Raw genomic sequence first — 45,233 nt, forward strand, 5'->3', positions numbered from 1 at the left:
GGTGGTGGGGGTGTTTATTTGTTTTTTGTTGTTCTTGTCCTTCTCCCACCTCCCCCCCCACCCCCCCCCCGCTCCCACAACTATTTTGGAACACGCAATGCCGCTGTCCAACGTTCACATCCTGCATGAAGATGACGCCATCCTGGTGGTCAACAAGCCGACCCTGCTGCTGTCCGTGCCGGGCCGGGCCGAAGACAACAAGGATTGCCTGATCACCCGCCTGCAGGAAAACGGCTACCCCGATGCCCTGATCGTCCACCGCCTGGACTGGGAAACCTCGGGGATCATCCTCCTGGCCCGCGACGCCGACAGTCACCGCGAACTGTCCCGCCAGTTTCACGACCGCGAAACCGAGAAGGCCTACACCGCCTTGTGCTGGGGCCAGCCGGCGCTGGACAGCGGCAGCATCGACCTGCCGCTGCGCTACGACCCGCCGACCAAGCCGCGGCACGTGGTCGACCATGAGCAAGGCAAGCATGCCCTGACCTTCTGGCGCATCGTCGAGCGTTGTGGCGATCATTGCCGGGTTGAGCTGACGCCGATCACCGGGCGCTCGCACCAGTTGCGCGTGCACATGCTGTCGATCGGTCACCCGCTGCTCGGCGATCGCCTGTATGCCTATCCCGAGGCGCTGGCGGCCCATGAGCGGCTGTGCCTGCATGCGAGCATGCTGAGCTTTACCCATCCGGTTTCCGGGGAGCGGCTGCGCTTCGAGTGTCCGGCGCCGTTCTGATCGACCGCAGCGCTCCAATCGCCGGCAAGGCCGGCTCCCACAGGACCTGTGTGGGAGCCGGCCTTGCCGGCGATGGGGTCCGCACAAATCCCCAGCCAAGTACGCTAAACTCGCGCCACTGCTGTCTGGAGTGACCTATGCGCGATGCACTGAATCAAGGCCTGATCGACTTCCTCAAGGCCTCCCCTACGCCGTTCCATGCCACCGCCGCCCTGGCCCAGCGCCTCGATGCCGCCGGTTACCAGCGCCTGGACGAGCGCGACAGCTGGGCCACCGTGGCCGGCGGTCGCTACTACCTGACCCGCAACGATTCCTCGATTATCGCCTTCAAGCTCGGCCGTCACTCGCCGCTGCTCGACGGTATCCGCCTGGTCGGCGCCCACACCGACAGCCCGTGCCTGCGGGTCAAGCCACAGCCCGAGCTGCAACGCCAGGGCTTCTGGCAACTGGGCGTGGAAGTCTACGGCGGCGCCCTGCTCGCACCGTGGTTCGACCGTGACCTGTCGCTGGCCGGGCGGGTAACCTTCCGCCGTGACGGCAAAGTCGAAAGCCAGCTGGTCGATTTCAAGCTGCCGATCGCGGTGATCCCGAACCTGGCGATCCACCTCAACCGCACCGCCAACGAAGGCTGGGCGATCAACCCGCAGACCGAACTGCCGCCGATCCTGGCCCAGGTCGCCGGTGACGAGCGCGTCGATTTCCGCGCCCTGCTTACCGACCAACTGGCCCGTGAGCACGGCCTGAACGCCGATGTGGTGCTGGACTACGAACTGAGTTTCTACGATACCCAGAGCGCCGCTCTGATCGGCCTGCACGGCGAGTTCATTGCCGGCGCCCGCCTGGACAATCTGCTGTCCTGTTATGCCGGCCTGCAGGCACTGCTCACTGCCGACAGCGATGAAACCTGCGTGCTGGTGTGCAACGACCACGAAGAGGTGGGCTCTTGCTCGGCCTGTGGCGCCGACGGCCCGATGCTCGAACAGACCCTGCGCCGCCTGCTGCCCGACGGCGACGACTTTGTCCGCGCGATCCAGCGCTCGCTGCTGGTCTCGGCCGACAACGCCCACGGCGTGCACCCCAACTACGCCGACAAGCACGACGGCAATCACGGCCCCAAGCTCAATGCCGGCCCGGTGATCAAGGTCAACAACAACCAGCGCTACGCCACCAACAGCGAAACCGCCGGCTTCTTCCGCCACCTGTGCATGGCCGAGGAAGTGCCGGTGCAGAGCTTCGTGGTGCGCAGCGACATGGGCTGCGGCTCGACCATCGGCCCGATCACCGCCAGCCACCTGGGCGTGCGCACCGTCGATATCGGCCTGCCGACCTTCGCCATGCACTCGATCCGCGAGCTGTGCGGCAGCCATGACCTGGCGCACCTGGTCAAGGTGCTGACGGCGTTCTATCGCAGCCGCGACCTGCCGTAACTGCGCGGCGTCTGCATCGCTGGCAAGCCAGCTCCCACATGCCGAACCTGTGGGAGCTGGCTTGCCAGCGATGAGGCCCGCCAGCCTGACCCCGATCAACCCTCCCCCCGGCGAATCCCGCTATGCTTGAGCCATAACTCTCAAGTAAGGACCTTGCCGCATGTCAGCCTTTGCCTCTCTGTTCCTTCCGGTCATCGCCGGCCTGATCCTGCTGACCGTGGGCTTCAACATGCGCGATCGCAATATCGGTGTACTGATGATGTGGGTCGGTACCCTGGGCATGATCGGCATCATGTGCTGGAAGATCCTCGAGAAACTCAACTGACAAATACACTACACTCGGGCGATTGATCGTTTTGAGGTTGATTGTCCGGTGCCTGTCTTTTTCCGCGTTATTCTCCTGCTTCTGCCCTTGTTCTTGGTTGCGCCAGCGCACGCCGCCGGCCTGCCGGGCCTGCTCGGCGGCGGCGGCAAGGCCCAGCCCGAAGCCACAGAACCCCTGGGCCAGTCACTGGACGAAGTGATCAAGAGCCTGGAGAACGACCAGCAACGGGCCAAGCTGCTGGCCGATCTGAAAAAGCTGCGCGACAGCACCAAGCAGGCGCAACCCAGTGCCGAACAAGGCGTGCTGGGCCTGATCGGCAGCACCTTCAACGAGCTGGAAAAACAGTTCAGCGGCGAGGCCAGCCCGTTCAACCGCTGGACCCGCGAACTGGAGCTGGCGCAGATCGAGCTCGACGCCCGCCTGGTGCCCTGGCACGAGTGGCCGCCGATCCTCTTCGGCTTTGCCGCGATCATTGCCCTGTGGAGTCTGCTGGCCTACGCCCTGAACTGGGTCGGCCACCAGGTCCGCCTGCGCTTCGGCCTCACCGAAGAACTGCCACAACATCCACGGACCTGGGACCTGGTGCGCTTCGCCCTGCGCAAGCTCGGGCCCTGGCTGGTGGCGCTGGTGATCACCGTGTACCTGAGCTTCGCCCTGCCCTCGTCACTGGGCAAGTCGATGGCCATGGTCCTGGCCTACGCGCTGGTGGTGGGTACCTGCTTCTCGGCGATCTGCGTCATCGCCTTCTCTTTGCTCGACGGCCCGCACCGCCATCGCGCCCTGCACATTCTCCGCCACCAGGCCTTTCGCCCGCTGTGGCTGATCGGCAGCTTCGCCGCCTTCGGCGAGGCCATGAACGACCCGCGCATGGCCAGCGCCCTGGGCGATCACCTGTCGCACACCCTGGCAACCCTGGCCAATATCCTTGCCGGGCTGTCTACCGGGTTGTTCATCCTGCGCTTTCGCCGGCCCATCGCCCACCTGATCCGCAACCAGCCGCTGTCACGGCGCCTGACCCGCCGGGCGTTGAGCGACACCATCGAAATCCTCGGGACCTTCTGGTACCTGCCGGCGCTGGTGCTGGTGGCGATCTCGCTGATCGCCACCTTCATCTCCGCCGGCGACACCAGCACCGCCCTGCGCCAGTCACTGATGTGCACGGTGCTGCTGATTTTGTGCATGGTCATCAACGGCCTGGTGCGCCGCCACGGGCTCAAGCCGCAGCGGGCCAACCGTCGTCAGGCGGTGTACTCGGAACGCTTGAAGAGCTTTACCTACACCCTGGTGCACCTGGCCATCTGGCTGGTGTTCATCGAACTCGGCCTGCGCGTCTGGGGCTTTTCGCTGATCGGATTTGCCGAAGGCGAAGGCCATGAAGTGGCGGTGCGCCTGTTCGGCCTGGCCGGCACCCTGATCGCCGCCTGGCTGGTGTGGATTCTCGCCGACACCGCCGTGCACCACGCCCTGACCCGCTCGCGCAAGGGCCTGGCCAATGCTCGCGCGCAAACCATGATGCCGCTGATCCGCAACGTGCTGTTCGTGGCGATCTTCATCATTGCGGTGATCGTCGCCCTGGCCAACATGGGCATGAACGTCACCCCGCTGCTGGCCGGTGCCGGTGTCATCGGCCTGGCCATCGGTTTTGGCGCGCAATCGCTGGTCGCCGACCTGATCACCGGGCTGTTCATCATCATCGAAGACTCCCTGGCCATCGACGACTACGTCGATGTCGGCGGCCACCTGGGCACGGTCGAAGGCCTGACCATCCGTACTGTGCGCCTGCGCGATATCGACGGCATCGTCCACACCATCCCGTTCAGCGAGATCAAGAGCATCAAGAACTACTCGCGCGAGTTCGGCTACGCGATCTTCCGCGTGGCCATCCCGCACAGCATGAACATCGACCAGGCGATCACCCTGATCCGCGATGTCGGCCAGAAGATGCGCAACGACCCGCTGATGCGCCGCAACATCTGGTCGCCGCTTGAACTGCAAGGCGTGGAAAGCTTCGAGTCGGGCTCGGCGATCCTGCGCGCGCGTTTCAAGACCGCGCCGATCAAACAGTGGGAAGTGTCGCGGGCCTTCAACCTGGCGCTCAAGCGTCAGCTCGATGAAGCCGGCCTGGACCTGGCCACCCCGCGCCTGAGCGTGCAGGTGATCACCGCCGATGCCAGCACACCGTTCAGCGAAACGCCCACCAAGGCCTAACCGGCTTCGGCCTTGATGCGGATCGCATCATGGCGCCAATACTCCAGGTCACAGTCGATCAGCCGCCCGTGCTGGTCGCTGTTGACCCGGGTGATGTGCAGGCCGGGGCTGCCCGCCGACACCTTGAGCGCCAGCGCCGCCGCCACCGGCAAGGCGGTCGGCAGGATCTCGAAACGCACCCGGCCATACTCGATGGCGTAATGGCGGGCATAGAGCTCGGTCAGCGACTGGCTCAGGTCATGCTCGAGAATGCTCGGAAAGTATTCAGGGTTCAGGTAGTGCTCGGCATACAGCACCGCGCGCCCGTCAATCCGGCGTAGCCGGCAGACCTGGATCACACTCGACAACGGCGCCAGTTGCAGCCGCGCGCACACCGTTGCCGCCGCTGGCTGCAGGCGCGCCGACAATAGTTCGGTGCGCGCCTCGCGCCCTTGCTCACGGACCATGGCATGGAAGTGACTGCGCTCGTTCAGATCGTAGGTCAGCCGTGCGGGCGCGACAAACCAGCCGCGCCGCTCCTCGCGGTAAATCAGCCCGCGCGCCTCCAGTTGCACCAGCGCCTCACGCAGAGTAATGCGCGTGGTGTCGAACACCTCGCTGAGCTTGCGTTCGGCCGGCAGCTTGCAGCCGGGCGACAGGAGGCCATGCTCGATCTGCTCCTGCAGGGCATGACAGATGGCTGTTACTGCGCGTGGCGGCAGTGGCTGCATCAAAGGTTACCTATCTGGACTAGTCCAGCACCGGCAGCGCCCACATTTGGCGCCTTCAGGGCTATGAGAATAGTGCAAGCCTAGGCACTCCAGATGAATGCCAGATGACAGCCAGGGTGGTCTACGCTTGATTTTCAGGGGCGCGAGCCCTGGCTGGCAGCACGCCTGGACATCAAATTGTCATGCAACAGGCCTACCTTGGCTCAGGTATTGCTGACCTAGACCAACCGAACCGCAACAACGTCCAACAACACCATTAGCGTTTTGCAAGGCACCCATCAAGGAGCTTCGGATGAAACAGTTTTTTCTGGCGTCACTGTTAGGCTCGAGCATCGCTCTGTGCACCACGGCCATGGCCGCCGACACCGACCTCAAGGCCCTCGAGGACGCCGCTCGCAAGGAAGGCGCGGTCAACAGCGTGGGCATGCCCGATGCCTGGGCCAACTGGAAAGGCACCTGGGAAGACCTGGCGAAAAAATACGGCCTCAAGCACATGGACACCGACATGAGCTCGGCCCAGGAAGTGGCCAAGTTCGATGCCGAAAAAGACAACGCCAGTGCCGACATCGGTGACGTCGGCGCCGCCTTCGGCCCGATCGCCGTGGCCAAGGGCGTGACCCAGCCGTACAAGCCGAGCACCTGGGATCAGATCCCGGGCTGGGCCAAGGACCAGGATGGCCACTGGGCCCTGGCCTATACCGGCACCATCGCCTTCATCATCAACAAGCAACTGGTGAAGGAACAAGACATGCCGAAAACCTGGCATGACCTGGAAAAAGGCAAGTACAAGGTCGCCATCGGTGACGTCGGCACCGCCGCCCAGGCCGCCAACGGCGTACTGGCCGCAGCCATTGCCTACAAAGGTGACGAGAAGAACATCGAACCGGGCCTGCAGCTGTTCACCAAGCTGGCCCAGCAGAAGCGCCTGTCGCTGGCCAACCCGACCATCCAGACCCTGGAGAAGGGCGAGATCGAAGTCGGTGTGGTCTGGGACTTCAACGGCCTGAGCTACCGCCAGCAGATCGACCCGAAACGCTTCGAGGTGCTGATCCCGTCTGACGGTTCGGTGATCTCCGGTTACACCACGATCATCAACAAGTACGCGAAAAACCCCAACGCCGCCAAACTGACCCGCGAGTACATCTTCAGCGATGCCGGGCAGATCAACCTGGCCGAAGGTCACGCCCGGCCGATCCGTGCCGAGCACCTGAAGTTGCCGGCCGAGGTTCAGGCCAAGCTGCTGCCTAACGAGCAGTACCGCGCCGTGCAGCCGATCAAGGATGCGGCGGCGTGGGAAGCGACCTCCAAGGCCCTGCCGCAGAAGTGGCAGGAGCAAGTGATCATCGAGATGGAGTGAACCTTCAAGGGGGTGTCAGGCAATACCTGCTACCCCCAATCGCTGGCAAGCCAGCTCCCACAAGGTCTGTGGGAGCTGGCTTGCCAGCGATGAGGTCAGCCACAATTGCGGAGTCCCTATGAACCACAACGTCATCCTGGTCCTGCTCGATGGCCTCAACCATCAGGTCGCGCACCACGCCATGGGCCATCTGCATGCTTATGTCGAAGCCGACCGCGCCGCGCTGTACCGGGTCGAATGCGAGCTGCCGTCGTTGTCACGGCCGCTGTACGAATGCATCCTCACCGGTGTCGCGCCGATCGACAGCGGCATCGTCCATAACAACGTCAACCGCCTGTCCAACCAGCGCAGCGTATTCCACTACGCCCGCGAAGCCGGCCTGGGCACGGCAGCGGCGGCCTATCACTGGATGAGCGAGCTGTACAACCGCTCGCCCTTCGACCCGCTGCGCGACCGCCACACCCACGCGCCCAAGCTGCCGATCCAGCACGGGCTGTTCTACTACGCCGACCACTACCCCGACTCGCACCTGTTCGCCGACGCCGAATACCTGCGCCGCCGTCATGCACCGAACTTTCTTCTGGTGCACCCGATGAACATCGACGATGCCGGCCACCGTCACGGCCTGGACAGCAGCCAGTACCGCAACAGCGCGCGCAGCGCCGACATCCTCCTGGCCGACTACCTGCGCACCTGGCTCGAAGAGGGCTATCAAGTGCTGGTCACCGCCGACCACGGCATGAACAACGACCGCTCGCACAACGGCCTGTTGGCCGAAGAACGCGAAGTACCACTGTTTGTCTTTGGCGAGGCGTTCAGCCTCGACCCGGCAGCCAAGCCGCTGCAGACCGAACTGTGCGGCACCCTTTGCGAATTGCTCGGCGTGCCCCACGACAAACCGGTGTGCCGGGAGCTGCTCAAGTGAATTCGATCACGCGCGGCAAATGGCTGGCCCTGCTCTGCCTGGTACCTTTCGCAGTGTTTTTCATCATCTTCCAGATCGCCCCGCTGGCCTGGGTAATGCTCCACAGCGTGCAGGTGGAATCGACCTGGGGCCTGGATAATTTCAGCAAGATATTCAGCTCGAAGTTCTATCGCCAAGCGATCCAGCACAGCCTGGAAATCAGCTTCTGGTCAAGCCTGTTCGGCATCCTCATCGCCATCCTCGGCAGCTATTCCTTGCGCCGGGTCGACTCGCGCCTGCGCGATTTCGTCAACGCCTTCGCCAACATGACCAGCAACTTCTCCGGGGTGCCGCTGGCCTTTGCCTTCATCATCCTGCTCGGCTTCAACGGCGCGTTGACGATGCTGCTGAAACAGGCCGGGATCATCGAAGACTTCAACCTCTATTCCAAGACCGGGCTGATCATCCTCTACACCTATTTCCAGATCCCCCTCGGCGTGCTGTTGCTCTACCCGGCCTTCGACGCCCTGCGCGAGGACTGGCGCGAATCGGCCGAGCTGCTTGGCGCCGGCGCCTGGCAATACTGGCGGCACATCGGCCTGCCGGTGCTCACCCCGGCGCTGCTGGGCACCTTCGTGATCCTCCTGGCCAACGCCCTGGGCGCCTACGCCACGGTCTATGCGCTGACCACCGGCAACTTCAACGTGCTGCCGATCCGCATCGCCGCGCTGGTGGCCGGCGACATCTCGCTGGACCCGAACCTGGCCAGCGCCCTGGCGGTCATCCTGGTCGGGCTGATGACCCTGGTGACTTTCGTCCATCAATGGCTGTTGAAGCGGAGCTACCATGTCGCGCGCTGAACCGGGCTCTGCCACGTTGTACCACCGCCTGGTGGTCTACCTGCTGTTCATCATTCTGCTGCTGCCGCTGGCCGGCACCCTGCTCTACTCGCTGGCCACCAGTTGGTCGGCCAGCCTGTTGCCCAGCGGCCTGACCTTCAAGTGGTACCTGGCGCTGTGGAGCGACCCGCGCTTTCTCGCCGCCTTCGGCCAGTCGCTGCTGGTCTGTGTCGGCGCCCTGCTGCTGTCGGTGCTGCTGATCCTGCCGCTGTTGTTCGTGGTGCATTACCACTTCCCCCGGCTCGATGCGCTGATGAACATCCTCATCCTGCTGCCCTTCGCGGTGCCGCCAGTGGTGTCGTCGGTGGGCCTGCTGCAACTCTACGGCTCGGGGCCGATGGCCATGGTCGGCACGCCGTGGATCCTGATCGGCTGCTACTTCACCGTGGCCCTGCCGTTCATGTACCGGGCGATCACCAACAACCTGCAGGCGATCAACCTGCGCGACCTGATGGACGCCGCCCAGCTGCTCGGTGCCAGCACCTTCCAGGCCGCCTTCCTGGTGGTGTTGCCGAACCTGCGCAAGGGCCTGATGGTGGCCTTGCTGCTGTCGTTCTCGTTCCTGTTCGGTGAGTTCGTGTTCGCCAACCTGCTGGTCGGCACCCGCTACGAGACCCTGCAGGTGTACCTCAACAACATGCGCAACAGCAGCGGCCACTTCAACAGTGCCCTGGTGGTTTCCTATTTCCTCTTCGTGCTGGTGCTGACCTGGGCAGCCAACCGCCTGAACAAGGACAAGTCCTGATATGAGCTTCGTCAGCGTACAGAACCTGCAAAAAAGCTATGCCGGCAGCCCGGTGTTCAACGACATCAACTGCCAGATCGAACGCGGCGAATTCGTCACCCTGCTCGGCCCTTCCGGTTGCGGCAAATCCACCCTGTTGCGCTGCATCGCCGGGCTGACCGCCGTGGACAGCGGGCGGATCTTGCTCGATGGCAACGACCTGGTGCCGCTAAGCCCGCAAAAGCGCGGGATCGGCATGGTGTTCCAGAGCTACGCGCTGTTCCCCAACATGACCGTCGAGCAGAACGTCGCGTTTGGCCTGCGCATGCAGAAGGTCAACAGCGACGATAGCCAGGCGCGGGTACGCGAGGTGCTGCAACTGGTCGAGCTGCAGGATTTTGCCCGCCGCTACCCGCACCAGCTGTCCGGCGGCCAGTGCCAGCGCGTGGCCCTGGCCCGCTCGCTGGTCACCCGCCCGCGCCTGCTGCTGCTCGACGAGCCGCTGTCGGCGCTGGACGCGCGTATTCGCAAACACCTGCGCGAGCAGATCCGTGCCATCCAGCGCGAGCTGGGCCTGACCACCATCTTCGTCACCCATGACCAGGAAGAAGCGCTGACCCTGTCTGACCGCATCTTCCTCATGAACCAGGGCCGCATCGTTCAGAGCGGCGATGCCGAAACCCTCTATACCGCGCCGGTGGACGTATTTGCTGCCGGCTTCATCGGCAACTACAACCTGCTCGATGCCGACAGCGCCAGCCGCCTGCTGCAGCGGCCGATTGGCAGCCGCCTGGCAATCCGCCCGGAAGCCATCGTCCTGAGCCTCAACGGCGAACTCGAGGGGCTGGTACGCAGTCACAGCCTGCTCGGCAACGTGATCCGCTACCGGGTCGAAGCGCGCGGGGTAGAATTGCTGGTCGATGTGCTCAACCGCTCGTCCGCCGACCTGCACCCGGATGGCCAGCGGGTATCCTTGTCGATCGATCCCACCGCCCTCTGCGAAGTCGCCTGAGGGTTGCACAGGAGTTTTTCTGAATATGGCACTAGCGATTTTCGATCTGGACGAAACCCTGATCCACGGTGACTGCGCGTCATTGTGGAGCGAGCAGATGGTCCGCCTTGGCTGGGTCGATGGCGAGTCGTTCCTGCGTCGTGACAAGGCACTGATGGATGCCTACGGCAAGGGCCATCTGGCCATGGAGGACTATATGACCTTCAGCCTGGAGCCGCTGATTGGCCGCACCCCGGAAGAAGTCGAGCATCTTGTAGCACCGTGGGTGGAAGATTTCATCGAGCCGATCATCTTCAGTGACGCCACCAAAACCATTGCCGCCCACCGCAAGGCTGGCGACCGGATCCTGGTGATTTCGGCCTCCGGTACCCACCTGGTCAAGCCGATTGCCGACCGCCTGGGCATCGATGAGATTCTCGGCATTGAGCTGGAGGTTGAGCGCGGCGCCTATACCGGCAAGACCACTGGCGTGCTGACCTACCGCGAAGGCAAGATCACCCGCTTGCTGGAATGGCTGGACCAGGAAGAAGAAAACCTTGAAGGCGCGAGTTTCTACTCGGATTCACGCAACGATCTGCCGTTGCTGCTGAAGGTGGATTTCCCGCATGTGGTCAATCCGGACCCGGTGTTGCTCGAGCAGGCCGAGAAGAACAAGTGGCCGATTCATACCTGGAAATGAAAAGCATCGCTGGCAAGCCAGCTCCCACAGGTACTGCATACACCTGACCTGTGGGAGCTGGCTTGCCAGCGATTGGCGGACTACACCAGGCTCTCGTCGATCACCAGCACCAGCTTGCCCGACACCTGATTACTCGCCAGCTCGGCAAACGCCGCTTCGGCATCCTTGATCGGGAAGGCCTTGGCCAGTTGCGGCTTGAGCCGGCCTTCACTGAACAGCGGCCACACCTGTTGGCCCAGATCGCTGAGCAGGTCAGCCTTGAACTGATCATCACGGGTACGCAAAGTCGAACCCATTACCTGCACGCGCTTGCCCAGCAGTTGCGCCAGGTCCAGCTCGGCCTTGCGCCCGCCCATCAGGCCGATGATCACCCAGCGTCCGTCCCGTGCCAGCAGCTTGAGGTTGAGCTCGGCATAGTTGGCGCCGACCGGGTCGAGGATCACGTTGAATGGGGCGAAATCATTCAGCGCGTTGAGGTCTTCACCACGCACCACGCCGCCGCTGGCGCCCAGCCCTTGGCAATAAGCCAGCCGCTCGGCCGAGCCAACGCTGACCCAGCACGGGCTGCCAAAGGCCTTGCACAGCTGGATCGCCGCCGAACCGACGCCACTGGCGCCGGCATGCAGCAACACCTTCTCACCGGGCTTGAGCGCGGCCAGCTGGAACACGTTGAGCCAGGCCGTGGCATACACCTCGGGGATTGCCGCTGCTTCCTGCAGGCTGAGGCCTTCGGGTACCGGCAACACGTGGCGGCCATCGACCACCACTTCCTCGGCCATGCCGCCGCCGGCGAGCAAGGCACAGACCCGATCGCCGACCTTCCAGGAGGAACCGGCGCCCACTTCGCTGATGATCCCTGAGCATTCCAGGCCGAGAAACTCGCTGGCCCCCGGCGGTGGCGGGTAGAGCCCGGCACGCTGGAGCAGGTCGGCACGATTGAGGCCGGCTGCGGCCACGCGAATTCGTACTTGACCGATATCGCAAGCTGGACTTGTCGTCGCAACCCACTCCACATGTCCGTCAACGCCTTGCAATGCCTTCACAGTGCCTCCATAGTTGAGTCATGACTGAGCCCGGGTGCTGTAGCCCCGGGCTTTTTGCATTATGCGTCCGGTTTTCATGGAACCGGCGAATTCAAAGACGGCCTAATATGCGTGATCAATTGTCCCTACGTCGAATCAGCATGAAGCATTTTCTGCCGAGCACCACCCTCGCCCTGTTGATCGGTCTGGGCAGTCTGCCATTGGCGGGCAGTGCATGGGCCGCCAACAGCTGGGATAAGCTCCAGCCTGACCGCGATGAAGTGGTCGCCAGCCTCAATGTGGTCGAGCTGCTCAAGCGCCACCACTACAGCAAGCCGCCGCTCAACGATGCGCGCTCGGTAATCATCTACGACAGCTACCTCAAACTCCTCGATCCTGCGCGCAGCTACTTCACCGCCAGCGACATCGCCGAGTTCGACAAATGGAAGACCCAGTTCGACGATTTCCTCAAGAGCGGCAATCTCGACCCCGGGTTCACCATCTACAAGCGCTACCTGGACCGGGTCAAATCGCGTCTGGACTTCGCCCTCGCCGAGCTGAACAAGGGCGTCGACAACTTCGACTTCACCACCAAGGAGACCTTGCTGATCGACCGCAAGGACGCTCCGTGGATGAAGAACCAGGCCGAGCTCGACGACCTCTGGCGCAAACGCGTCAAGGATGAAGTGCTGCGCCTGAAAATCGCCGGCAAAGAGCCCAAGGCGATCCAGGAGCTGCTGACCAAGCGCTACAAGAATCAGCTCACGCGCCTGGACCAGACCCGCGCCGAAGACATCTTCCAGGCCTACATCAACACCTTCGCCCAGTCCTACGACCCGCACACCAACTACCTGTCGCCCGACAACGCGGAAAACTTCGATATCAACATGAGCCTGTCGCTCGAAGGTATCGGTGCCGTGCTGCAAAGCGACAACGACCAGGTCAAGATCGTGCGTCTGGTACCGGCCGGCCCTGCCGCCAAGACCAAGCTGGTGGCACCGGCCGACAAGATCATCGGCGTGGCCCAGGGCAACAAGGAAATGGTCGACGTGATCGGCTGGCGCCTGGATGAAGTGGTCAAGCTGATTCGCGGGCCGAAAGGCTCGGTGGTGCGCCTGGAAATCATCCCGGCCAGCAACGCGCCGAACGACCAGACCACCAAGATCGTGCCAATCACCCGTGAAGCGGTGAAACTCGAAGAGCAGGCCGCGAAAAAATCGGTGCTCAAGCTCAAGCAGGACGGGCGCGACTACAAGCTCGGCATCATCGAGATCCCGGCCTTCTACCTGGACTTCAAGGCCTTCCGTGCCGGCGATCCGGAGTACAAGAGCACCACCCGCGATGTGAAGAAACTGCTGACCGAACTGCAGAAGGAAAAAGTCGACGGCGTGGTCATCGACCTGCGCAACAACGGCGGCGGCTCGCTGCAGGAAGCCACCGAGCTGACCAGCCTGTTCATCGACAAGGGCCCGACGGTGCTGGTGCGCAACAGCGACGGCCGCGTCGACGTGCTTGAGGACGAGAATAGCGGCGCCTTCTACAAAGGCCCGCTGGCGCTGGTGGTCAACCGCCTGTCGGCCTCGGCGTCGGAAATTTTCGCTGGCGCCATGCAGGATTATCACCGCGCGCTGATCCTTGGCGGGCAGACCTTCGGCAAAGGCACGGTGCAGACCATCCAGCCGCTCAACCATGGCGAGCTGAAACTGACCCTGGCCAAGTTCTACCGGGTTTCCGGGCAGAGCACCCAGCACCAGGGCGTGCTGCCGGACATCGATTACCCGTCGATCATCGACACCAAGGAAATCGGCGAAAGCGCCCTGCCCGAAGCCATGCCATGGGACACCATCCGCCCGGCGATCAAGCCTGCGGTCGACCCGTTCAAGCCGTTCCTGGCCCAGCTCAAGGCCCGTCACGACACCCGTACGGCCAAGGATCCGGAGTTCGTCTATATCCGCGACCGCCTGGCCCTGACCCAGAAGCTGATGAACGAGAAAACCGTCAGCCTCAACGAAGCCGAACGCCGTGCCCAGCATGCCGATATCGAAAGCAAGCAGCTGGCGCTGGAAAACACCCGACGCAAGGCCAAGGGCGAAGAGCCGCTCAAGGAACTGAAGAAGGAAGACGAAGACGCCCTGCCGGTCGAGCCGGACGATACCAAGCCGGAAGACGACGCCTACCTGAAGGAGTCCGGGCTGATCCTGCTGGATTACCTGGGCCTGAATTCGCAGGTGGCGCGGAACAACCCGTAAAACGGTGATGGCAAAATAATGTGACTGTGCGTCATTGCGTCATCAAATAGTCATCAGACTGTCGTGAAATAAGGGACTGAGCGCCGCGGGTGCTCAGTCCCTTTTTTTCAAGGTAGCCCTGCCATGACCGTCAACGAACAGCTCAGCGCGTTGAGCACCATCCTGGCTCAAAGCGGCTTGCACAGCCTGTTCCAACCCATTGTCTGCCTGTCCGAACGGCGCATCCTCGGCTACGAAGCACTGAGCCGCGGCCCGTCCAACAGCCCGTTGCACTCGCCGATCAACCTGTTCGCCGTGGCCCGCCAGGCCGGCCGCCTGACCGAGCTGGAAGTGGCCTGCCGCGAGAGCGCCTGCCGGCGCTTCAGCCAGCAGAACCTCGAAGGCAAGCTGTTCCTCAACGTCTCGCCGGAATCCTTGCTCGAGCCGCAGTACCAGTCCGGGCGTACCCTGAAGATGCTCCACGAACTTGGCGTGCCGCCCAGCCGGGTGGTGATCGAGCTCACCGAACAGACGCCGACCGACGACTTCCAGCTGCTGTTCAACGCCCTGCACCACTACCGCGACATGGGTTTTTCCATCGCCCTCGACGACCTCGGCGCCGGCTATTCGAGCCTGCGCCTGTGGTCGGAGCTGCGCCCGGACTACGTCAAGATCGACCGTCACTTCATCGACGGCATCCACCTGGATGCGGTCAAGCGCGAGTTCGTCGGCTCGATCCTGCAGATCGCCCGAGCGTCACGAGCCCAGGTGATTGCCGAAGGTATCGAACTGGCCGAAGAGCTCAAGGTGCTCACCGAGATGGGCGTCGACCTGGTCCAGGGCTACCTGCTGGGCCGCCCTCAGGAGCTGGCGGCGCGGGATGTGCAGGGCATGCTCGGGCAACCGGCGCAGGTGCTGCAGAGCCTCAATGAAGACAGCGGCAACCTCGCCGCGCTGCTGATCGAACAGCCCGCGGTGAACCGCGAGGCGCCCACGCCGCAGGTGCTCGAACTGTTTCGCAGCCAGGCAAATCTCAATTCCCTGGCGGTGCTCGACGCGCATGGGCAGCCATGTGGCATCGTGCATCGCCACTCGCTCTCCGAGGCCCTGCTCAAGCCGTTTGCCACTGATTTGTTCGCGCGCAAGCCGATCAGCCGGTTGATGAGCGATGATTTTCTCGCCGTGGATCTGGGCCAGTCGCTGCAACAGGTCAGCCGCCTGCTCACCAGTCGCGCCCGCCAGCGTATCGAAGAAGATTTCATCATCACCCACAACGGCCGCTACCTGGGCCTGGGGCGGGTGATCGACGTGCTCAAGCTGATCACCGAGCAGAAGATCCAGCAGGCCCGCTATGCCAACCCGCTGACCCTGCTACCGGGCAACGTGCCAATCCAGCAGTGCCTGACCCGCCTGCTGCAACAGCAACGCGCGGCAGCGATCTGTTACGTGGATATCGACAGTTTCAAGCCGTTCAACGATATCTACGGCTATGCCCGCGGCGATGAAGTGCTGCTGTGCCTGGCCCAGTGCCTGGGCGAACGGGTCGACCCCAGCCGGGATTTCGTCGGCCATATCGGTGGCGACGATTTCATGCTGGTGCTGGGCTCGGAAGATTGGCAACAGCGCTTGCAGCTGTTGCTGGAGGACTTTCAGAAACAGTGCCGGCGCTTCTACCGTGCCGAGCACCTGCAGGCCGGGTGCTTCGTTGCCACCGACCGTCAGGGCCGGCGCCAGGAATTCGCCTTGCTATCGCTGTCGATCGGCGTGGTGCAGTTGCACCCGCAGGCCTGTGCCGGGCTCGATGCCGGGCAACTGGCCGAGCTGGCCTCACAGGCCAAGCATCAGGCCAAGGATGTGCCCGGGCACAGCCTGTACCTGATCGATACCGCGCCTGCCGTTCAGGCTTCTTCGTGTTCGGGGTAGCTGTACTCGAACACCCGCACCACTTCCGAGGCGTGCCAGGAGGCTGCGGCCATACCGTCGGACGGCCCGGAGAAACGCCCCAGGCGCTCGACGCACTCGAAGAAACCGGTGCGCGGCAAACGGCTGGCACCCTGGCTGATCACCAGCGAACTGCGCAGCGGCTGCTCGGCGCGGGCGTCAAGCGCCGCCAGGTGCTCCAGCGCCGCGGTCAGGGTCTGCATGGCCGGGCTGGGCAATTGCAGACGCTCGAGCAAGGCACGGTAAGTCAGCAGGTGACGTTGGCGGCGGGCGACATCCAGCTCGCCGAGCAGGCCTTCCCAGTGCTGGCGGCTGATCCGCACGCTCACGACGGCTCGCTCCAGCCGGCCACACCCAGCTCCCAGGCCAGGCTGCGGCGGATCGCGGCATCCGGCTGGCGTTCGCCGCTTTCGATCAGCGCCAGGTACACCGGGCTGATGCCGACGCTGCGTGCCAGCTGCTCCGGCGCCAGGCCCTTGCCCTCACGCAAACGCGCCAGCTCGCTGAAACTCGGCAAGCTGGCGCTGTCTGTGGCGCTGGATGGTGTGTTTTCGGCGGCAACCGGCTCGCCTTGCCCGGCTGCTTTAAGCAGTGCCTGGTACTGCTCCCAGGGAACAACCGCGTACTCGGGTTGACCGTCTCGGCTGATGACCTGAATACCCATTACAACCCCCTTGTAGGATTACGATATGTAATCGGTAGGCATAATCCTTATGCCAATTATATTACCAGCCAACAAGGGTGTGCAGGGTCGCGATGTGATCAGCTTTTTTCCTGTTCCAGGCGTAGCGCTTCCGGCGTGTCGGGCAGGCGTTCGACCACCCGCAGTTTTTCCGGTGCCTGACGGCTGCGCCAGGCGCTGAAAGCGGCCAGTTCATCGGATACGGCTTTCATCACCCAGGCCAGCACGGCGATGTCGTCGAGCATGCCGACGCCCAGCAACCAGTCGGGGATCGCATCCAGCGGGCTGACAAAATACAACAATCCCGCCACTACCGTGATCAGCGCCTTGGGGCTGATGGCCCGGTACTCGCCGCGCCACCAGGCCAGGCACAGGGCCTGCATCAGGCGCACGTCCTCGCGCAGCTTGCCCAGCCGCGGGCCTTTGCGCGCCACGGCAAAAATCAGCGCCGGCAGGCGCCCGCGGCTGAGCAAGCGCTCGGCCAGGGGCAGAAATCGGGCGAAATTCCACGGTGCTTTCATACGGCCTCCAGGGCCAGTGCCAAGGAAGGTTATCCACAATAATTGTGGATAACCTTGTGAACAGAGCTCAGTTTCAGGCTCAAGGCGCCCGCCCGGCAAGGGTCCGGGTTAAATCGGGCGTTTTTTACACACCTGTTTCAATCACGCAAACGTTTTGCCCGCTGCGCCATGATTCGTCAACAGCCGCAGCTTTTAAGACCCTGCATGGCCCCGAGGGTTCGTTAAACCCCAGAAACGACAACGCCCCGTCGAGACGGGGCGTTGCCGGTATCAGCTGGCCTTACTCGGCAGCAGGATCGGCAGGCTCATCAGCCTTGGCCTGGTCCTTGATACCCAGCAGTTCCAGTTCGAATACCAGCACCGAGTTGGCCGGGATCATCGGGCTCGGGCTCTGGGCGCCGTAAGCCAGGTCCGACGGGATATACAGCTTGTACTTCTCGCCCACGTGCATCAGTTGCAGGCCTTCGACCCAACCCGGGATCACGCCGCTGACCGGCAGGTCGATCGGGCTGCCACGCTCGACGGAGCTGTCAAAGACCTTGCCGTCGATCAGCTTGCCTTCGTAGTGGACGGTTACCACGTCAGTCGGTTTTGGCTGGGCGCCATCAGCCTTCTTGATCACTTCGTACTGCAGGCCCGAAGCGGTAGTCACTACGCCAGTCTTCTTGCCGTTTTCTTCAAGGAACTTCTTGCCGGCCGCAGCCGACTCTTCGCTCATCTTGACCAGGCGCTCTTCAGCGCGCTTTTGCAAGGCTGCGAAGGCTTCAACCAGCTCTTCGTCCTTGATCTTCTGTTCTTTCTTGCCGACAGCGTCTTCGATACCTTGAGCAACAGCTTTCGAATCAAGGTCGTCCATGCCTTCCTGAGCCAGGCTTTTGCCCATGTTCAGGCCAATACCGTAGGAGGCTTTCTGTGCCGGAGTCTTCAGCTCGACGCTGGTCTGCGAATCGCAACCCGCCAGTACCAGGCTAACCAGGGCAACCGCAGCCGCCAACCGATGCTGTTTCATGCTATTTCCTTGTTCATGCGCCAATAGGGCAATCGAGTAAAGCCGCGAGCTTATCAGGCGGCCACGACCAATGGCTACCGGCATGAGAGCAAGAAAACCCGGATAAGTTCAGCCAGATTAAACCTTCTTCATCCTCGGCTGCAGCCAGTGGCCAGTATTGACGGGACCCGGCAGTTGGGCAAATCCGCCGGTGAGGTTTTGTAGCAGTTTGTATCGATGCCGTGCAGCGGGCGGTTATCATCCTGGGCAGCGCAGCAGCGGCAAGGACGGCAGCAATGTGGGACGGCAGGGTCACCTTCAGCGACTACTGGTTCGGCTATGTGGGACACAGTGAGGATTCATCGGCCCACAGCCATGTGGCCATCCAGCTTTGCATCGGGATTCGCGGCCCGGTGCGGGTCGATTTCGAACAGCACAGCCTGGAAGGCGCTGGCGTCATCATCGGGCCTTTCGTCAAACACCGCTCGGTGCAACAGCCGCAGCCGCTGGCGTTTCTGTTCATCTACCCGGAATCGCCCCTGGGGCGCGCACTCAACGCACAGTTGCCACTCAATGGCAGCGCCCTGGCCAGCCAGGCCATCGTCGACTGCTTCGCCCTGCAGCGCAGCACCGAACAGACCGTAGCGGCACTGAACCGCATCGTCGGCAGCCCAGCGGATTTCGACCCGCGCCTGGCCAGCGCCCTGTCCTTGTTGCGCGAAGACTGCGACGGCAGCGGCGCGGTCGGCCGCGCAGCCGAAGCGGTCGGGCTGTCCAGCCCGCGCCTGCGTCACGTGGCCACGCGCGACATGGGCGTGCCGCTGTCGCAGTGGATCATCTGGCGCAAGCTGGAGCGCGCCGCACACGCCCTGGCAGCCGGCCATAGCTTGAGCGAAGCGGCCGTGGATGGCGGCTTTGCCGACCAGGCGCACCTGAGCCGGATGATGCGGCGCATGCTCGGCCTGTCTCCGGCGCAAGCGGCTGGCGTGTTGATGCGCACGAGCGATTCGTTCAATACCTGACCTGCTGCACACGCCAAGCTCTGCCCTTCTTGATGACTAGAGGCGCAGTTCATGGGCAAGCCTACCTACCTGAAGCTAGTGGTCTGTACCGCAGTAATCGGTAGCCTGATGCTGCTCGGCTGGCAACGCTGGCAGTACAAACTGCAATACGTCAGCACCGATAACGCCGAGGTCGAGGGCATCATCGTGCCGATCCGCGCCAGACTTTCGGGCATCGTTGTGCAAGTGCCGGTGCAACACAACGGCCGGGTAGCCAGCGGCGACCTGTTGCTGCAGCTGCGCGATGATGAATACCTGCAACAACGAGACAAGGCCCAGGCAGCATTGAACAGGTTGCATGCGGCCACCGGCAGCCAAGGCACGCCCGGATTGCTTGATAGCCAGGCGCGCAGCGCGGCGGCCAACAGCCAGGCCGCCACCGCAACCATCGGCCAGCTCTCTGCCGGGCTTGAACAGGCCCGTAGCGACTTTCAGCGCGCCCAACGCCTGGCCGCCCAAGGCGTCCTCAGCAACCAGGACCTGGAAGCGGCCAAGGCGCAGTTCGATGCCCTCGGCCACCAGTTGCAGGGCGCGCGCAACAACGCCCAGGCCGCGGCGCAGGGCAGCCTGGCGCAACAGGCTGCGCTGAAGTTGCAAAGCTATCGAATCGATGCCGCCCGGGCCGACCTGGAACTGGCGCAGATTCGCTTGCAAGACACCCGTCACCGCGCGCCGCTGGCCGGTATCGTCGCCGACAAGCATGTCGAACCCGGGCAGTTCGTGGTGGCCGGGCAAAAGTTGCTGAGCCTGGTCGCCACCGATCATTTGTGGGTAGTGGCCAACTTCAAGGAGACCCAGATCAGCCGGGTCCGGGTTGGCCAGCCAGCACGCGTCACGCTCGACGCCTTCCCCGACAGGGTATTGCGCGGCCGGGTGCAGAGCCTGGTGCCGGCCACAGGGGCACGCTTCTCGTTGCTACCGCAGGAAAACGCCAGCGGCAACTTCACCAAGGTGGTCCAGCGCCTGCAAGCGCGGATCGAACTTGAGCCGCTTGCGCTGCCTTACCAGGCCGCCATGAGCCAGGGCATGAGCGCCTTGGTCGAAGTCGATACCGGTGATGAGCAACGCTTATGAAATCGCCCTGGCTGGTCGCCTTCAGCGTGACCCTGATCTCGATGATGGAGCTGCTCGACGTCACCATCGTCAACGTTGCCATTCCCAGCCTGATGGGCAGCTTCGGCGCCTCGGTGGATGAAATTTCCTGGGTCTCGACCAGTTACATCGTCGCCAACGTGGTAATCCTCCCGGCCAGTGGCTGGCTGTCGGCCTGGTTCGGCCGGCGCAACTACTACCTGGTTTCCTCGATCCTGTTCGTACTGGCCTCGCTGGGCTGCGCGATGTCCACCGAACTCTGGCAACTGGTGGCCTTTCGGATTATCCAGGGCCTGGCCGGCGGTGGCTTGCTGGGTATCTCCCAGGCGATCATCTACGACGTGTTCCCCAAGGAAAAGGTCAGCACTGGCCTGGCCCTGTACGGGGTCGGGGTAATGATGGGACCGACCCTGGGGCCCTCGGTGGGCGGTTACCTGATTGATGAATTCTCCTGGCACTGGATCTTTCTGATCAACCTGCCGATCGGCGCTGTGGCGATCCTTCTGTCGTGGCTCTGCGTGCATGACTCGATCAACGAGAAACGCCCGCAAAGCATCGACTACATCGGCTTCGCCCTGCTCGCCCTGGGCGTCGGCAGCCTGCAGATCATGCTTGAGCGTGGCGAACACTGGGACTGGCTGGAGTCGGACCTGACTATCGCCTGCCTGTTGCTGGGCAGCTTCGGCCTGCTGGCGTTTTTCTGGTGGGAGCAGCGCGTGGCCACGCCGATCGTCAACATGGCGCTGTTTCGCAACCGCGAGTTCCTCATGGGCTCGATCTGTGCCTTTTGTGTCGGCTTCGGCCTGTACAGCACACTGTTCATGGTGCCGTTGCTGCTGCAGACGCTGCTTGAGCAGAGTGCCTACCAGAGCGGCATGGTGATCTTTCCCGGCGCCCTGGCCAGCGCCGTTAGCACCCTGGTGATCGGCAAGCTGTCCCAGGAAAACAAGATCGATGAACGGCTGTTCGTCAGCATCGGCATCCTCATCTACGGCTATGCGATGTACCTGCACACCCAGTTCACCCTGCAAAGCAGCCCCGACACCCTGTACTGGCCGCTGATTATCCGCGGGCTTGGTCTGGGCATGATTTTCGTTCCGCTCACCAACCTGGCGATGCGCCAACTGCCTGCACAACTGATCTCGGTCGGCTCGGGGGTGCTCAACCTCATGCGCCAGCTCGGTGGCAGCGTCGGCATCGCCATTGCCGCAACTTTGCTGACGCGCTTTTCCTGGGCGCGCTACCGGCAATTATCCGAGCACGTCACCGAGTCGAGCATCATCGCCAGCGGCTGGGATGTTGCCCGCTACGACCCGCGCGTGCTTTCGCTGGGCACCAGCGATCCCGCTCAGGCGCAAGCCCTGCTGGTCCTGGTCAATACCCGTGAACAGGCACAGATGCTCGGCTTCAGCATGCTTTTCGGCCTGCTCGGCGCAGTCATGCTGATCGGTGTGCCGATGGTCCTGCTGATGCGCAACCCCAAACGAATCGCTCAACCCGAACAGGAAGCCTTGCCGTGCTCGAACAACTCTCGCGAATCCACGCAGGCCTGATGGCCCTGGCACTGCTCGGCAGCAGCCAGCAGGCCCGGGCTGATGACCTCTACCAGCTCTATCAAAAAGCCCTGGCCCATGACATGAAATACACCGCGGCCATCGAACAGCAACGTGCCAGCAACGAAAAAGAACCCCAAGGCCGCGCCCTGCTGTTGCCCAACCTGTCACTTGAAGGGGGCGCCGCTTGGGTCGACCGCGACGACAGCGGTGCAGCGACACGCAATCGCGACAACTCCAATGCCTACGCACTGGTGCTGATCCAGCCGCTGCTGCGCTGGCAGAACGTGATCGGCCATGACCAGAGCAAGGCGCTGGTGCTGGCCGGGGAAATCAACCTGCAGGCCGCCCGCCAGGACCTGATGCTGCGGGTCGCCGACGCCTACTTTGACCTGCTGCTGGCCGAAGACCTGCTCGGCACCAGCCACCAGCAGGTGCGCACCCTGCAGGAGCAACGCGGCAAGGCTGAACGCTTCTACCAGGCCGGCTCCGGTACCGAAAGCGAGGTGCAGCGCATCCAGGCCCGCTACGACCTGGCCTATGCCCGGCAGATGGCCGCGCACAACGCCGTGCAATTGCACCAGGAAACCCTGGCGCAGTTGACCGGCAGCGTGCCCGCGTCCCTCGCCCGACTCGACCCGCAGGTGCGTTTTCAGGGGCCGCAACCGGCGTTGATCGGCACCTGGGCCGAGCAGGCGCAACAGCACAACCTCAAGGTCCAGGCGGCGCAGATCAAGCGCCTGGTGGCAGAAAAGGAGATCGACAAGCAACAGGCCGGGCATTTGCCCACGGTCGACCTGGTGGCCGCTCACGGGCGCTTCGCCTCGGTGGGCGGCAGCCTGTACGACGTCACCCTGCCGGAAGAAAAGTACACCCAGACCGTGGTCGGTGTGCAGGTCAGCCTGCCGTTGTACGCTGGTGGCGGCACTACCAGCCGCAGCCGCGAGGCCCGCGCCCTGCACGGTGTGGCCCTGGATGAAGTCGAAGACGCCCGCCGCGAGGCTGGCCTGATGGCGCGCCAGGCCTACCTGACCCTGACCAGCGGCATCAGCCAGTATGCGGCGCTGCAGCAGGCGCTGCGCTCGAGCCAGACCAACCTGACCTCGACCACCCGTGCCTTCGAAGCCGGTGCGCGGATCAGTGCCGATGTGCTGGATGCCGAACAGCAGGTGACCCAAACCGAGCAGCAACTGGCCGAACAGCGTTATTCAATCGTGCTGGCCCAGCTCAGGCTGCTGGCCGCCAGCGGCAGCCTCGGCGATGCCGGCCTGCAAGAAATCAACGCGCTGTTGTCAGCGGGCACTCAAGGGTAGTGGCCGTCGCGGTACTGCGCCGCCACCTCGCGCAAAACCTCGCACAGCCATTGCGCCGGCACTGCCAGGGGCAAGGCGGCGTTGCTGCAGATGCCGACCGAGCCGCCCGGCTCGCTGACGCCCAGGTCCAGCTCGCACAGCTCACCGCGGCCGAGGTCGACGCGCACCGCATCCCGAGGCGCAACCCAGACCGCATCGCTGCCTTGCACATAACGGCGGCTGAGGGCCGGCGACAGGGTTTCCAGGCGCTGCGCGGGTTGCTCGATGGCGCACTGCACGAACAGGCTGTCGGCGTGCTTGCGGATGGTCGTGCCGGCCAGCGGCAACACCAGCGGGTAGCGCCCGACCTGGCTGCGCTCGATCGGCTGGCGGCCCAGCAAGGGATGACCGGGGCGCACCACCAGCGACATCGACTCACTGTACAGGTGCTCGAACATCAGCCCCTGGATTTGCGGGCTGTCGGTCATGCGTCCGATCACCAGGTCCAGTTCCCCCACATGCAATTGCCCGAGCAGGTGCGCGCTGGGGCCGGTGGCAACGCTGACCACCAGGGCGTCATGGCGCTGGTGCAGGCGGCAAAGTACTTCGGGCATCAGCAGGCTTTCGACGGTCGACAGCACGCCGACACGCACCTGGGGCGGCGCATGCTCTTCGCCGCGCAAGGTGCTGACGCCTTCGCGCAGGGCCTGCACGCTGGGGCCGGCGTAGCGCATGAAACGCACCCCGGCCGGGGTCAGCTCGACGCCCTGCTTGCTGCGCTCGAACAGCCGCGTCTGCAGCAGGTCTTCAAGTTCCTTGAGGGTCTTGGAGATGGCCGGCTGACTGATCGCCATGGTGTCGGCGGCCTTGGCAAAACTGCCCTGGCGGGCAATCTCGAGAAAGCACAACAGGTGGCGGAATTTGATCCGGGTATCGAGGTTCATCCCCGGAGTTTATCGGGGCTCCGGCAAGACTGCGACCGCTTTGCGGTCGATCGCCGGCAAGACCGGCTCCCACAGGTACTGCATACCCCAGACACTGTGGGAGCTGGCTTGCCAGCGATGAGGCCATCAATAGCGACCCAGCTCTACCTGCTCGCCACTGATCCGCACCGGCCACACCTGCAACGCCTGCTGCGGATCCTCCAGGCAACGCCCGTCACGCAAGCAGAAATGCTGCTTGTACAACGGCGCCGCCACCACCAGTTCGCCCTTGAGCTCCCCCACCAGCCCGCGGCCGATCACATTGGCGCCGGACCTGGGGTCATGGTTGTCCACTGCGAACACCGGCGTGGCCTGCCCCGGCAGGTAGAACAGCGCCACCTGGCGCCCCTCGAACCACACCACCACCCCAGACTGGGCGACCAGGTCGGCACGGGTGCAGACCGTCTGCCAGTGTTGCGCCTGAACAGTTATCGCAGCGTTGGACTGGCTCATCAAAGCACCTCCTCGGTGGTCGGGATCAAGTGAAGTTCGCCGGCGCCGATGGGCCGGCGCTGGCCGCGTTCGCGGACAAAGTGCACACCCGGGTCCGGGCGCTGATCGTTGACGAAGGTACGGAAGCGCTTGAGCTTGTCCGGATCCTTCAGGGCATTGGCCCACTCGCACTCGTAGCGGTCGACCACCTGTTGCATCTGCGCTTCCAGCTCTGCACCCAGGCCGAGGCTGTCGTCGAGGATCACCTGCTTGAGGTAGTCCAGCCCGCCCTCCAGGCTTTCGCGCCACACCGAGGTGCGCTGCAGCTTGTCGGCGGTGCGGATGTAGAACATCAGCACGCGGTCGATGATGCGGATCAGGCTGGCGTCGTCCAGGTCGGTGGCGAACAGTTCGGCATGCCGCGGGCGCATGCCGCCGTTGCCGCAGACGTACAGGTTCCAGCCTTTCTCGGTGGCGATCACGCCGATGTCCTTGCTCTGCGCCTCGGCGCATTCGCGGGTGCAGCCGGACACCGCGAACTTGAGCTTGTGCGGCGAACGCAGGCCCTTGTAGCGGTCTTCCAGGGTCAGGGCCATCTGTACGCTGTCCTGTACGCCGTAGCGGCACCAGGTGCTGCCCACGCAGGATTTCACCGTGCGCGTCGACTTGCCGTAGGCGTGGCCGGTCTCGAAGCCTGCGGCAATCAGTTCGGCCCAGATTTCTGGCAATTCATGCAGCTGGGCGCCGAACAGGTCGATGCGCTGGCCGCCGGTGATCTTGGTGTAGAGGTCGTATTTTTTCGCCACTTCGCCGATGACGATCAGCTTCTCGGGGGTGATCTCGCCGCCGGGAATCCGCGGCACCACCGAGTAGGTGCCGTTCTTCTGCATGTTGGCCATGAACGTGTCGTTGGTGTCCTGCAGCGGCACCAGCGACGGGTCCATGATCGGCTGGTTCCAGCACGAGGCGAGGATCGAGCCGACCGTGGGTTTGCAGATATCGCAGCCGACATGGCCGCGCCCATGCTTGGCGAGCATCTCGTCAAAGCTGAGGATACCCTCGACCCGCACCAGCGCGTACAGCTCCTGGCGGGTGTAGGCGAAGTGTTCGCACAGGCTCTTGTCGACGCTGACGCCGCGGGCGATCAGCTCATGCTCGAACACCTGCTTGAGCAATGCCGCACAACCGCCGCAACCGGTACAGGCCTTGGTCTGTTGCTTGAGCTGGCCAAGCTCGCCGCAACCGCTGTCGATGGCGGCGCAGATCGCGCCCTTGCTGACGTTGTGGCAGGAACAGATGGTCGCGCTGTCGGGCAAGGCATCCGCGCCCAGTGCCGGCGCGCCGGCCGACTGCGGCAGGATCAGGCCGGCCGGGTCGGCTGGCAGGGCAATGCCGTTCTGCACGTATTGCAGCAGGGTGTCGTAGTAGCTGTTGTCGCCAACCAGCACCGCACCCAGAACGTGTTTGCCGCTGGCATCGACCACCAGGCGGCGGTAGGCCGAGGCGGCTTCATCGATAAAGCGATAGCTGCGCGCACCCGGGGTCGCGCCATGGGCGTCGCCAATGGAGCCGACGTCGACGCCGAGCAGCTTGAGCTTGGTCGACATGTCGGCACCGGTGAAGCTGCCAGCGTCCTCACCGGACAGCGCCGCCGCGACATTGCGCGCCATGCTGTAGCCCGGCGCTACCAGGCCGAACACACTGCCGTTCCACGAGGCGCATTCGCCGATGGCGAAGATCCGTGGGTCGCTGCTGCGACAAGCACTGTCGATCATCACCCCGCCGCGTGGCGCGGTGTCCAGGCCGCTGCTGCGGCCCAGGGCATCCTGCGGGCGGATACCGGCGGAGAACACGATCAGGTCGGTTTCGAGAAATTCGCCGCCGTCGAAGTTCATCCGGTAGCGATAGTCTTCACCGGCAACGATGGCCTGGGTCGCCCGCGACAGGTGCACGCCAACCCCCAGGGCTTCGATCTGCGCACGCAAGGCCGCGCCGCCTTCGGCATCCAGTTGCACCGGCATCAAGCGCGGGGCGAACTCCACCACGTGGGCTTCCAGGCCCAGGGATTTCAAGGCATTGGCTGCCTCCAGGCCGAGCAGGCCACCGCCGACCACCACGCCACGGCGGGCACTGTTGGCGGCGGCACGGATGGCATCGAGGTCATCGAGAGTGCGATAGACCAGGCGCGCCGCCCCGTGCGAGCCTTCGATCGGCGGCACGAACGGATAGGAACCAGTGGCCAGGACCAGTTGATCGTAAGGATAACGCCCGAGGTGGGTGACCACTTCGCAGCGTTCGCGGTCGATCTCCAGCACCTGCTCGCCCAGGTGCAGGTGAATGCCGTGCCCGGCGTACAAGCCCGCCTCGCCCAGCGCCAGGGTCTCGGCATCACTGCCACTGAAGTACTCCGACAGGTGCACGCGGTCGTAGGCGCGCTGGCGTTCTTCGCCGAACACCCGCACCTCGAAGCGACCCAGGGCACCGCGTTCGATCAGTTGCTCGACGCAGTGATGACCGACCATGCCGTTGCCGACGATGATCAGCTGTTGCCGCGCTTCGATGCTGGTAAACCCATTCATACCCGATCCTCACTCAAGGCCATTCACGGTGGCTTTGCTGCTGGGGGCCAACCCCGAAAAACAAAAAAAGGCGCCTGGAGCCGAAGCTCCAGGCGCCTTTGCCTGGTCGTTTTATGTAGTCCCGGTTGCGAATCGCCATTGACCCGCGAGGACGTTGTACTTAAGCAAAAGCAGGTAGCGTGCCAACTGCCAAAGCCTTTGAAACCGGGGCTTGAGGACTGTCCACCACGGCCGTTATCGACCCAGGCTGGTGCAGCCCTCCCCCTTATGGGGCACTCAGTACACGTCGCGCAGGTAGCGTTTGGCGCGGCTCAGCTCGCTGACATAGGCCTCGGCCCGCTCCACACTCATGCCGCCGTACTGATGCACCACCTGCTTGAGCGCCGCATCGACATCCCTGGCCATGCGCTCGGCGTCACCACAGATGTAGAAATGCCCACCCTCCTCCAGCCAGCGCCAAAGCTCGGCGCCCTGTTCGAGCAGGCGCTGCTGCACGTAGATCTTCTGCGCCTGATCGCGGGAGAACGCGGTGTCCAGGCGGGTCAGGTGGCCGTCGCGCTGCCAGGCCAGCAGCTCGTCGCGGTAATAGAAATCCGTAGCGGCCTGCTGTTCACCAAACAACAGCCAGTTGCGGCCTGTGGCGCCTTCAGCCTGACGCTCCTGGAGGAACGCCCTGAACGGCGCGATACCGGTACCGGGGCCGACCATGATCACTGGCGCCGTACTATCGCTGGGCAGGCGAAAGTGCGCGGTCGGTTGGCTGAAGATTTCTACGCGGCCCGGCTCACCGCGGTCGGCCAGGTAGGTCGAGCACACGCCCTTGCGCTGGCCGTAACGGACGGTGGAAACCGTCAGGTGAACCTGATCAGGGTGCAACTTCTGGCTCGAGCTGATCGAGTACAGCCGCGGCTGCAAGGGTTTGAGCAGGCTCAACCAGGTCTCCAGGCTCAGCTCGGGTGTGCAGCCGTACACCAGGTCGATCAGTTGCTTGCCCCACAGCCAGTCCTTGAGCGCAGCCTTGTTGTGCGGTTCAAGCAACTCGCGCAACTGTGGATTGCCAACCGCGAAGGCCTCGAGCAGCTGCGGGGTAATGCGGGCGATCTCCAGGTGTTGCAACAGCGCCTCGGCCAGCGGCATGTCGGCCTGGCCCTTGAGGCTGACGCAGCGGCTGCCATCGAAGCGGGTGGCGCTCAGCAGTTCGTCGACCAGCGCCGGGCAGTTGCGCGGCCACACGCCGAGGGCGTCACCGGCCTGATAAGTGAAACCGCTGTCGCCCAGGTCGAATACCAGTTGGCGGGTTTCCTTGAGCGCGCCGGGGCCGTTGAGCAGGCGATTGCCGACCAGGGTCGTTGCCAGCGGCCTGGTTTTGCTGAAGCCGGTTGCGGCCGGCGCTGCCACTGGCGCTTCGAGCAGCAGCTGGCCGTGGCCCAGTTTGCCCAGCAGCGCCTGCAGCCATTGCCCGGCCGGTTCATTGAAATCGCCCTCGCAATCGACCCTGTCGAGCAAGCGCTCAGCCCCCAGTTCTGCCAGGCGCTGATCGAGCTTGCGACCAAACCCGCAGAACTGTTCATAGCTGGAATCCCCCAGGGCCAGCACCGCATAAGGCAAGCCGGCGCAGCGTTGAGAATGCTCGCCGTGCAGGCCACGCCAGAATGCCGCGCCGCTGTCCGGCGCGTCACCGTCGCCAAAGGTGCTGGCGATCAGCAGCAGGCTGGCCGGGCTGTCCAGCTGCTCCAGGGCCACGTCTTCCATACAGCTCAACTGCACCGGCAAGCCGACCTTGCGCAGGCGCTCGGCACACTGCTCGGCCAGGGCCTGACCGTTGCCGGTTTGCGAGGCCCAGAGCAGCAGGTGCTTGTCCTGTACCGAAACGGGCTGCTGATCGATCTGGACGGCCTCGATACGTTCGCCAGCGACCCGGCTCAGGGCCACCGCGCAATACTTGAAGGCCGGTTGCAGCGACAGCGGATCGACCGCGTCGCTGGTGAGCGCATTGATCGCCAGGTGTTCACCGTAGACGTCGTTCCAGTGGAACGGCGCAAAGCAGTTGCCCGCCAATACCCGGGTGGTGATCCGTGCCGGCAGTACGGCCTGCCCGCGGCGTGAACGGATCTGCACCTGGTCCTTTTCAGCAATGCCCAGGCGCTCGGCATCGTCCGGATGAATTTCCACGAACGGCCCGGGGTCAAGCTTGTTCAGCGCCGCCACCTTGCCGGTCTTGGTCAGGGTGTGCCACTGGTGCTGGACCCGGCCGGTGTTGAGCACCAGCGGGAAGTCAGCGTCCGGCAGCTCGGCGCTGGGCAGGCACGGCCGGGCAAAAAAGCGTGCCTTGCCCGTGCGGGTGGGGAAGGCAATGGCAGGTGCCTCGCCTTGCGCATCGCGCAACAGGGCCTGGCTGATACCGTCGTTGCGATAACGCAGCGGGCTGCGATCGTTCTCACGCCCGGGTTCACACGGCCATTGCTGCGGCGTCTCACGCAAAGCGGCATAGCTGACGCCGCGCACATCGTAGCCCGTGGCCGGGTTCCAGGCCTGGCGCAACTCGTTGAACACCGCTTCAGCATTGGCGTAGCTGAACGCCTCGGCATAGCCCATGGCGCAGGCGATACGGGCAATGATCTGCCAGTCGGGCAAGCTCGCGCCCGGCGCCTCGACGGCCTGGTTCATCAGGGTCAGGTTGCGCTCGGAATTGACCATCACCCCCTCGCCCTCAGCCCACAGCGCGGCGGGCAGGAGGATATCGGCGTAGCGGTTGGTCTCGGTGTCGAGGAAGGCATCCTGGGTGATCACCAGCTCCGCCGCCTGCAAACCTTCGATCACTTGTCGGCGGTTGGCGACGCTGGCCACCGGGTTGCTGCAGATGATCCAGCAGGCCTTGATCTGCCCGGCAGCGAGGTTTTCGAACAGCGCCACCGTGCCGTCACCGGCTTCGCTGCGCAGGCTGCCGGTGGGGATCTGCCACAGCTGCTCGACGAAGGCGCGATCCGCCGCGACCAGCGCCGAGCGTTGCCCTGGCAGGCCCGGGCCCATGTAGCCCATTTCGCGCCCGCCCATGGCATTGGGCTGGCCGGTCAGCGAGAACGGTCCGCTGCCCGGCCGGCAAACGGCGCCGGTGGCCAGGTGCAGGTTGCACAGGGCGTTGCTCTGCCAAGTGCCATGGATGCTCTGGTTCAGGCCCATGGTCCAGCAGCTCATCCACTCCGGGGCCTGGCCGATCCAGTTGGCGGCCTGGCGGATATCGGCTTCGCGCAGCCCGGTGATAGCAGCGACCCGCTCGGGTGTGTAGTCCTGTAAAAAGGCCGGCATATCCTCCCAGCCTTCGGTGTAGCACTGGATGAAATCGGCGTCGCACTGACCGTTTTCCAGCAACAGGTAGAGCAGGCCATTGAGCAACGCCAGGTCGGTACCCGGTTTGATCTGCAGGAACAGGTCGGCCTTGTCGGCGGTAGCGCTGTGCCTGGGGTCGACGACGATCAGCCGGGCACCGGCCTTGAGCCGGTCGAGCAAACGCAAAAACAGGATCGGGTGACAATCGGCCATGTTCGCGCCGATCACCAGGAACACCTCGGCGCGGTCAAAATCCTGGTAGCTGCCCGGCGGCCCATCGGCGCCCAGCGACAGCTTGTAGCCGCTGCTGGCGCTGGCCATGCACAGGCGCGAGTTGGACTCGATATGCCGGCTGCGGACAAAACCCTTGGCCAGTTTATTGATCAGGTACTGGGCCTCCAGCGACATCTGCCCGGAGACATAGAACCCCAGGGCGTCGGGCCCATGCTCATCAATGATCGCCCGCAGGCGCTGTGCTGCCTGTTCGATAGCGGTATCGATGCCGCTCTGCACCGGGTCGCGCTGACGCTGGTCGCGCAAGTAAGCGTGCTCCATGCGCCCGGACTCGCGCAGCGGTTGATGGGCGGTCAGGCCCTTGGTGCACAGGCGGCCAAAATTGCTGGGGTGCAGCTTGTCACCACTGACCTTGGTCACCCGCCCGCCTTCGACGCTCATGACGATGCCACAACCGACGCCACAATACGGGCACACGCTGCGCACGCTGGTGCTGCTCATCGGCCTACCTCCTGATTGCGCAAACAAAAAGGCGCCCTGCTGCCCCCGGCTTGAATGAACAAGCGGGGCAACACGGCGCCTTTGTCGTGAACGGGGCAATCTGCGTTGATTGCCGGATTCTCAAGCTGTAGCAAGGGCCGCGCCAGAATGGCCGGAGCCTTGCGTTACGGGGCTCAGGCACTTGGCGGTGCCGGGCAGCCTGCACCGCAATGGGCCCGCTTGCACCATCGGATGGCACTGCCACCCGGCGAGGCTTTATCATTGGCGCACATTCCGAGAGACGAAATACCTTCCCCCATGAGCCAAGTGGTCCTCAAAAACGCCGAACAGCTGGCCCTGATGCGCAATGCCGGGCAATTGTTGAGCCAGGTGTTCGCCCACCTCGACAGCTTCATCGCCCCCGGGGTCAGCACCCTGCAGATCAACGACCGGGCCGAGGCCTTTATCGTCGATGTACTCAAGGCGCGCCCGGCGAGCAAGGGCCAGTACGGCTTCGCCTATTCGCTGAACACCTCGGTCGACCATGTGGTGTGCCACGGCGTGCCGCATGCCGACGAGGTGCTCAAGGCCGGCTCCATCGTCAATGTCGACATCACCCTTGAGCAAGGCGGCTACATTGCCGACTCGTCGAAGATGTATTGCCTGGGGCAGATCGATACCGCCGCCCGGCACCTGGTCGACACCACCTATGCCGCGCTCTGGCAGGGCATCCGCCAGGTACGCCCGGGAGCGACCCTGGGCGATATCGGCTACGCCATCCAGCGCCATGCCGAAGCGGCTGGCTACAACGTGGTGCGCGAGTACTGCGGCCATGGCATTGGTCGGCAGATGCACGAGGCGCCCGAGGTGCTGCACTACGGCCACAAGGGCAGCGGCCTGCAGCTCAAGCCAGGCATGGTGTTTACCATCGAACCGATGATCAACCAGGGCGGGCGCGGGGTGCGCACCCTCAAGGATGGCTGGACGGTGATCACCCGCGACCGCAGCCTGTCGGCGCAATGGGAACACACCATCGCCGTCACCGCCGAGGGCTTTGAGGTGCTGACCCTGCGCGAGGAAGAGCGCGCCATGCTGGCCAGCGCCTAAGTCGGCGAATCCGGTTTGCCGCGCACCGCGCGGCTCTCTACAATCCGCGCCATTACGGCCGGCACCCGCACATTCCCCTACCGGCCCCGGAGCTTTTTCATGGAAGAAATCGAGCAGCACTGGCTGTACGCCCTTTCCGCCCCCATGGCCGCCCTCAACGGCGCCAGCTACACCGCCGCGACCTACTTCGAGACCTACGACGAAGACGAGACCGACCTTAAAAAGTGGTGGGGCATCAACAATCGCCAGGAGTTGCTGAACATGCTCAGCATGGCCGACACCGGCCACGCCCTGGAGCTCAAGGACGCCTACTGGCAAGCCGCGCGCTGCCTGCCCAGCGAATGGCCGCAGGTGCTTGAAGCGCTGACACCGCGCAAGCGCATCCAGTACGAGTTCGCCCGGCGCACCCTGGCCGACTGCGGCCAGGGCGGCGTGCGCGCCTGGGACCTGGGGCGCATGGGTTACCTGCTGCGGGCAGGGTTGCGCAAGGGCTACCTCAGCATCGCTGAAAGCCACTGGCTGCAAGGCCGCCTGGCCCTGCGTGCACGGCACTACTACAACAGCTGGGACCGCTACCTGGCCGGCTACCTGTTTGGCAAGGCGCTGTGGAACTGCTCCAGCGCCAGCGACGAAGAACTGGCGCAGTGCCTGGAGCGCCAGGGCAGCGAACACTGGAACCGCTGCATCATGATGAACCTGAGCCAGGACGCCCTGGGCTTTTTCGCCAGCATCCCCTGGGAGCTGCCGCTGAACCTGCCGGAACGCCCCGACACCCTGCAAGGAGGCTGGTCATGAGCTGCTGGATTCGCCTGGGCATCGAGCCGACCAACGACCCCGATGTCATCCGCGGCGCTTACCGCGCGCTGTTGCCGCAGCACCACCCGGAAACCGACCCGCAGGGTTTCCAGGCCCTGCGCGAGGCTTACGAGCACGCCCTGCGCCTGGCCCGCGACGAGCAGGATGAGGCCCCTGAGCACGACGAGCCGGTGCTGGTGCGCAATGCACTGATCGAACAGACCATGAGCGACTTTTCCAAGCTGCTCGGCGACCCGACCCGCCGCTTCGACCCGCCAGCCTGGCAGGCCTTCATCGATGGTTTCGCCAGCCTGACCCTGGGTGACCAGGAACAGGTCAGCTGGCACCTGCTGTACAAGCTGATGGAGACCGGCCCGCTGTCGCACGCCTGCGTGCAACTGATGGCCAGGCACCTGGGTTGGGAAAACGAGGTACTGCGCCTGGAAGATCCGCGCCAGGCTGATGAATTTCTTGAACGCATCAGCGAGCCGGACCCGTTTGACACCGGCGTGATGAAGCACTGGTCGATAGAAGCGCAAATAGAAACCCTGTGGTTCGCCAGGAACCTGGATTTCCTCTACCACACCCGGCCGCTGTTCGAGTTCGAGAGCTTCGTCACCCTGCACACCTGCCTGCCGTTCCCGGATGACCCGGCCTTTATCCAGCGCCTGATGGTCAAGCTGTGCCAGGCCGGCATCGGCAGTACCAGCTTCTTTGCCATGATCGCCGAGCAGCAACGCCAGGCACCGGACGATATCGACCTGCTGTACCTGCTCGCCTGCCAGGCCAGCGACACCGGCCAGGAAGAACTCGCCCGCCAGTGCTGGACCCGCCTGTGGTGCGAGCACCAGCACCCGGAAGCGGGACGCTGGCTGCTCAACCTGTGCGCCCAGCACCAACCGCAGCGCCTGCCGCTGTTGATCCAGGCCCTTGATCGCCTGGAGCCGGTGTACCAATGGCCACAAGACTTGAACGATCTGGCGCAGATCTGGGGCAGCCCGTCGCAGCGCCCGGAAACCCTGACACGCTGGTTCGAAGCCGCACGTGACGAGCACGAAGGCATCGCCGGGATTTTCGTCAAATGGCGCCTGGACGGCAAAGACGAACTGCCGCTGCTGGCCTGGCTGCTCGACGACCAGCCGGATCGCCAGCTGCAGCGCCTGTACCGCCACGCCTGGGCGCTGCACCGTGGTGACAGCGGCCTGCTGCGGCAGATCATGGCCGAGCCGCTGGGCGACGACCCGCTGGATCAACTGATCATCGAAGGCTTCAAGTACCAGGCCGAGCAACAGTTGCGCTGGCTCGAGCAGTCACCGCTGGCCCTGGCCCTGACCGCCTTCATCAACAGCCCTTCGCCACAGCCGCAACTGCCCGAAGTGCTCTGCGAAGGCAGCGGCCTGTCGGTAGCCCGCGACTGGCTGCGGCGGATGCGCAGCTACCCGGCCGCCACCCTGCCCAAGCTGACCGCGCTGATCAAGCCGGCCAACCTGATGCCGACGCCTTTCGGCGTGCAGCTGCTTTCGGACCTTGCCGAAGCCGGCATCGAACTGCCGCGCCCGCCTGCCGACGATGGTCTGTGGACCTGGCACCGGCAGAACCTGTTCATGCTCGCCCTGGTTGACCAGCCCCAACGCTGGCTGGCGATGGTGCCAGCGCAGTTGCTGGCCAGCCTGCCATACCCGGCCGGCCATCCGTTCGCCGGCCTGCAGCAGTTGCTGCTACGCCTGCAGGGCCAGCAAGGCAACGTCGATGGCCTGCTCGGCTGGCTGGATGACAACGACCCGCTGCAAGGCTTTATCGGCCAGCGCCTGTCGACGGTGCAGCAAGCCCTGGACAGCGCCAAGCTGCCCAGCAACCTGAAACTGTACGCCTGCCTGGAAAACGACCCGCACGCCTTCGATGATGACGTACTGGGCATGATGGTGCTGTGCGCCATTCTCTATCACGACCCGAGCCTGAACGCCGAACAGCATGGCAGCCTGCTGCGGCGCATCTCGACCCTGACCTGCCCGGATGCCTGGTTCGAACCGTTTCGCAACGGCCTGATCAAGGGCGAGCCGGTGCGCCCGCCGCGCAAGGTGCTGGAGGAAGACGAGCTGATCAACAGCACGCTGTTCTACAGCATGCTCGACAGCCTCAAGGACCTGGCGCGTTACGGCAGCGCCGGGGTGCCGCGGGCCAAGGTGCTCAAGGAATTGCAGCGCGGCAAGGATTACCCGGGCATGGACGCCGGCATTCGCGCAGCCCTGACTGCCTTGTTGTCGTGGTCCGAGCGCCTGCTGCTGGCCAATTCCGGCAGCCAACCGGTACCGGCCTCGCACGTGTGGAAAATCGGTAGCCGCCTGGGCCGCAAGGGTTACGGCGTGCAGGTAGTCGCCAGCATCCTTCTCGGGCCGATCCTGACCCTGATGGCCAGCAGTGCAGTCGAGCAGATCTTCTTCGGCCTGCTGTTCGTCGGCCTGCTCGGCAGCGCCACCCTGCGCCGCCTGCACGACATTGGCCGGGGCATCCCGATGATGATCATCTTCGTGATGCTGATCCCGTTCCTGCACTTCTTGCCGCTGGTGCTGCTGCTCCTGCCGGGCGAACCGCTGCCCAACCGCTACGGCGTGCCGCCCGTCAATCAGCCGCAGGACAACCTGCAGGGTGGCCTGCAAGCCGCCCTGCGACGGCTCAACGGTCAGTAACGCATGTCGTCCAGCGCCTCGATGAGGCGCTGGCGAGCGCCGGCGATCTCGGTCGACTCCTGGCCGGCCAGGATCGCGCTGAACTCATTGAGCCAGTCGCCGATCGCATCGCGTTCAGCCCCCAGGCTCTGCGCCCAGGCCCGCTCCAGGCGTGCCAGCAAGGTGCGGTTGGGCAAGGCATCGCGCGGGTGGATCTTCAGCCCGGCAAGGCGTTCATGGCTGGCTTGGCGCGCGGCTTCATCCAGCCCGGTGGGGCTGCGATCGATCACGTGACTGAACTGCTCGCGAGTCTGCGGCAAGGTCACATCGACTTCCAACAGGCCGTTGATGTCATAGCTGAAGCGCACGTCCAGGCGCTGGATCTTGCCGTTCGGGGTCAGCGGGATCTTGAAAGAATCGACAAAGATGTTGTCTTCGACCCAGGGCCGCTCGCCTTGATAGACGCGGATGCTGATGGCTGTCTGTTCAATATGAGTGCTGTAGAACGGCTTGATCCGTGACGTAGGGATCACGGTATTACGGTCGATGATCGGCGCAAAGATCTCGGTCTGGTATTCGCCATCCATCGCGGCGATACCCAGGGTGTAGGGGCAGACATCGGTGAGGATCAGCTCTTCGATCGCCGAATCGCGCGCCTTGCACGCCGCCTGGGTGGCAGCACCGAGGGCAACGATGGTGTCCGGGTCGAGGTAGCGGTAAGGCAGGCGGCCGAACAGGGTCGAGACCATCTGCTGGATTACCGGCATGCGCGTGGCACCGCCGACCAGCACCAGGCTGTCGAGGTCGCTGGCGCGCAGGCGTGCATCGCGCAGGGCCTGCTCGATCGGTGCACGAATCCGCGCCAGCAACGGCGCCCAGATCTTCTGCGCACGGGCTTCATCGAGCGACCAGTGGCGGCTGACGCCGTCACCGTTCCAGCTCAAGTGCTGCTCGCCCTCGCCCAGCTTGCACTTGAGCTGCTCGATGGCATCGGCAAGGCTGGCCAGGGCCTGGGGCGCGAGCATCGCCGGCTTGAGTTGCCAGTGCTGCAGGCAGGCCTGCAGCAAGGCGCCGGTAAAATCTTCGCCGCCGAGGAAGTTGTCGCCGGTCGAGGCATGCACCTCGATCAGCGGCAGCGCGTATTCCAGTACAGTCACGTCGAAGGTGCCGCCACCGAGATCGAAGATCAATGTGCGTTCGAATTTCTGCTCGTGCAGGCCGTAGGCCATGGCTGCGGCGGTCGGTTCGTTGATCAGGCGCTGGACTTTCAGGCCGGCAAGCTCGGCGGCAAAGCTGGTGCGCTTGCGCTGCTCGTCGCTGAAATAGGCCGGCACGGAAATCACCGCTTCGCTGATCGGGCAACCGAGAAACGCTTCGGCATCGGCCTTGAGTGCACCGAGCACCAGCGCCGACAGTTCTTCGGGGCTGAATACCTGGTCACCGAGGGTGATCTTTTTTTCGCTGCCCATGAAGCGCTTGAAGGCGGCGGCGGTGCGTTGCGGATGGGTAGTCAGGCGTGAGCGTGCGGCCTTGCCGACCAGGATGCTGCCGTCTTCGTCGAGGCTGACCACCGAAGGCGTGAGCACGTCGCCAAGGGCGTTGGGGATCAGTTGTGCCCGGCCATCCTGCCAGACCGCCACCAGGCTGTTGGTGGTGCCCAGGTCGATACCCAGCATTGGCGCCGGGGAAGTGCTTGCATCCTGCATGTTCGTTCTCTTGCTCAGAAGTGGTGCTGGCACGGAGCAAAACAGTAGCGTCCCAGCGTACTGGTGGATTCTGGACGAATTCCAGAAACAAAAAAAGCGACCCTAAGGTCGCTTTCTTTGTTGCTTCCGGGTGTTCAGTGGGCCCTGGAAGCTAAATATGGCGCAGCGGACGGGACTCGAACCCGCGACCCCCGGCGTGACAGGCCGGTATTCTAACCGACTGAACTACCGCTGCGCGATACACTGAGAAGTGGTGGGTGATGACGGGATCGAACCGCCGACCCTCTGCTTGTAAGGCAGATGCTCTCCCAGCTGAGCTAATCACCCTTCGTCTCGGTGTGGCGCGCATTCTACGGAGCACCGAACACTCTGGCAAGCACTTTTTTAAAAAAATTTTTGAGGCGTTCCAAAGACTTAGCGGTGCTTGGCCTGAAGTGCCCGCTCGGAGTTTAATGCCCTCCTTATGTGTTGAGGAGAGATTCACCCCATGTGGTTCAAAAACCTGCTGACCTACCGCCTGACCCAGGACATTTCGTTCGACCCCGAGGCACTGGAAACCGCTCTGGCCAGCAAGCCGGCTCGCCCATGCGCCAGCCAGGAGTTGACCACTTACGGCTTCGTCGCCCCGTTCGGCAAAGGTGAAGACGCACCGCTGGTGCATGTCAGCGGCGACTTCCTGCTGATTGCCGCGCGTAAAGAAGAGCGCATCCTGCCGGGCAGCGTCGTGCGCGATGCGGTTAAAGAGAAGATCGACGAGATCGAAGCCGAGCAGATGCGCAAGGTCTATAAGAAGGAGCGCGACCAGATCAAGGACGAGATCATCCAGGCCTTCCTGCCGCGCGCCTTTATTCGCCGCTCGATGATCTTCGCCGCCATCGCCCCCAAGCAAGGCCTGATCCTGGTCAACTCGGCCAGCGCCAAGCGTGCCGAAGACCTGCTGTCGACCCTGCGTGAAGTCATCGGCTCGCTGCCGGTGCGCCCGGTGACTGTGAAGATCGCCCCGAGCGCGACCATGACCGACTGGGTCAAGACCCAGCAGGCCGCGCCTGACTTCTATGTACTGGATGAGTGCGAGCTGCGCGACACCCACGAAGACGGCGGCATCGTCCGTTGCAAGCGCCAGGACCTGACCAGCGACGAGATCCAGTTGCACCTGGGCACCGGCAAGGTGGTCACGCAACTGTCGCTGGCCTGGCAGGACAAACTGTCGTTCGTGCTCGACGACAAGATGGTCATCAAGCGCCTGCGCTTTGAAGAGCTGCTGCAGGACCAGGCCGAAGAAGACGGCGGCGACGAGGCCCTGGGCCAGCTCGATGCCAGCTTCACCCTGATGATGCTGACCTTTGGCGAGTTCCTGCCGGCGCTGTTCGAGGCGTTGGGAGGAGAAGAAATCCCGCAGGGGATCTGAGTATTGTAGCGACCTTGCCGGCCTCATCGCCGGCAAAGCCGGCTCCCACAATGGATCTGTGTACGCCGAACCTGTGGGAGCTGGCTTTGCCAGCGATCGAGCGCGCAGCGGTCGTGATAAGAAGGACCTGCGCCATGCGTACCCTCGCTGCCCTCAGCCGCTTCGTCGGCAATACCTTCGCCTGGTGGGTGCTGTTGTTCGCCATCCTGGCCTTCTTGCAACCGCAGTGGTTCATCGGCCTTAAAAGCGCCATCGTGCCGCTACTCGGCCTGGTCATGTTCGGCATGGGCCTGACCCTCAAACTCGATGACTTCGCCGCCGTCGCCCGCCAGCCCTGGCGCGTGGCCCTGGGCGTGGTCGCGCATTTCATGATCATGCCCGGCGTGGCCTGGCTGTTGTGCCAGTTGTTCCAGCTGCCGGCGGAAATTGCCGTGGGCGTGATCCTGGTGGGCTGCTGCCCCAGCGGCACTTCATCCAACGTCATGGCCTGGCTGGCCAAGGGCGACCTGGCCCTGGCCGTGGCGATTGCCGCCGTCACCACCCTGCTCGCCCCGCTGCTGACCCCGGCGCTGATCTGGCTGCTGGCCTCGGCCTGGCTGCCGGTGTCTTTCCTCGACATGTTCTGGTCGATCCTGCAACTGGTGATGCTGCCGATCGTGCTTGGCGTGCTGGCTCAACGCCTATTGGGCGCGCGGGTACAACTGGCGGTGCAGGTGCTACCGCTGGTGTCGGTGGTCAGCATCGTGCTGATCGTCTGCGCCGTGGTGGCCGCCAGCCAGGCGAAAATCGCCGAGTCCGGCGTACTGATCATGGTGGTGGTCATGCTGCACAACGGCTTTGGCTTCATGCTTGGCTACATCACCGGCAAGCTGTTCAAACTGCCGTTGGCACAGCGCAAGTCGCTGGCGCTGGAGGTCGGCATGCAGAATTCCGGGCTGGGCGCGGCCCTGGCCAGTGCACACTTTTCGCCATTGGCGGCGGTGCCCAGCGCACTGTTCAGCGTCTGGCACAATATTTCCGGGGCGTTGCTGTCGACCTGGTTTCGGCGCATGCAAGAGCCTGAGGTGGAGCTTAAAACCCAGCCGCTCGGTTAATGCCAACACTGTGGGAGCCGGTCTTGCCGGCGATGGGCCGCAAAGCGGCCCAACTTGCAGTACAAAAGCAACTTGGGCACCATACCGCCCACTGTGAGGACGGCCTCACGACGCACCGCGTGACCATTCCGGGGACGGCCCCATCACTTGATGGAGACTCTGCATGTCCTGGATCATCCTGTTTTTCGCCGGCCTGTTCGAAGTCGGCTGGGCCGTCGGCCTGAAGTACACCGACGGCTTTTCCCGCCCCCTGCCCACTGTACTGACCGTCGCCGCCATGGTCATCAGCCTCGGCCTGCTGGGCCTGGCCATGAAAGAACTGCCGCTGGGCACCGCCTACGCGATCTGGACCGGAGTCGGCGCAGTCGGCACGGTGATCGCCGGGATCATCCTGTTCGGCGAATCCATGGCCCTGGTGCGTCTGGTCAGTGTGGCGCTGATCATCTGCGGCCTGGTCGGGCTCAAGGTCAGCGCCAGCTGACCCAGCCCTGCCCCTTCAGCGTGAGTCGCCGCGCAGCTCGCTGACCCGCTCACGCAGCAACGCCGGTTCCGCCGCCTCTACCGGGACGGCAGAACCGGCCACCAGGGTCACCCGCGACCACAAGCGGCGAAAGAAGCCCTTGGCCGGATCGCGGCTGAAGAAACTCCCCCACAGGCCCTGCAACGCCATCGGAATCACCGGCACCGGTGTCTGCTCGATGATCCGGCTGAGGCCGCCCTTGAACTCGTCGATTTCACCGTCGCTGGTCAGCTTGCCCTCGGGGAAGATGCACACCAGTTCACCGTCAGCCAGGTACGCGGCAATCTGCTTGAACGCCCGCTCGTAGGTCTCGACATCTTCACTGCGCCCGGCAATCGGAATCGCCCCGGCGGTACGGAAGATGAAATTGAGTACCGGCAAGCGGTAGATCTTGTAGTACATGACAAAACGAATCGGCCGGCGCACCGCGCCACCGATCAGCAGCGCATCGACGAACGACACGTGGTTGCACACCAACAGTGCTGCGCCCTGATCAGGAATCTGCTGCAGGTCACGGTGCTCGACGCGGTACATGGAATGGCTGAGCAGCCAGATCATGAAACGCATGGTGAACTCGGGGACGATGCGGAATATATAGAAATTCACCGCGATGTTGAGCAGCGACACCACCAGGAACAGCTGCGGGATGCTCAGCTCAAGGAAGCTCAGCAGCACCACGCTGAAGATCGCCGAGACCACCATGAACAGTGCGTTAAGGATGTTGTTGGCGGCAATCACCCGCGAACGCTGGTCTTGCGGGGTGCGCGACTGGATCAGTGCATACAGCGGCACGATATAGAAGCCGCCGAACACACCCAGGCCGAGAATCGACCCCAGCACCCACCAGGCCTGGGCAATGCCCAGTACCGCCAGCCAGTCGTAAGGCGCAGCCGCCGGCAGGATCTCGCCGGAGTGCCACCACCAGAGCAGGCCGAACAGGCTCAGGCCGAAAGAGCCGAACGGCACCAGGCCGATTTCCACCTTGTGCCCGCTCATGCGCTCGCACAGCAGCGAACCGACGGCGATGCCCACCGAGAACAGGGTAAGGATCAGGGTGACCACGGTCTCGTCGCCGTGCAGCCATTGCTGGGCGTAACCGGGGATTTGCGTCAGGTACACCGCGCCGATGAACCAGAACCACGAGTTGCCGACGATCGAGCGCGACACCGCAGGCGTCTGCTTGAGGCCCATGCGCAGAGTGGCCAGGGTCTGGCTGGCGATGTCCCAGTTGATTTTCAGCTCCGGTGTAGAAGCTGCGGCGCGCGGGATGCTGCGACTGGCCAGGTAGCCCAGCACGGCCACCAGCATCACCGCCGACGCAGCCCAGACGCCGTAATCGGCGCTGGACATCAACACCCCGGCACAAATGGTGCCGGCTAGGATCGCCAGGAAGGTGCCCATTTCCACCAGGCCGTTGCCGCCGACCAGCTCTTCCTCGCGCAGGGCCTGGGGCATGATCGAGTACTTCACCGGGCCGAACATGGCCGAATGGGTGCCCATGCCGAACAACGCCAGGAGCATCAGCAAGGGCATCTGGGTCATGATGCCAATGGCCCCGACCGCCATGATGGCGATCTCGGCCAGCTTGATCACGCGGATCAGCGCGTCCTTGGCGTATTTCTCACCGAACTGCCCGGCCAGCGCCGAGAACAGGAAGAACGGCAGGATGAACATCAAGGCGCAGGCGTTGACCCAGATGGCAGTGTCCTGGCCGTGGGGGCTGGCGATCTTGTAGAGAAACAACAGGATGACCGACTGCTTGAACAGGTTGTCGTTGAACGCACCCAGCGACTGGGTGACGAAGAACGGCAAGAAGCGCCGTTTGCCAAGCAGGCTGAATTGTGAAGATTGACTCATCGTCCGTGTACCTGAGTGGGGCTTTGTTATTGGATACGCGCAGGCCGCACAAAGCCACAAACCCCCAGGTAAATGCAATCTACTTGTTCAGACCGGCAATGCATGGCGACACGAACAGCTCACCGTGCCAGGCGCCGCGCAGGGTCAGGGCGGTGACCAGCAGCCAGAGTGCGGCCAGCGCCACCACCAGCAGCATGCCCAGCTCATGGAAGAAGCCCAGGCCCAGCCAGGCCGCCAGTTTCAGGGTGGCCAGGGTGTACACGCCGAGCGGGAAGGTAAAGCCCCACCAGCCGAGGTTGAACGGCATGCCGTGGCGGATGTAGCGCAGGGTGATCAGCACCGCCGTCAATAACCACCACAGGCCCGCACCCCACAACACGATGCCGGCAATCAGGCCCAGGCCGCGGGCGACTTCACCCAGGTTACCAAGGCCGTTTGCAGCGAAGATCGCCGGGGCATCGGCCCCCAGCAGCAACATGCCCAGGGCGCCGGTACCGATCGGCCCCAGGGCCAGCCAGCTCGACGCGGCCATGTTGGCCTGCGGCAGTTTGTGCAGGGCCATGCGCAGCATGAGGATGGTGAGGATGCTGAACGCCACCGGCAACGACACCGCCCACAGCACATAGCTGGTGATCAGCACCTGAAATTGCGCGTGCGTATCCACCAGGTGCGGCGCCAGCAGGCCGCCGCTGGCAGCGGCGACTTCCGCGGCCACTACCGGCAGCAGCCACACGGCGGTCATCTGGTCGATGCTGTGTTCCTGGCGGGTGAACATCAGGTAGGGAATGGCCACGCCGCACAACAGTGCCAGGCCGACGTCGAACCACCACAGCGCCTCGACCCAGGGCAGGATGCCCTCGCCCCAGCGATTGATGCCGAACACCAGGCAACCGTTGAGGATGGTCGCCAGGCCCATGGGGATGGTGCCGAAGAACATCGATACGGTGGAATGGGCGAAGATCCGCCGCGCTTCATCAAAGAACAGCACCCAGCGCGCGGTGTACAGCAGGGTAAACAGCACGAACAGGCCGATGGTCAGCAACCACAGGGATTCGGCCAAGGCGTGCAGGCCGGGTACATCGACCTGCGCCAGGGCCAGGGCGAGCACGCCGGTGCCCATGGTCGCGGCGAACCAGTTGGGGGTGAACTGACGGATCACTTCACGCGGATGCGCCAGCTGGCTCAGCGGGCGTAACGGCGAGGTGCGGGTTTGGCTGCAAGGCATGATGAATTCTCCTGTCCTCCGGTGAGGTTGAGTTCATCTTATGCTGGGAAAATATATCTATATAACGGGTAATTTCTCTATCTGTTATCGGTTTTACCAATATACAAATTGCCTTGCACAAGGCGTATGCTCAGCGCCGATAACAACAAGGACGTCGTTAATGCTCACCGCCATCAAACGCTATGCACCGCAAGTTCGTCTGCTGCTGGCGACCACCTTCACCCTGACCCTGGCCCGGGCGATCACCCTGCCCTACCTGGTGGTCTACCTTGCACAGAACTTCGCCCTGGACATCAGCGGCATCGGCCTGATGATCGGCGGCGCGCTGATCGTCGCCTCCTTGCTGAGCCTGTACGGCGGCTACCTGATCGATACCCTGCGCAGCTACACGGTGATCATCGCCGCGACCCTGACCTTTACCCTGGCCTTCATTGGCGCGGTGGTCAGCCGCGAGCTGAGCCTGTTCTTCATCTGCCTGGTGCTGATCAACCTGGCCCTGGCGGTGGTGGACATCGCCGCCAAGGCCGGCTTTTGCGCGCTGCTGCCGCTGGAGGAGCGCAGCGAAGTGTTCTCGATCAAGTACACCCTGAGCAACGTCGCCTACGCGGTCGGGCCCTTCGTCGGCGTGGCGCTGGTGCTGCTGGATGATCACCTGCCGTTTTTGCTCTCGGCGCTGCTCGGCCTGGCCATGTGCCTGAGCTACCGGCGCTGGGGCGAGCGCGCGGCGCGGGCGCGGATCGAAGGCAGCGAACAGGCCGGGTTTCTCAGTGTTGGCGTGCAACTGGTGAAAGACCGCCGGCTGATCTGCTTCACCCTCGGCGGTGCCCTCAGTGCGGTAGTGTTCGGCCAGTTCACCGCCTACCTGTCGCAGTACCTGGTGGTGACCAGCAGCGCCAGCGAAGCGGCGCGCTACATCAGCTACCTGGTGGCGACCAACGCGGTCACGGTGATTGCCTTGCAGTATGTGATTGGCCGGCGCATCAGCAGCCGCCAGCTGATGCCCTGGCTGATCGCCGGCATGACGCTGTTCCTGGTCGGCCTGCTGGGATTCTCGCTGGCCCAGTCGCTGCTGGTCTGGTGCCTGGCGATGCTGGTGTTCACCCTCGGCGAGATCATCGTCATCCCTGCCGAGTACATGTTCATCGACAGCATCGCCCCGGAGCATCTGCGCGGGGTGTATTACGGCGCGCAGAACCTGTCCAACCTCGGCGCGGCGCTGGGCCCGGTGATCTGCGGCTTTGCCCTGGCGCACCTGGTGCCGGTGGCGACCTTTTACCTATTGATCGGTTCGGTGCTGTTGGCGGCGCTGTTTTATTACCTGGGGGCTCGGCGCTGAGGGGATTGCGACCGCTACGCGCTCGATCGCTGGCAAGGCCAGCTCCCACAGGGTCCGGTACAAGCAGATCTATTGTGGGAGCAACTGTCTTGATCAGGCTGTTTGCTCTCGCCAAGGGGTATTGTC

General features: G+C 63.8%; 36 protein-coding genes and 2 tRNA genes. 23 read left to right on the top strand and 15 right to left on the bottom strand.

Annotated features, from left to right (window positions below; translation table 11 throughout):
* Positions 1-97: 97 nt before the first annotated feature.
* From ABM562_RS27710 to ABM562_RS27725, 4 genes are all read left to right on the top strand, one after another.
* Positions 98-733 carry an RluA family pseudouridine synthase gene (locus ABM562_RS27710; RefSeq protein WP_115085793.1) on the top strand — a complete coding sequence of 212 codons (636 nt, stop codon included), beginning with the start codon at positions 98-100 and terminating at the stop codon, positions 731-733.
* Positions 734-870: 137 nt separating this feature from the next.
* A complete protein-coding gene (locus ABM562_RS27715; RefSeq protein ID WP_115085792.1) occupies positions 871-2,160 on the top strand; it encodes a M18 family aminopeptidase in 1,290 nt (429 codons plus the stop codon).
* Positions 2,161-2,320: 160 nt separating this feature from the next.
* On the top strand, positions 2,321-2,485 hold the full coding sequence (locus ABM562_RS27720) for a hypothetical protein (protein ID WP_166675657.1): 165 nt from the start codon (positions 2,321-2,323) through the stop codon (positions 2,483-2,485).
* A 48-nt stretch (positions 2,486-2,533) separates the two neighbouring features.
* Positions 2,534-4,693, top strand: a complete 2,160-nt coding sequence (locus ABM562_RS27725) for a mechanosensitive ion channel family protein (protein ID WP_460423938.1) — start codon at positions 2,534-2,536, stop codon at positions 4,691-4,693.
* On the opposite strand, the gene phnR is transcribed toward ABM562_RS27725, so the two are convergent.
* Entirely contained in the window at positions 4,690-5,403 is a 714-nt protein-coding gene (gene phnR, locus ABM562_RS27730) for a phosphonate utilization transcriptional regulator PhnR (protein WP_115085790.1), read from the bottom strand. The genes ABM562_RS27725 and phnR overlap by 4 nt on opposite strands.
* Positions 5,404-5,695: 292 nt before the next feature.
* Between phnR and ABM562_RS27735 the strand changes: the two genes are divergently transcribed.
* From ABM562_RS27735 to ABM562_RS27760, 6 genes are all read left to right on the top strand, one after another.
* Positions 5,696-6,760, top strand: a complete 1,065-nt coding sequence (locus ABM562_RS27735; protein ID WP_115085789.1) for an ABC transporter substrate-binding protein — start codon at positions 5,696-5,698, stop codon at positions 6,758-6,760.
* A gap of 118 nt (positions 6,761-6,878) precedes the next feature.
* The gene (locus tag ABM562_RS27740) at positions 6,879-7,685 is read left to right on the top strand and encodes an alkaline phosphatase family protein (RefSeq protein ID WP_233673618.1); all 807 of its coding nucleotides are present in this window, start codon (positions 6,879-6,881) and stop codon (positions 7,683-7,685) included.
* A complete protein-coding gene (locus ABM562_RS27745) occupies positions 7,682-8,524 on the top strand; it encodes an ABC transporter permease (protein ID WP_115085787.1) in 843 nt (280 codons plus the stop codon). The genes ABM562_RS27740 and ABM562_RS27745 overlap by 4 nt, the downstream gene beginning before the upstream one ends.
* The gene (locus ABM562_RS27750) at positions 8,511-9,308 is read left to right on the top strand and encodes an ABC transporter permease (RefSeq protein ID WP_115085786.1); all 798 of its coding nucleotides are present in this window, start codon (positions 8,511-8,513) and stop codon (positions 9,306-9,308) included. Before ABM562_RS27745 ends, ABM562_RS27750 begins: the two co-directional genes overlap by 14 nt.
* A gap of 1 nt (position 9,309) precedes the next feature.
* The gene (locus ABM562_RS27755; protein ID WP_115085785.1) at positions 9,310-10,299 is read left to right on the top strand and encodes an ABC transporter ATP-binding protein; all 990 of its coding nucleotides are present in this window, start codon (positions 9,310-9,312) and stop codon (positions 10,297-10,299) included.
* Between the two features lie 25 nt (positions 10,300-10,324).
* Positions 10,325-10,978, top strand: a complete 654-nt coding sequence (locus tag ABM562_RS27760) for an HAD family hydrolase (protein ID WP_460423939.1) — start codon at positions 10,325-10,327, stop codon at positions 10,976-10,978.
* Positions 10,979-11,058: 80 nt separating this feature from the next.
* Here the strand turns inward: ABM562_RS27760 and ABM562_RS27765 are convergent, their stop codons facing one another.
* Positions 11,059-12,021 (bottom strand): NAD(P)H-quinone oxidoreductase, encoded by a 963-nt coding sequence (locus ABM562_RS27765; RefSeq protein WP_115085783.1) that lies wholly within the window; start codon positions 12,019-12,021, stop codon positions 11,059-11,061.
* 140 nt (positions 12,022-12,161) lie between these two features.
* On the opposite strand from ABM562_RS27765, the gene ABM562_RS27770 reads away from it, so the two are divergent.
* Positions 12,162-14,249, top strand: a complete 2,088-nt coding sequence (locus ABM562_RS27770) for a carboxy terminal-processing peptidase (protein ID WP_166675656.1) — start codon at positions 12,162-12,164, stop codon at positions 14,247-14,249.
* Positions 14,250-14,372: 123 nt separating this feature from the next.
* On the top strand, positions 14,373-16,151 hold the full coding sequence (locus ABM562_RS27775; protein WP_233673615.1) for a bifunctional diguanylate cyclase/phosphodiesterase: 1,779 nt from the start codon (positions 14,373-14,375) through the stop codon (positions 16,149-16,151).
* Here the strand turns inward: ABM562_RS27775 and ABM562_RS27780 are convergent.
* The 4 genes from ABM562_RS27780 to ABM562_RS27795 form a co-directional block, all read right to left on the bottom strand.
* Positions 16,127-16,498 carry a hypothetical protein gene (locus ABM562_RS27780; RefSeq protein WP_010224211.1) on the bottom strand — a complete coding sequence of 124 codons (372 nt, stop codon included), beginning with the start codon at positions 16,496-16,498 and terminating at the stop codon, positions 16,127-16,129. The genes ABM562_RS27775 and ABM562_RS27780 overlap by 25 nt on opposite strands.
* A complete protein-coding gene (locus tag ABM562_RS27785) occupies positions 16,495-16,833 on the bottom strand; it encodes a helix-turn-helix domain-containing protein (protein WP_115085780.1) in 339 nt (112 codons plus the stop codon). Before ABM562_RS27785 ends, ABM562_RS27780 begins: the two co-directional genes overlap by 4 nt.
* A 98-nt stretch (positions 16,834-16,931) precedes the next feature.
* Positions 16,932-17,372, bottom strand: coding sequence for a YkvA family protein (locus ABM562_RS27790; RefSeq protein ID WP_115085779.1), 441 nt, complete (start codon positions 17,370-17,372; stop codon positions 16,932-16,934).
* A 280-nt stretch (positions 17,373-17,652) separates the two neighbouring features.
* Positions 17,653-18,381, bottom strand: a complete 729-nt coding sequence (locus ABM562_RS27795; RefSeq protein WP_095161523.1) for an FKBP-type peptidyl-prolyl cis-trans isomerase — start codon at positions 18,379-18,381, stop codon at positions 17,653-17,655.
* Between the two features lie 275 nt (positions 18,382-18,656).
* Here ABM562_RS27795 and ABM562_RS27800 point away from each other — a divergent pair, with 275 nt between their 5' ends.
* Genes ABM562_RS27800 through ABM562_RS27815 form a run of 4 tightly spaced genes read left to right on the top strand, consistent with a single transcriptional unit; the run spans position 18,657 to position 23,379 of the window.
* The gene (locus ABM562_RS27800; RefSeq protein ID WP_095161521.1) at positions 18,657-19,382 is read left to right on the top strand and encodes an AraC family transcriptional regulator; all 726 of its coding nucleotides are present in this window, start codon (positions 18,657-18,659) and stop codon (positions 19,380-19,382) included.
* Between the two features lie 51 nt (positions 19,383-19,433).
* Positions 19,434-20,495: an HlyD family secretion protein gene (locus tag ABM562_RS27805; protein WP_460423940.1), complete on the top strand. Its 1,062-nt coding sequence runs from the start codon at positions 19,434-19,436 to the stop codon at positions 20,493-20,495.
* Complete coding sequence (locus ABM562_RS27810) at positions 20,492-22,066, top strand: DHA2 family efflux MFS transporter permease subunit (protein WP_258578232.1); 1,575 nt, start codon at positions 20,492-20,494, stop codon at positions 22,064-22,066. The genes ABM562_RS27805 and ABM562_RS27810 overlap by 4 nt, the downstream gene beginning before the upstream one ends.
* Positions 22,030-23,379, top strand: coding sequence for a TolC family outer membrane protein (locus ABM562_RS27815; RefSeq protein WP_460423941.1), 1,350 nt, complete (start codon positions 22,030-22,032; stop codon positions 23,377-23,379). The genes ABM562_RS27810 and ABM562_RS27815 overlap by 37 nt, the downstream gene beginning before the upstream one ends.
* Here ABM562_RS27815 and pcaQ read toward each other — a convergent pair.
* The 4 genes from pcaQ to ABM562_RS27835 all read right to left on the bottom strand — a co-directional run bounded on the left by pcaQ (position 23,370) and on the right by ABM562_RS27835 (position 31,414).
* Positions 23,370-24,302, bottom strand: a complete 933-nt coding sequence (gene pcaQ / locus ABM562_RS27820) for a pca operon transcription factor PcaQ (protein ID WP_346617870.1) — start codon at positions 24,300-24,302, stop codon at positions 23,370-23,372. The genes ABM562_RS27815 and pcaQ overlap by 10 nt on opposite strands.
* Positions 24,303-24,428: 126 nt before the next feature.
* A complete protein-coding gene (gene nirD, locus ABM562_RS27825) occupies positions 24,429-24,794 on the bottom strand; it encodes a nitrite reductase small subunit NirD (protein ID WP_460423942.1) in 366 nt (121 codons plus the stop codon).
* Positions 24,794-27,352 (bottom strand): nitrite reductase large subunit NirB, encoded by a 2,559-nt coding sequence (gene nirB, locus ABM562_RS27830; RefSeq protein WP_460423943.1) that lies wholly within the window; start codon positions 27,350-27,352, stop codon positions 24,794-24,796. Before nirB ends, nirD begins: the two co-directional genes overlap by 1 nt.
* Positions 27,353-27,628: 276 nt before the next feature.
* Positions 27,629-31,414: a molybdopterin-dependent oxidoreductase gene (locus ABM562_RS27835; protein ID WP_460423944.1), complete on the bottom strand. Its 3,786-nt coding sequence runs from the start codon at positions 31,412-31,414 to the stop codon at positions 27,629-27,631.
* A 297-nt stretch (positions 31,415-31,711) separates the two neighbouring features.
* Between ABM562_RS27835 and map the strand changes: the two genes are divergently transcribed.
* The 3 genes from map to ABM562_RS27850 all read left to right on the top strand — a co-directional run bounded on the left by map (position 31,712) and on the right by ABM562_RS27850 (position 35,982).
* A complete protein-coding gene (map, locus tag ABM562_RS27840) occupies positions 31,712-32,500 on the top strand; it encodes a type I methionyl aminopeptidase (protein ID WP_460423945.1) in 789 nt (262 codons plus the stop codon).
* Positions 32,501-32,599: 99 nt separating this feature from the next.
* A complete protein-coding gene (locus ABM562_RS27845; RefSeq protein WP_115085771.1) occupies positions 32,600-33,295 on the top strand; it encodes a DUF1266 domain-containing protein in 696 nt (231 codons plus the stop codon).
* On the top strand, positions 33,292-35,982 hold the full coding sequence (locus ABM562_RS27850) for a DUF805 domain-containing protein (RefSeq protein ID WP_134061624.1): 2,691 nt from the start codon (positions 33,292-33,294) through the stop codon (positions 35,980-35,982). Before ABM562_RS27845 ends, ABM562_RS27850 begins: the two co-directional genes overlap by 4 nt.
* On the opposite strand, the gene ABM562_RS27855 is transcribed toward ABM562_RS27850, so the two are convergent.
* The 3 genes from ABM562_RS27855 to ABM562_RS27865 all read right to left on the bottom strand — a co-directional run bounded on the left by ABM562_RS27855 (position 35,976) and on the right by ABM562_RS27865 (position 37,994).
* A complete protein-coding gene (locus tag ABM562_RS27855; protein WP_460423946.1) occupies positions 35,976-37,667 on the bottom strand; it encodes an Hsp70 family protein in 1,692 nt (563 codons plus the stop codon). The genes ABM562_RS27850 and ABM562_RS27855 overlap by 7 nt on opposite strands.
* A 158-nt stretch (positions 37,668-37,825) precedes the next feature.
* Positions 37,826-37,902 (bottom strand) — tRNA-Asp (locus ABM562_RS27860).
* 16 nt (positions 37,903-37,918) lie between these two features.
* A tRNA-Val gene (locus tag ABM562_RS27865) sits at positions 37,919-37,994 on the bottom strand.
* A gap of 160 nt (positions 37,995-38,154) precedes the next feature.
* Here ABM562_RS27865 and rdgC point away from each other — a divergent pair.
* From rdgC to sugE, 3 genes are all read left to right on the top strand, one after another.
* Positions 38,155-39,075, top strand: coding sequence for a recombination-associated protein RdgC (gene rdgC / locus ABM562_RS27870; RefSeq protein ID WP_115085768.1), 921 nt, complete (start codon positions 38,155-38,157; stop codon positions 39,073-39,075).
* A 134-nt stretch (positions 39,076-39,209) separates the two neighbouring features.
* Complete coding sequence (locus ABM562_RS27875) at positions 39,210-40,169, top strand: bile acid:sodium symporter family protein (RefSeq protein ID WP_460423947.1); 960 nt, start codon at positions 39,210-39,212, stop codon at positions 40,167-40,169.
* A 163-nt stretch (positions 40,170-40,332) separates the two neighbouring features.
* Positions 40,333-40,650 carry a quaternary ammonium compound efflux SMR transporter SugE gene (sugE, locus tag ABM562_RS27880; RefSeq protein WP_460423948.1) on the top strand — a complete coding sequence of 106 codons (318 nt, stop codon included), beginning with the start codon at positions 40,333-40,335 and terminating at the stop codon, positions 40,648-40,650.
* Between the two features lie 15 nt (positions 40,651-40,665).
* Here sugE and ABM562_RS27885 read toward each other — a convergent pair whose 3' ends face one another.
* Both ABM562_RS27885 and ABM562_RS27890 read right to left on the bottom strand, forming a co-directional pair.
* Positions 40,666-42,546 carry an MFS transporter gene (locus tag ABM562_RS27885; protein ID WP_460423949.1) on the bottom strand — a complete coding sequence of 627 codons (1,881 nt, stop codon included), beginning with the start codon at positions 42,544-42,546 and terminating at the stop codon, positions 40,666-40,668.
* A gap of 79 nt (positions 42,547-42,625) precedes the next feature.
* Entirely contained in the window at positions 42,626-43,771 is a 1,146-nt protein-coding gene (locus tag ABM562_RS27890) for a TDT family transporter (protein ID WP_233673605.1), read from the bottom strand.
* A gap of 160 nt (positions 43,772-43,931) precedes the next feature.
* On the opposite strand from ABM562_RS27890, the gene ABM562_RS27895 reads away from it, so the two are divergent.
* Positions 43,932-45,107, top strand: coding sequence for an MFS transporter (locus tag ABM562_RS27895; RefSeq protein ID WP_460423950.1), 1,176 nt, complete (start codon positions 43,932-43,934; stop codon positions 45,105-45,107).
* Positions 45,108-45,233: the final 126 nt, after the last annotated feature.

It is taken from the genome of Pseudomonas sp. ZL2 (assembly GCF_054788455.1).

Coding starts and splice junctions, on each gene's coding strand:
- ABM562_RS27850 (WP_134061624.1), top strand. CDS start 33,292: ATGAGCTGCTGGATTCGCCTGGGCATCGAGCCGACCAACGACCCCGAT.
- ABM562_RS27770 (WP_166675656.1), top strand. CDS start 12,162: ATGAAGCATTTTCTGCCGAGCACCACCCTCGCCCTGTTGATCGGTCTG.
- ABM562_RS27810 (WP_258578232.1), top strand. CDS start 20,492: ATGAAATCGCCCTGGCTGGTCGCCTTCAGCGTGACCCTGATCTCGATG.
- ABM562_RS27715 (WP_115085792.1), top strand. CDS start 871: ATGCGCGATGCACTGAATCAAGGCCTGATCGACTTCCTCAAGGCCTCC.
- map (WP_460423945.1), top strand. CDS start 31,712: ATGAGCCAAGTGGTCCTCAAAAACGCCGAACAGCTGGCCCTGATGCGC.
- ABM562_RS27795 (WP_095161523.1), bottom strand. CDS start 18,381: ATGAAACAGCATCGGTTGGCGGCTGCGGTTGCCCTGGTTAGCCTGGTA.
- ABM562_RS27800 (WP_095161521.1), top strand. CDS start 18,657: ATGTGGGACGGCAGGGTCACCTTCAGCGACTACTGGTTCGGCTATGTG.
- ABM562_RS27890 (WP_233673605.1), bottom strand. CDS start 43,771: ATGCCTTGCAGCCAAACCCGCACCTCGCCGTTACGCCCGCTGAGCCAG.
- ABM562_RS27760 (WP_460423939.1), top strand. CDS start 10,325: ATGGCACTAGCGATTTTCGATCTGGACGAAACCCTGATCCACGGTGAC.
- ABM562_RS27885 (WP_460423949.1), bottom strand. CDS start 42,546: ATGAGTCAATCTTCACAATTCAGCCTGCTTGGCAAACGGCGCTTCTTG.
- ABM562_RS27790 (WP_115085779.1), bottom strand. CDS start 17,372: ATGAAAGCACCGTGGAATTTCGCCCGATTTCTGCCCCTGGCCGAGCGC.
- phnR (WP_115085790.1), bottom strand. CDS start 5,403: ATGCAGCCACTGCCGCCACGCGCAGTAACAGCCATCTGTCATGCCCTG.
- nirD (WP_460423942.1), bottom strand. CDS start 24,794: ATGAGCCAGTCCAACGCTGCGATAACTGTTCAGGCGCAACACTGGCAG.
- ABM562_RS27750 (WP_115085786.1), top strand. CDS start 8,511: ATGTCGCGCGCTGAACCGGGCTCTGCCACGTTGTACCACCGCCTGGTG.
- ABM562_RS27895 (WP_460423950.1), top strand. CDS start 43,932: ATGCTCACCGCCATCAAACGCTATGCACCGCAAGTTCGTCTGCTGCTG.
- rdgC (WP_115085768.1), top strand. CDS start 38,155: ATGTGGTTCAAAAACCTGCTGACCTACCGCCTGACCCAGGACATTTCG.
- pcaQ (WP_346617870.1), bottom strand. CDS start 24,302: ATGAACCTCGATACCCGGATCAAATTCCGCCACCTGTTGTGCTTTCTC.
- ABM562_RS27775 (WP_233673615.1), top strand. CDS start 14,373: ATGACCGTCAACGAACAGCTCAGCGCGTTGAGCACCATCCTGGCTCAA.
- ABM562_RS27735 (WP_115085789.1), top strand. CDS start 5,696: ATGAAACAGTTTTTTCTGGCGTCACTGTTAGGCTCGAGCATCGCTCTG.
- ABM562_RS27755 (WP_115085785.1), top strand. CDS start 9,310: ATGAGCTTCGTCAGCGTACAGAACCTGCAAAAAAGCTATGCCGGCAGC.
- ABM562_RS27785 (WP_115085780.1), bottom strand. CDS start 16,833: ATGGGTATTCAGGTCATCAGCCGAGACGGTCAACCCGAGTACGCGGTT.
- ABM562_RS27875 (WP_460423947.1), top strand. CDS start 39,210: ATGCGTACCCTCGCTGCCCTCAGCCGCTTCGTCGGCAATACCTTCGCC.
- sugE (WP_460423948.1), top strand. CDS start 40,333: ATGTCCTGGATCATCCTGTTTTTCGCCGGCCTGTTCGAAGTCGGCTGG.
- nirB (WP_460423943.1), bottom strand. CDS start 27,352: ATGAATGGGTTTACCAGCATCGAAGCGCGGCAACAGCTGATCATCGTC.
- ABM562_RS27855 (WP_460423946.1), bottom strand. CDS start 37,667: ATGCAGGATGCAAGCACTTCCCCGGCGCCAATGCTGGGTATCGACCTG.
- ABM562_RS27740 (WP_233673618.1), top strand. CDS start 6,879: ATGAACCACAACGTCATCCTGGTCCTGCTCGATGGCCTCAACCATCAG.
- ABM562_RS27835 (WP_460423944.1), bottom strand. CDS start 31,414: ATGAGCAGCACCAGCGTGCGCAGCGTGTGCCCGTATTGTGGCGTCGGT.
- ABM562_RS27720 (WP_166675657.1), top strand. CDS start 2,321: ATGTCAGCCTTTGCCTCTCTGTTCCTTCCGGTCATCGCCGGCCTGATC.
- ABM562_RS27845 (WP_115085771.1), top strand. CDS start 32,600: ATGGAAGAAATCGAGCAGCACTGGCTGTACGCCCTTTCCGCCCCCATG.
- ABM562_RS27805 (WP_460423940.1), top strand. CDS start 19,434: ATGGGCAAGCCTACCTACCTGAAGCTAGTGGTCTGTACCGCAGTAATC.
- ABM562_RS27710 (WP_115085793.1), top strand. CDS start 98: ATGCCGCTGTCCAACGTTCACATCCTGCATGAAGATGACGCCATCCTG.